The sequence below is a fragment of the Trichocoleus sp. DQ-A2 genome, assembly GCF_039961915.1.
GTDB lineage: Bacteria > Cyanobacteriota > Cyanobacteriia > Cyanobacteriales > FACHB-T130 > FACHB-T130.
In genome coordinates this window covers 57,672-115,342 of record NZ_JAMPKD010000021.1, presented here as the reverse complement: position 1 = coordinate 115,342, position 57,671 = coordinate 57,672, and the positions used below count along the sequence as shown (strand labels likewise).

General features: G+C 47.1%; 52 protein-coding genes, 1 tRNA gene and 1 pseudogene (2 of these 54 cut by a window edge). 21 read left to right on the top strand and 33 right to left on the bottom strand.

Going from position 1 to position 57,671, the window contains the following annotated elements; genetic code table 11:
• Window positions 1-386: the 3' portion of a hypothetical protein gene (locus tag NC997_RS20120; protein ID WP_190525222.1), read on the top strand. It extends 178 nt beyond the left edge of the window; the window shows 386 of its 564 coding nt (coding positions 179-564); the start codon falls outside the window, past its left edge; it ends in the stop codon at window positions 384-386.
• A gap of 35 nt (window positions 387-421) precedes the next feature.
• Here the strand turns inward: NC997_RS20120 and NC997_RS20115 are convergent, their stop codons facing one another.
• Together NC997_RS20115 and NC997_RS20110 are read right to left on the bottom strand one after the other, a co-directional pair.
• Entirely contained in the window at window positions 422-583 is a 162-nt protein-coding gene (locus tag NC997_RS20115; RefSeq protein ID WP_190525220.1) for a hypothetical protein, read from the bottom strand.
• 200 nt (window positions 584-783) lie between these two features.
• A pseudogene (locus tag NC997_RS20110) lies at window positions 784-1,348 on the bottom strand (Uma2 family endonuclease).
• A gap of 190 nt (window positions 1,349-1,538) precedes the next feature.
• Between NC997_RS20110 and glgA the strand changes: the two are divergent.
• Window positions 1,539-3,011 carry a glycogen synthase GlgA gene (gene glgA / locus NC997_RS20105; protein ID WP_190525218.1) on the top strand — a complete coding sequence of 491 codons (1,473 nt, stop codon included), beginning with the start codon at window positions 1,539-1,541 and terminating at the stop codon, window positions 3,009-3,011.
• A gap of 189 nt (window positions 3,012-3,200) precedes the next feature.
• Here the strand turns inward: glgA and NC997_RS20100 are convergent, their stop codons facing one another.
• Window positions 3,201-3,494 (bottom strand): hypothetical protein, encoded by a 294-nt coding sequence (locus tag NC997_RS20100; RefSeq protein ID WP_190410742.1) that lies wholly within the window; start codon window positions 3,492-3,494, stop codon window positions 3,201-3,203.
• Between the two features lie 292 nt (window positions 3,495-3,786).
• On the opposite strand from NC997_RS20100, the gene NC997_RS20095 reads away from it, so the two are divergent.
• The 4 genes from NC997_RS20095 to plsY all read left to right on the top strand — a co-directional run bounded on the left by NC997_RS20095 (window position 3,787) and on the right by plsY (window position 7,196).
• Complete coding sequence (locus NC997_RS20095) at window positions 3,787-4,584, top strand: MlaE family lipid ABC transporter permease subunit (protein WP_190410743.1); 798 nt, start codon at window positions 3,787-3,789, stop codon at window positions 4,582-4,584.
• 137 nt (window positions 4,585-4,721) lie between these two features.
• Window positions 4,722-5,120, top strand: a complete 399-nt coding sequence (locus NC997_RS20090) for a DUF3119 family protein (RefSeq protein ID WP_190410744.1) — start codon at window positions 4,722-4,724, stop codon at window positions 5,118-5,120.
• A gap of 66 nt (window positions 5,121-5,186) precedes the next feature.
• The gene (locus NC997_RS20085; RefSeq protein WP_190525216.1) at window positions 5,187-6,485 is read left to right on the top strand and encodes a DUF3086 domain-containing protein; all 1,299 of its coding nucleotides are present in this window, start codon (window positions 5,187-5,189) and stop codon (window positions 6,483-6,485) included.
• A gap of 36 nt (window positions 6,486-6,521) precedes the next feature.
• The gene (gene plsY / locus NC997_RS20080) at window positions 6,522-7,196 is read left to right on the top strand and encodes a glycerol-3-phosphate 1-O-acyltransferase PlsY (protein ID WP_190410746.1); all 675 of its coding nucleotides are present in this window, start codon (window positions 6,522-6,524) and stop codon (window positions 7,194-7,196) included.
• 69 nt (window positions 7,197-7,265) lie between these two features.
• On the opposite strand, the gene NC997_RS20075 is transcribed toward plsY, so the two are convergent.
• The 9 genes from NC997_RS20075 to der all read right to left on the bottom strand — a co-directional run bounded on the left by NC997_RS20075 (window position 7,266) and on the right by der (window position 16,096).
• Window positions 7,266-8,792 (bottom strand): VanZ family protein, encoded by a 1,527-nt coding sequence (locus tag NC997_RS20075; RefSeq protein WP_190525214.1) that lies wholly within the window; start codon window positions 8,790-8,792, stop codon window positions 7,266-7,268.
• 60 nt (window positions 8,793-8,852) lie between these two features.
• Window positions 8,853-9,665: a pyrroline-5-carboxylate reductase gene (gene proC / locus NC997_RS20070; RefSeq protein WP_190525212.1), complete on the bottom strand. Its 813-nt coding sequence runs from the start codon at window positions 9,663-9,665 to the stop codon at window positions 8,853-8,855.
• A 109-nt stretch (window positions 9,666-9,774) separates the two neighbouring features.
• On the bottom strand, window positions 9,775-10,365 hold the full coding sequence (locus NC997_RS20065) for a cell division protein SepF (protein WP_190525210.1): 591 nt from the start codon (window positions 10,363-10,365) through the stop codon (window positions 9,775-9,777).
• Between the two features lie 197 nt (window positions 10,366-10,562).
• The gene (locus NC997_RS20060) at window positions 10,563-11,234 is read right to left on the bottom strand and encodes a YggS family pyridoxal phosphate-dependent enzyme (RefSeq protein ID WP_190525208.1); all 672 of its coding nucleotides are present in this window, start codon (window positions 11,232-11,234) and stop codon (window positions 10,563-10,565) included.
• A gap of 85 nt (window positions 11,235-11,319) precedes the next feature.
• The gene (gene pipX, locus NC997_RS20055) at window positions 11,320-11,589 is read right to left on the bottom strand and encodes a transcriptional coactivator PipX (protein WP_190410751.1); all 270 of its coding nucleotides are present in this window, start codon (window positions 11,587-11,589) and stop codon (window positions 11,320-11,322) included.
• Window positions 11,590-11,779: 190 nt separating this feature from the next.
• Entirely contained in the window at window positions 11,780-12,172 is a 393-nt protein-coding gene (acpS, locus tag NC997_RS20050; RefSeq protein ID WP_190525206.1) for a holo-ACP synthase, read from the bottom strand.
• Between the two features lie 88 nt (window positions 12,173-12,260).
• Entirely contained in the window at window positions 12,261-13,685 is a 1,425-nt protein-coding gene (locus NC997_RS20045; protein WP_190525203.1) for an anthranilate synthase component I, read from the bottom strand.
• A gap of 15 nt (window positions 13,686-13,700) precedes the next feature.
• A complete protein-coding gene (locus NC997_RS20040; RefSeq protein ID WP_190525201.1) occupies window positions 13,701-14,660 on the bottom strand; it encodes a CbiQ family ECF transporter T component in 960 nt (319 codons plus the stop codon).
• Between the two features lie 71 nt (window positions 14,661-14,731).
• A complete protein-coding gene (gene der / locus NC997_RS20035) occupies window positions 14,732-16,096 on the bottom strand; it encodes a ribosome biogenesis GTPase Der (protein ID WP_190525200.1) in 1,365 nt (454 codons plus the stop codon).
• A 93-nt stretch (window positions 16,097-16,189) separates the two neighbouring features.
• On the opposite strand from der, the gene NC997_RS20030 reads away from it, so the two are divergent.
• Window positions 16,190-17,236 carry a WD40 repeat domain-containing protein gene (locus tag NC997_RS20030; RefSeq protein ID WP_190525198.1) on the top strand — a complete coding sequence of 349 codons (1,047 nt, stop codon included), beginning with the start codon at window positions 16,190-16,192 and terminating at the stop codon, window positions 17,234-17,236.
• Between the two features lie 203 nt (window positions 17,237-17,439).
• A complete protein-coding gene (locus NC997_RS20025) occupies window positions 17,440-18,147 on the top strand; it encodes a TrkA family potassium uptake protein (RefSeq protein ID WP_190432730.1) in 708 nt (235 codons plus the stop codon).
• Here the strand turns inward: NC997_RS20025 and NC997_RS20020 are convergent.
• Window positions 18,113-19,702, bottom strand: a complete 1,590-nt coding sequence (locus NC997_RS20020) for a Na+/H+ antiporter (RefSeq protein WP_347276051.1) — start codon at window positions 19,700-19,702, stop codon at window positions 18,113-18,115. The two genes, NC997_RS20025 and NC997_RS20020, sit on opposite strands and share 35 nt — an antisense overlap.
• 45 nt (window positions 19,703-19,747) lie before the next feature.
• On the opposite strand from NC997_RS20020, the gene NC997_RS20015 reads away from it, so the two are divergent.
• Together NC997_RS20015 and NC997_RS20010 are read left to right on the top strand one after the other, a co-directional pair.
• Window positions 19,748-19,927, top strand: a complete 180-nt coding sequence (locus NC997_RS20015; protein ID WP_190428592.1) for a hypothetical protein — start codon at window positions 19,748-19,750, stop codon at window positions 19,925-19,927.
• Window positions 19,928-19,973: 46 nt separating this feature from the next.
• The gene (locus tag NC997_RS20010; RefSeq protein ID WP_190525194.1) at window positions 19,974-20,849 is read left to right on the top strand and encodes an NAD(P)-dependent oxidoreductase; all 876 of its coding nucleotides are present in this window, start codon (window positions 19,974-19,976) and stop codon (window positions 20,847-20,849) included.
• 136 nt (window positions 20,850-20,985) lie between these two features.
• Here NC997_RS20010 and NC997_RS20005 read toward each other — a convergent pair whose 3' ends face one another.
• Entirely contained in the window at window positions 20,986-21,498 is a 513-nt protein-coding gene (locus tag NC997_RS20005) for a DUF1648 domain-containing protein (RefSeq protein WP_190525192.1), read from the bottom strand.
• Between the two features lie 164 nt (window positions 21,499-21,662).
• Between NC997_RS20005 and NC997_RS20000 the strand changes: the two genes are divergently transcribed.
• Window positions 21,663-22,064 carry a hypothetical protein gene (locus NC997_RS20000; protein ID WP_199306050.1) on the top strand — a complete coding sequence of 134 codons (402 nt, stop codon included), beginning with the start codon at window positions 21,663-21,665 and terminating at the stop codon, window positions 22,062-22,064.
• 63 nt (window positions 22,065-22,127) lie between these two features.
• Window positions 22,128-24,503, top strand: a complete 2,376-nt coding sequence (locus NC997_RS19995) for a tetratricopeptide repeat protein (RefSeq protein ID WP_190525190.1) — start codon at window positions 22,128-22,130, stop codon at window positions 24,501-24,503.
• Window positions 24,504-24,615: 112 nt separating this feature from the next.
• On the opposite strand, the gene NC997_RS19990 is transcribed toward NC997_RS19995, so the two are convergent.
• The 3 genes from NC997_RS19990 to gcvH all read right to left on the bottom strand — a co-directional run bounded on the left by NC997_RS19990 (window position 24,616) and on the right by gcvH (window position 28,962).
• Complete coding sequence (locus NC997_RS19990; RefSeq protein WP_190525187.1) at window positions 24,616-25,248, bottom strand: type I restriction enzyme HsdR N-terminal domain-containing protein; 633 nt, start codon at window positions 25,246-25,248, stop codon at window positions 24,616-24,618.
• 121 nt (window positions 25,249-25,369) lie between these two features.
• A complete protein-coding gene (gene gcvP, locus NC997_RS19985; RefSeq protein ID WP_190525185.1) occupies window positions 25,370-28,318 on the bottom strand; it encodes an aminomethyl-transferring glycine dehydrogenase in 2,949 nt (982 codons plus the stop codon).
• 254 nt (window positions 28,319-28,572) lie between these two features.
• Complete coding sequence (gcvH, locus tag NC997_RS19980) at window positions 28,573-28,962, bottom strand: glycine cleavage system protein GcvH (protein WP_190410762.1); 390 nt, start codon at window positions 28,960-28,962, stop codon at window positions 28,573-28,575.
• Between the two features lie 84 nt (window positions 28,963-29,046).
• Here gcvH and NC997_RS19975 point away from each other — a divergent pair, with 84 nt between their 5' ends.
• Complete coding sequence (locus tag NC997_RS19975; protein WP_190525183.1) at window positions 29,047-29,889, top strand: alpha/beta hydrolase; 843 nt, start codon at window positions 29,047-29,049, stop codon at window positions 29,887-29,889.
• A gap of 74 nt (window positions 29,890-29,963) precedes the next feature.
• Here the strand turns inward: NC997_RS19975 and NC997_RS19970 are convergent, their stop codons facing one another.
• The 7 genes from NC997_RS19970 to hisF all read right to left on the bottom strand — a co-directional run bounded on the left by NC997_RS19970 (window position 29,964) and on the right by hisF (window position 37,133).
• On the bottom strand, window positions 29,964-30,995 hold the full coding sequence (locus NC997_RS19970; protein ID WP_190525181.1) for a M28 family peptidase: 1,032 nt from the start codon (window positions 30,993-30,995) through the stop codon (window positions 29,964-29,966).
• A 4-nt stretch (window positions 30,996-30,999) separates the two neighbouring features.
• Complete coding sequence (gcvT, locus tag NC997_RS19965; protein ID WP_347276047.1) at window positions 31,000-32,145, bottom strand: glycine cleavage system aminomethyltransferase GcvT; 1,146 nt, start codon at window positions 32,143-32,145, stop codon at window positions 31,000-31,002.
• 36 nt (window positions 32,146-32,181) lie between these two features.
• Window positions 32,182-32,340, bottom strand: coding sequence for a hypothetical protein (locus NC997_RS19960; protein WP_190525180.1), 159 nt, complete (start codon window positions 32,338-32,340; stop codon window positions 32,182-32,184).
• Window positions 32,341-32,520: 180 nt separating this feature from the next.
• Window positions 32,521-35,442: a tetratricopeptide repeat protein gene (locus NC997_RS19955; RefSeq protein ID WP_190525178.1), complete on the bottom strand. Its 2,922-nt coding sequence runs from the start codon at window positions 35,440-35,442 to the stop codon at window positions 32,521-32,523.
• A 468-nt stretch (window positions 35,443-35,910) separates the two neighbouring features.
• Window positions 35,911-35,983, bottom strand: a tRNA-Ala gene (locus tag NC997_RS19950).
• 64 nt (window positions 35,984-36,047) lie between these two features.
• Window positions 36,048-36,260 (bottom strand): hypothetical protein, encoded by a 213-nt coding sequence (locus NC997_RS19945; protein ID WP_190525176.1) that lies wholly within the window; start codon window positions 36,258-36,260, stop codon window positions 36,048-36,050.
• Window positions 36,261-36,362: 102 nt separating this feature from the next.
• Complete coding sequence (gene hisF / locus NC997_RS19940; protein ID WP_190432715.1) at window positions 36,363-37,133, bottom strand: imidazole glycerol phosphate synthase subunit HisF; 771 nt, start codon at window positions 37,131-37,133, stop codon at window positions 36,363-36,365.
• A gap of 103 nt (window positions 37,134-37,236) precedes the next feature.
• Here hisF and ruvB point away from each other — a divergent pair, with 103 nt between their 5' ends.
• From ruvB to NC997_RS19925, 3 genes are all read left to right on the top strand, one after another.
• Window positions 37,237-38,340: a Holliday junction branch migration DNA helicase RuvB gene (gene ruvB, locus NC997_RS19935; protein ID WP_190525174.1), complete on the top strand. Its 1,104-nt coding sequence runs from the start codon at window positions 37,237-37,239 to the stop codon at window positions 38,338-38,340.
• Window positions 38,341-38,360: 20 nt separating this feature from the next.
• Window positions 38,361-38,516, top strand: coding sequence for a hypothetical protein (locus NC997_RS19930; protein ID WP_190410776.1), 156 nt, complete (start codon window positions 38,361-38,363; stop codon window positions 38,514-38,516).
• A gap of 87 nt (window positions 38,517-38,603) precedes the next feature.
• Window positions 38,604-39,425: a tetratricopeptide repeat protein gene (locus tag NC997_RS19925; protein WP_190525172.1), complete on the top strand. Its 822-nt coding sequence runs from the start codon at window positions 38,604-38,606 to the stop codon at window positions 39,423-39,425.
• A 360-nt stretch (window positions 39,426-39,785) separates the two neighbouring features.
• Here NC997_RS19925 and cax read toward each other — a convergent pair whose 3' ends face one another.
• Window positions 39,786-40,907 (bottom strand): calcium/proton exchanger, encoded by a 1,122-nt coding sequence (gene cax, locus NC997_RS19920; protein ID WP_190410779.1) that lies wholly within the window; start codon window positions 40,905-40,907, stop codon window positions 39,786-39,788.
• Window positions 40,908-41,399: 492 nt separating this feature from the next.
• Here cax and NC997_RS19915 point away from each other — a divergent pair, with 492 nt between their 5' ends.
• Entirely contained in the window at window positions 41,400-44,045 is a 2,646-nt protein-coding gene (locus tag NC997_RS19915; protein WP_190525170.1) for a DUF3536 domain-containing protein, read from the top strand.
• Window positions 44,046-44,208: 163 nt separating this feature from the next.
• On the opposite strand, the gene NC997_RS19910 is transcribed toward NC997_RS19915, so the two are convergent.
• A complete protein-coding gene (locus tag NC997_RS19910) occupies window positions 44,209-45,186 on the bottom strand; it encodes a DUF2382 domain-containing protein (protein ID WP_190410781.1) in 978 nt (325 codons plus the stop codon).
• A gap of 1,095 nt (window positions 45,187-46,281) precedes the next feature.
• Here NC997_RS19910 and NC997_RS19905 point away from each other — a divergent pair.
• Both NC997_RS19905 and NC997_RS19900 read left to right on the top strand, forming a co-directional pair.
• Window positions 46,282-46,461: a hypothetical protein gene (locus tag NC997_RS19905; RefSeq protein WP_190410782.1), complete on the top strand. Its 180-nt coding sequence runs from the start codon at window positions 46,282-46,284 to the stop codon at window positions 46,459-46,461.
• A 330-nt stretch (window positions 46,462-46,791) separates the two neighbouring features.
• A complete protein-coding gene (locus tag NC997_RS19900; RefSeq protein ID WP_190432707.1) occupies window positions 46,792-47,949 on the top strand; it encodes a helix-turn-helix domain-containing protein in 1,158 nt (385 codons plus the stop codon).
• Between the two features lie 44 nt (window positions 47,950-47,993).
• On the opposite strand, the gene proB is transcribed toward NC997_RS19900, so the two are convergent.
• The 5 genes from proB to NC997_RS19875 form a co-directional block, all read right to left on the bottom strand.
• Window positions 47,994-49,103, bottom strand: coding sequence for a glutamate 5-kinase (gene proB / locus NC997_RS19895; protein WP_190410784.1), 1,110 nt, complete (start codon window positions 49,101-49,103; stop codon window positions 47,994-47,996).
• A 305-nt stretch (window positions 49,104-49,408) separates the two neighbouring features.
• Window positions 49,409-49,957, bottom strand: a complete 549-nt coding sequence (locus tag NC997_RS19890; RefSeq protein ID WP_190525168.1) for a YqeG family HAD IIIA-type phosphatase — start codon at window positions 49,955-49,957, stop codon at window positions 49,409-49,411.
• A 167-nt stretch (window positions 49,958-50,124) separates the two neighbouring features.
• The gene (gene mltG, locus NC997_RS19885; RefSeq protein WP_190410786.1) at window positions 50,125-51,210 is read right to left on the bottom strand and encodes an endolytic transglycosylase MltG; all 1,086 of its coding nucleotides are present in this window, start codon (window positions 51,208-51,210) and stop codon (window positions 50,125-50,127) included.
• A gap of 110 nt (window positions 51,211-51,320) precedes the next feature.
• The gene (locus NC997_RS19880) at window positions 51,321-51,890 is read right to left on the bottom strand and encodes a DUF3727 domain-containing protein (protein WP_190410787.1); all 570 of its coding nucleotides are present in this window, start codon (window positions 51,888-51,890) and stop codon (window positions 51,321-51,323) included.
• A gap of 195 nt (window positions 51,891-52,085) precedes the next feature.
• Window positions 52,086-53,753 carry an alpha-amylase family glycosyl hydrolase gene (locus tag NC997_RS19875; RefSeq protein ID WP_190525166.1) on the bottom strand — a complete coding sequence of 556 codons (1,668 nt, stop codon included), beginning with the start codon at window positions 53,751-53,753 and terminating at the stop codon, window positions 52,086-52,088.
• 490 nt (window positions 53,754-54,243) lie between these two features.
• On the opposite strand from NC997_RS19875, the gene NC997_RS19870 reads away from it, so the two are divergent.
• Window positions 54,244-54,477 carry a hypothetical protein gene (locus tag NC997_RS19870; protein ID WP_190410789.1) on the top strand — a complete coding sequence of 78 codons (234 nt, stop codon included), beginning with the start codon at window positions 54,244-54,246 and terminating at the stop codon, window positions 54,475-54,477.
• Window positions 54,478-54,844: 367 nt separating this feature from the next.
• On the opposite strand, the gene NC997_RS19865 is transcribed toward NC997_RS19870, so the two are convergent.
• Together NC997_RS19865 and NC997_RS19860 are read right to left on the bottom strand one after the other, a co-directional pair.
• On the bottom strand, window positions 54,845-56,497 hold the full coding sequence (locus tag NC997_RS19865) for an alpha-amylase family glycosyl hydrolase (protein WP_190410790.1): 1,653 nt from the start codon (window positions 56,495-56,497) through the stop codon (window positions 54,845-54,847).
• A gap of 480 nt (window positions 56,498-56,977) precedes the next feature.
• The gene (locus NC997_RS19860) at window positions 56,978-57,172 is read right to left on the bottom strand and encodes a hypothetical protein (protein WP_190525164.1); all 195 of its coding nucleotides are present in this window, start codon (window positions 57,170-57,172) and stop codon (window positions 56,978-56,980) included.
• Between the two features lie 259 nt (window positions 57,173-57,431).
• On the opposite strand from NC997_RS19860, the gene NC997_RS19855 reads away from it, so the two are divergent.
• A protein-coding gene (locus NC997_RS19855; protein ID WP_190525162.1) for a chloride channel protein crosses the window boundary here: on the top strand, window positions 57,432-57,671 show its start. 1,719 nt of this gene lie beyond the right edge of the window; the window shows 240 of its 1,959 coding nt (coding positions 1-240); it begins with the start codon at window positions 57,432-57,434; its stop codon lies beyond the right edge, outside the window.

The following is a 57,671-nucleotide window of genomic DNA, read 5'->3' as shown; positions in this document are numbered from 1 at the left end:
CAGAATCTGAATTAAAATCTAGACTAGAGCCTAATGGTAGTCGTCCACTAAAAGAAGCTTTAGAGTGGTTATCTAATCGAGATATGTTAGCAAAAAAAGCTGCCAAGGCTGCTTTAGAAAAGTTCCCTGAATTAAAAGAAAATAAGGATACTGTTAAAAGATTTTACTGGGAAATTGAGAAATATTTAGAGCTAATTTATAACTCTATACTAACTCGAAGAACAAATCTCTTGCGGGAGCCACCAATCCATCAAACTTTATCTAACCTTAATATTTATGCAGAAGCTTTGAATGCTATAAAAAATAGGATACCGGAAGATTTAGATATCTTGGCAAGACAGGAGATTGAACACCGAATAGACTACTTGAAACAAAGGATTACTTAGCAAAAACGAATATATACTATTATTACAGAATAGCTTTAATAATCTATACTTTGACGCTGTAGGAGGAGTTCAGCAATCGACTCAACACTCCTTTCTTTTTCTGCTAAGTCAAATATTTTTTGCTTTACTGCGCCTAGGATTTCTGAATGTACTCCTAATTTCCAGAGTTCATCTTCAAGCTTTAATTTTTCGTTCACAAGGCTTTCATGTAGATTCCGCAGGTCAGAATCAGACAATGAGTTGTAATTCATATGGATAGCTTGCAAGTAGTAGGTTTCTATCTAGAACTTACCAGCTAGTTAATAATGATCCGGATCGAGAGGTAAAAATTTTAAAAAAAAAGGGAAGCGATCGCACAACTCGAACAAACCAAGACGCGATCGCTATTTAATTTAAGTTACTCCAACAACCAACCAAATAACTCCCCTACTGTAAGTCGCAGATCACTAGCAAAAGATGGTACAGGAAGTTGCTAGTTCTGGATCATCAAATACTTCTAAAAGTTGAGTTGGAAGATAAAAAAACACTGTTTGCTCTTTTGGATCGATCAACCAACCCATTAGAGTTGCATATTTTAGACAATGCAGAATTTTTTTGGTGATTTTCGTTTGGCTTTGGTCGGGAGATAAGATTTCAATTACCCAATCAGAAGCTATTTGAAAAACGTTAGCAATTTCGCCATTCTCATCGCGGGGAATTTTATCCCAGGTAAACACTGAGACATCAGGAACAATTGAACGTCCGTCAAAAGTACATCGCAGTTCTGAAAAAGCTCTTGCAACACGTTGAGGTTTAACAACTGCATTGATAGCAGTGGGTAGTTCTGTTTGAATTATGCTGTGTTTCCCCAGCGGCATAGGCTTTTGAATAATTTGACCATCTATGTATTCGCTAGCGGGTTTGGTTTCAGGTAGCTTCAGAAACTCTTCCAAGGTTAAGGGTTTAGATGGTGTCCTGACCATTTGCGATCGCCTCCAAAAAAACTCAGACGAGCTTTGCTCTCTATTTTACGGGTCGCATTCAGCGGACGCAGCCGGAATCAAACTACGATGTCCGGCTTGTTTATACCGAATGGCGGGGTCGCTATTGCTGAGGTGTATATATACTTTTGTGAAATTAAGAAAATAGATTTCTATCTCAGGAGGAGTAAGGATGTACATCGTACAAATTGCCTCTGAATGCGCTCCGGTCATCAAAGCTGGTGGTTTGGGAGATGTCGTTTACGGGCTGAGTCGGGAGTTAGAAAATCAGGGAAATTGCGTCGAGCTGATTTTGCCTAAGTACGATTGCATGCGGTACGACCACATCTGGGGACTCCACGATGCTTACCGCGACTTGTGGGTACCCTGGTATGGCGGTAAAGTCCACTGTTCTGTTTATTGCGGTTGGGTACACGGGCGGGTGTGTTTCTTTATCGAACCTCACTCTGAAGATAATTTCTTCAATCGAGGCTGTTATTACGGGTGCAACGATGACAATATGCGGTTTGCGTTCTTCAGCAAAGCCGCTTTAGAATTTCTACTGCAAAGCAACAAAAGACCCGATATCATTCATTGCCATGACTGGCAGACCGGCTTAATTCCAGTCATGCTCTTCGAGAATTACAAGTATGAGATGGGTCTTCAACGGGTTTGCTACACCATTCACAATTTCAAACACCAAGGGATGGGCGGTCAAGAGACCCTGTGGGCAACCGGGCTGAATAACGAATCTTACTACTTCACTTACGATCGCCTGCAAGATAACTTCAACCCTTTTGCCTTGAACTTTATGAAAGGGGGGATTGTTTATGCCAACGCTGTGACGACCGTTTCGCCTCACCATGCTTGGGAAGCTCGCTGCACGGAGATTGGCTCTGGTTTAGGTCATACCTTACATCTGCACCAGGACAAATTCACTGGCGTACTCAACGGCATCGATCATGATTTTTGGAATCCCGAAAGCGATCGCTATATACCCGCTCATTACAGCAAAGAGAATCTAGAAGGGAAAGCCGAGACTAAAAAAGCCCTCCGGGAGAGACTTCTACTTCGCGACGTTGATAAACCCATCGTTGCTTACATCGGTCGCTTAGACGCTCAAAAAGGCGTTCATCTTGTCCATCATGCGATCTACTACGCACTCAACAATGGGGCGCAATTTGTGTTGTTGGGTTCGGCAACGGAACCGGGAATCAATACCCATTTCCAGCACGAAAAAGCCTTTTTGAATGAGAATCCTGACGTTCATCTAGAACTTGGCTTTAATGAAGAGTTATCCCACCTGATCTATGCAGGGGCGGATATGATTATTGTCCCTAGCAACTACGAACCCTGCGGACTGACTCAGATGATTGGCTTAAAGTACGGCACGGTGCCAGTCGTGCGGGCAGTTGGTGGACTGGTGAATACGGTGTTTGACCGAGACTACGACCAAACAAAGCCCCCGGAAAAACGGAATGGTTTTGTGTTTGAGCACAGTGATGAGCCTGCGTTTGAATCAGCAATGGAGCGTGCTTTTAAGCTGTGGTACAACCATCCCGAAGAGTTTCGTCAGTTTGCGCTCCAGGGTATGGAGTATGACTACTCGTGGAAAGATCCAGGGGCGGAATATTTGAAGATTTACGACCAGATCCGACACAAATGAAGCGAAATTGCGATCGGTGGAATCTGTAAAGTAAGTCTTTTGTGGTTGTGCCTCGCTTTTGGGGGCACAATCTTACCTAACTTGGGTAGAGACGGCATTCTCTAACAAATTCAGTCAGAACTGCGATCGCGCGGCAGAACTCTTGTTGAGGGTTGGAGATTAGGCAACGACGAAAGCGATCGCCGAAGATTAATTTCCACGTAAATTTTGGTAACGATAAAAGGCGTAGGTGTCAAACATGGCTCCAGCAACGCTACAGGTAAAACCGATTACGAGGAGACCTTCAATGGAACATCCGCTGCCGAAGACGGTAAGAAACTCTAAAATTACCGCTCTGCCGCACTGACTGACTGCTTCAAGGAGGGGAATGTAACCTAGTATGGACAGACTTGCCAACACACTAGCGAACAGCAGAATCGGGGCGGTGAAGCTAAGAAAACTCGTCAAGAGTAGGGAACGGAAATAGTTAGGCAAAATGTTCATGAAACTGTAAGTGCGAATGAACTGCCGAGCGGGGAATTGGGAACGTTACTTTGAACCTCTATATACGATAGAAGCGATCGCTGTCACTATCCCGATCTGTCAGAAATCTTAAATAAACCTTAAAAATCTTGTTTAAAGTCCGTAAATATATCTCAGGAATCTCCCAGCGATTCCCCAGCCCCGCGCCCAGAGTGCTGAGCCAGAGCCGTGCGAACAGTACAAAAGAGATTCTTGTAGGTCGTCGCCACTCATCAGCTATGCTTTACAAAGTCGTTGAGTCAGCAGGACATCCTTGAGCGAGACTCCTTCCAGTTCCAGCTTAGAGTTATGGGGTCAGCGGTTGCTGGCGGCGATTTTGCTGGGTGGGCAGGTGGTCGTTCACCTTCTGACAAAAAAAATCCATCGGCGCAACACCCTCGACCAAATGGCGATGGTTGGCCCAGAATCGCTCTTGATTGCGTTGGTAACAGCCGGTTTTGTCGGCATGGTATTCACCATTCAGGTGGCGCGAGAATTTGTCAACTTGGGTGCGGGCAGTGCTGTGGGCGGAGTGTTAGCGCTTTCCTTATGCCGGGAACTTGGCCCTGTCCTGACTGCCGTGATTTTGGCAGGACGAGTCGGTTCGGCGTTTGCCGCTGAAATTGGCACGATGCGCGTCACCGAGCAAATCGACGCCCTCTATATGCTGAAAACCGACCCGATTGATTACCTAGTGATTCCCCGCGCGATCGCCTGCTGCTTAATGCTGCCAGTTTTAACCATTTTGTCTATCCTCACTGGCATGGCAGGGGGATTGCTCATTGCCAGAAATCTCTACGGAATTGCCCCAAATGTATTTTTAGAGTCTGCCCGGAATTTCCTGCAAGTCTGGGATTTGTGTAGTGCCTTAATTAAGGCATTTTTCTTTGGGGCGCTGATTGCCGTAATTGGTTGCAGTTGGGGCTTAACAACCACTGGGGGAGCAAAAGGTGTTGGACAATCGACCACCACAGCAGTCGTCACAGCTTTGCTAGCTATCTTTATTTCTAACTTTTTCTTATCGTGGTTGATGTTTCAGGGAACGGGCAGTGCCGTACTTAAAGGGGTCTGAGGCGGAAAACCTTTAAAATAAATAAAGTTGCAATCCTGAGCTTGAATCTCGAATCAGGATTTGAACTGCCGCCCCACTTCAGCTTGAACGCTAAGAAAGTGGGTAGGTCTAGTACGATAGTTTACAATATCGGGTTTATGCCTGTGACTACTACTACATCTTCTTTACCTTCACAAACTGTTGAACTGGCACCCAGCTACGCAATTCCTTTGGTGTTAGTAGCGGCTTCGATTGGGCTGTTATTCGTTCAACCTTGGGTGAGTTTAGCGATCGCTGCATTTGGTTTGTTCTTGCTGTTTCAGGCGGCAACGATTCGCCTGCAATTCACCGAAACAGCATTAGATGTTTATCGTTCCCAAACCTTAATTCGGCGTTTTCCCTACCAAGAATGGCAAAATTGGCAGATATTCTGGACTCCAGTGCCGATTCTGTTTTACTTCAAAGAAGTTAAAAGCATTCACTTTTTGCCGGTTCTCTTCGATCCCAAAATGCTAAAAACTTGCTTGGAACAACGCTGTCCAAAAGCAAGTGCGTAGGGATACACAGATGCGCGTCCTTACAGATGAGTAGTTAATTGTTAGTTGTTAAGTGTTAATTGTTAGATGAATTCAGACGAACCTCAAACCCAAGAACAAGAACAAGAGCAAGAACAAAAGCAACAGCCAGTTGTTGAAGCATCGGACAATTTAGAAGCGCCAGAAGAGGAAACTGTAACTGCCGATCCAGCCTCAGACAATCTTATAGCATTACAAATTGCCGCTGTTGTGGAGGCATTTGATGATTCAGAAGCGGAAATTGCCGCCGTTGTTGAGGAATCAGATAATTCTGAGGAGCCTGAGGAGCCAGATATAACTGTAGTCGCCGTTGTTGAGGAATCAGATAATGCTGAGGAGCCAAATATAACAGTAGCGATGGAAAATTCCGTCTCTGTTTTAGAGCAACGGGTGGCTGATTTACAACAGCAGGAAGAGGCATTAATTCAGGAAATTGCCGCCCTGCAAGCTTCTCATAATAAAGTTCTGCAAGACCAGCTGGCTCAAACCCAAGCGGCGTTAAACCGTCTGGTGCAGGAGTCTTTGAACGATCTGGAACAACGCAGACAAACACTACAAATTTCCGTTGAACAACTGGAACGACGACGGGAACGCATCCGAGAGGAAATGCGAAGAACCTTTGCTGGCACCTCCCAAGAATTAGCCATTCGGGTGCAAGGCTTTAAAGATTATCTGGTCGGTAGCTTACAAGATTTGGTAGTAGCGGCAGAAGAATTGCAACTCCAGAAGGAACCAGAACCCCCGAAGGCAGTTCCAGTCGTGGAAGAGTCGAAGGCTGCATCGCCTGTAAACCCCAAATTTACAGAACAGAGCTTTCAATCAACTGCAAAACAAATTCGCAGTATTTTAGACCAGTACCGGACGCGACCTGACTATTATGGCCCGCCCTGGCAATTGCGTCGTACCTTTGAGCCGGTTCATGCGGAGCGAGTTGCGAACTGGTTTTTCACGCAAGGAGGAAGAGGCGCTTTGCGGACAATGGGCAGTCGCCTGCAAAATATCCTGATTGCTTCTTCCGTCATCTCGGTATTAAGCACGCTGTATGGCGATCGCGTTCGTGCCCTGATCCTCGCTAACTCCCCAGAACGATTGGGAGAATGGCGGCGGGGTTTGCAAGACTGTCTGGGCATTTCCCGCTCTGATTTTGGTCCAGAACAGGGAATCGTTTTGTTTGAATCCTCAGAAGCAGTTGTGCAAAAGGCAGAGCGTCTCGTCAAGGAACGGCAGATGCCGCTGATTATCATTGATGAGACAGAAGATCAAATTAATCTGTCGCTACTGCAATTTCCCCTGTGGTTAGCTTTTGCACCCGATCCTCAGCAGATGTCCGCCGATATGAGATATTAGCGACAGACTAATTGAGCTACAAGCAAGAGGCGTTAGATGGGTCTACAGCTGGCTTTAAGTGGGGCATTGTTAATCGCAGCCTATCTCTTAGGCTCGATTCCTACGGGTTATTTGGCAGGACGCTGGCTCAAAGGGATTGATATTCGAGAGCAGGGATCTGGTTCTACAGGTGCCACCAATGTTCTCAGAAACTTGGGAAAAGGGCCAGCCATCGCGGTGTTACTGATCGATCTATTTAAAGGAGTCGGCGCGATCGCTTTGGTTTACGCCTTCTATGCCTTCGCGCCAACTTTTGCGCCAACGTCTGTCCTGCCTGTCACCTGGGAATCTTGGTTAGTCGCTGGCACCGGATTCGCTGCCAGCATCGGTCATAGTAAATCTGTCTGGCTGAACTTCACGGGCGGGAAATCAGTTGCCACGAGCCTGGGCGTTTTATTTGCCATGTCCTTACCTGTGGCGTTGGGAACAGCAGCGGTGTTTGGCACAGTTATTGCCTTTTCCCGAATTGTTTCCCTCGGTTCCATTGCGGGTGCGATCGCGGTTTCGGTTTGGATGTTAATTTTCAAGCAGCCGTTACCTTATCTAATCTTTGCGATCGCTGGCGGTATCTACGTCATCTGGCGACACCAGAGCAACATTGAGCGTTTACTTGCCGGTACCGAACCCCAAATCGGTCAAAAATTATCAACAGAACCCGAACAAAGTTCCTAACTTATTTCCTAACTTATAAAGATGCGTAGGCGTTTTGATACTAAACGTCATTTTGCTCCTTACTCGTTTTTATGCTATTATCTCCCGGCGTAACCAAGAGTTAGCCCACCTTTTCACTACCAGCATGGTGCTAACAGCTAGTGCCATGCTAAATAGTAGATTATCCAGCCTAATTGCTCTCTGGGTTCCAATCGCTAATACGGCTTCTAATATTAGAGATGGAAATAAAATTCCTCCAAAAAGCAATACGGCATAAAAAATAAGTTTTCCTCTGGCTCTTGCACTAATGAGTGCTAGAAAGAAGCCAATAGGGATAAAAATCAATCCATAATAGAAAATCTTGTAGATTTCTAGATTAATACTATTAGCATCAAAAGGTAATAGCTGAAAAATCATCACCTCTGGAATCAGTTTCAGCGAGTAAGGTTGTTTCAATCCATCTATATAAATTTTAAGAATTGACCCTTCATAGGTAAGAAGTATCTGATGATTCTTGGTGTCACCAAAAACATTTGGAACAGCTAGTTGATAGCTTGTTGCATTTTTTCCGGTGACTGGAGTTCGCACTCGAAACACCAAATCCGCTCCCTTTTGCCCAAGGGTAAAATTGCGGCTTTCATCATCTGCTGAAAGGGAAATAATTCGAGCAGGGCCAGCCTGCATTGTGTCAGCAGTAGCAACAACAGCACCTATTGTAAATTGAGAAGTTGCGGCAATCTTTTGTGTCATCAAGGCTACAGAGCTTTTTGTCTCTAGCCAATGATTTGAATTGAGCGAAACACCCCTTTTATCCTGAGTAGTTGGGGAATTTTCTCGCCAAGATAAATCTGGAAGGTGCCCAGTTAAATCGGGGTAACTACCTGTACCTGTCAATTGATATACAGCTACTAGGTCTTTTTTGATTGCAGAAAATGGGATTTCTGAGGAAAAGGCGGATTCTGCTTCTTGATCTGAAACTGCTTTATTCGCGACGTATAGCTCTGAAATATATCCTTTCCAAGGTCTATTTCCGGTTGGCTCGTTGCCAAGACTCAGCGGGAAAGTGTGATTCCAATTACTGAGACTTCCAGAATTTTGCCAAAGGAGCGTCGTTATAAAAATCAATATAATATATCCAATAAAAGCAGCCGTTAACTTTTTGATTGAAAGAAAACTCTTACTACTTCTAACAAGATTTAAGGCTGCTCCTAGGATTTTATCTTCCCCTAAACGAAAGCTTAAAGAACCGATAAAAGCCCCTAGGATACTAGCACCAATATCGACTAAAGAGGAACTTCGAGAAGGAATAAATAGCTGTAAAATCTCAATCGTAAAACTTAAACAAAAAGAAGTTAATAAGATGAAACCAAGTGTCTTGATACCTGGGAATCTTTTTCGCTGCATCAAGCAGGAAAAGACGAAACCAAAGGGGGAGAATAATAAAACGTTAGTGATTAAGTCGTAAAAATTTCTTAATTTAAAAAATTCTGAAGTGAGAAAGCGATAATTTATTTTACTAGCATTCTCTTTAAAGGCAAAATCATAAGGAAAAAGTGTAACGACCAGTATCAGCAAAAGGCTAAAAATAAAGACTTTATTTGCCCATTTTTGCCGCATAAAGGATTTTTAACAAATCATTTTACTTTTGGCAGCCGGAAAAGAGTATTCAGCGATGCATTAACGACCAAGCTCCTGAGAGCGCCGAGAAGCCGCCACCACTGCCTCAATCAAAGCCGAGCGGAAACCAGCCCTTTCTAACTGGGCAATCCCAGCGATGGTGGTACCTCCAGGGCTAGTCACACGGTCTTTGAGTTGAGCGGGATGCATTCCCGATTCGTGCAACAGATGGGCAGTCCCCAAGACGGTTTGCAGGGCTAACGAAGACGCGATCGCTCTTGGCAATCCAGCCGCTACCCCACCATCTGCGAGTGCTTCCACCATCAGCGCCACATAAGCGGGACCCGAACCCGAAAGTCCTGTCACCGCATCCATTAAGGATTCTGGCACTTCAACGACCTCTCCCACCGCTTGAAAGATCGCCTTTGCCTGTTCTAAGTGGCGTTCGGTGGCGTGCTGACCCAGCGCGATCGCACTCATTCCTGCCCCTACCGTCGCCGGAGTATTCGGCATCGCCCGAATTACTGGAGCCTGGGGAAAAGCTGCTTCCAGTTGACTCAAAGAAACACCCGCCATAATCGAAATCACCACTGGCGGCAACGCTTGGGCAGAAATTTCTTTCTCCAAGTCTGCCGCCACCGCTGCAAACACTTGAGGTTTAATCGCCAGTAACAGCACATCCTTTGCCGCCGCTACCGCCCGATTCTCTGCCGTCACCTGGATGCCGTACTGCTGCGCCAAAAAGTCTCGCCGCTCTTTTTGCGGCTCACTCACCAAGACTTCTTCTGTGGCATAAAGCTGTTTTTGCATCAGGCGGGATAACAGAGCTTCTCCCATTACCCCGCCACCAATCATGCCGAATTTAGTAGCCAACCTCGTCCCCCAATCCCTATCAGCATGAAAAGTCAGTTGTTGGCGGTCAGTTGTTTTTAGCCGTTACGACTGACTATTGACCGCTAACAAGCGTCTCGACTCAGAAATTTTACTGCGCCATCCGGGTCGGTTCGTTTGACCAAGCTGGGGAGGGGGCAGAGGGACGGGGAATCCGGACTTGTGGTTGAGGCACTTCGTGAACCACTCCAGTCTGGGTACTGACTTGAACACAGCTCGGTGTAAACAGAAAGATACTTTCGCCGATTCGCTCTTGGTGCCCATCGATTGCATAAGTGCCACCGGCAACAAAGTCTACAGCCCGTTGCGCCTGATCTGGGTCCATAATTGTCAGGTTTAGCACGACTGACTTCCGCTCGCGCAAAGCTTGAATCGCTTGGGGCATTTCTTCAAAAGAACGTGGCTCCATTACGACCACTTCCGAAATTCCATTCACCGAACCGGGCATCCCAATAACATTATTCATTGTTGTCCCCATTTCTATTTCTCTTGCAACAGGTGTGTTTGTCCGCGCCCGACGGCTCTGGCGACGTTCTTCTTCTGCTGTCGTCGGTTGAGGATGCTGTTCTTGATAGAGATTTTGGTACTCTTCTCCCTCGGCTTCTTCGTACTCGTCATACTCGTATTGAGCTGGCTCATTGAGACCCACGAAATCTCGTAGCTTAGAAAAAATATTATTCACAGTTCACGCTCCATCACGATTTAAGGTTAGACTTTGGGGCTGGGATCGCAGGGCACCCTTGAGGCAGCAGTCCTAGTTTAAGGAAACGACAATAACAATCATATAGTCGTGCTGGCAATATAATATCCGATGCCTCTTAATTACCCTACTCATCTGTTTGGAATAGATGTTGACATTTGTAAGCATAGTGGGGCTTTTCAGGATGCCCGTTCTCCAAAAAGAATTCGCCCCAAACGTATCATTGTTGCCCCAGATTGCACAGCTAGCGGGTAATCACCTGACATTCCCATGGATAGCTGCTGCATTTGAATATTTGACCAGTTTTGCTGTCTGATTTCATCGGCTAGTTTGCGGGTTCTATCGAAAACTGACAGGATTTCAGAAGCCTTGAGATCGAAAGGCGGGATTGTCATCAAACCTTGAATTTGCAGATTGTAGCACTCATTCAAGGCTGGTAAATCGGCAAGCAGTTGAGGAACTGTCCACCCATACTTGTTGGGATCTGGCAGTAGTTTCACTTGCAGGCAGATGAAGGGCGATCGCGACAGCTCAAGCGCCAGTTCGTTTAATCGTTGGGCTAATTTTAAACTATCTATCGAGTGAATCCACTGAAATTGTTCTAGGGCTTTTCGAGCTTTATTACTTTGGAGGTGTCCAATCAGGTGCCAGGTGATGTCTGGTAAATCTTGCAGTTGCGCTTGTTTAAGTTCAGCTTCAGAGATGCGACTTTCGCCGAAATCCCTTACTCCCGCTGCATAAGCTTCGCGCATGGCTTCAGGGGAAACCTGTTTCGTAACGGCGATGAGGCGGACAGATTCCGGCAGTTGCTGGCGAATTTCAGAAAGGCGTTGGGCGATCGCTCCAGTCATTTGACTTCACTTGAAAATAGACAGGGAAGCAAAAATTAAAAATGCTTGCATTAAAAAGAATTTTTTAATTTTGAATTGCTTGCCCCTATTGAAATGTTCGCTTATGAATAGCCTGAAGTTGGGTGTACTCCTCCATTTGACCGTTGCGACGGAGCATTCGCAAACGGTTTTCCACCATGAGGCGACCATCGCTGCGGGTAATCGGTTCAAACGTGATGCCAGTAGGACTGGTATTCACCAAAAAGAAGAGACGCTGGGCATATAGGGTCGTAAATAGTTCCTGGCTGTCCTCAAGCAGACACACTCTGTACAGTAAGCCAAATGTAGGGTGATTTAAATAGGTTTCGCTGCTCATTAACATCCACGCGAAGAATGCCCATCCCTAAGGGAGAGATTGGGAAAAGTCGAAGAGTTTAAGCGGCAGTGCGACTCACGCCAGCCGCTCTCTGTTGAAACCCAAGATGTTTCACTCTAGTTCAAACTATGCAGATGATAGCTTGTATTCGGGCACCTCAGAGAGAATGTTTGGGAATTGGCGACACTTTTCAGGGTGAGCAAACGAGGATAGCGGTGGCTACCGAATAATCGCCATCATGGCTGATGCTTAGTTGCCACTGACAATCTTCCCAGCCTGCTATCTGGGCGGCGGCTGAATGGTGAAGCAATACTTGCGGCGCACCCGTGGGTAAACGTCGAATCTCAATATCGGTGTAGCTGACTCCCCGCCATCCAGTTCCCAGTGCTTTCGCAACGGCTTCTTTTGCCGCCCAGCGCCCTGCTAGCTGGTTGATAGAAAGGCGACTGCTATCGCCCTGAATGTAGCCGCAATCTTTTTGTTCATCAAAAGTATAGACGCGCTGCAAGAAGCGATCGCCAAAGCGTTCAACAGCGGCTTTAATTCTAGGCATATAAACAATATCCGTTCCCAGCCGAATCATTCTGTTGCTAATTGCTAATAGAAGAGTGGCTCTTCAAAACCCTGTCTGGCAGCCATTCGCCAAAGGCACTGGACTGACTAATCCAGAACTAATCACTAATAACATTAAAACTTCCCAAGGCTGCCAGCAGAGCTTGCGCTTTGTGTAGAGACTCATGCCATTCCCGTTCTGGATCGCTATCGGCAACGATTCCCGCCCCAACTTGTCCGTAAACCATCGCTGCATTGGCACGATTGGGATAGAGGAGGGTGCGGATCAAGATATTTAAATCTAGGTGTCCGCGCCAATCGAGAAAGCCACAGGAACCATAAAACAAATTGCGCCGCACGGGTTCGAGTTCTTCAATGATTTCCATACAGCGGACTTTCGGACAGCCAGTGATAGTACCACCAGGGAAGAAGGCGCGAATCAGGTCAACCGCGTCGTAGTTTGGGCGAATTGTGCCGATGACGTTGCTCACGAGGTGCATGACATGGCTGTAGCGTTCAATTGTGAAAAGTTCGTTGACTTCTACTGAACCCCACTCGCACACACGCCCCAAGTCGTTCCGCTCTAAATCCACCAACATAATGTGTTCGGCTCTTTCTTTGGCATTGGCAATCAAGTCTTGCGCCAGATGCTCGTCGAGGGCGGGGGTAGTGCCGCGCGATCGCGTTCCCGCAATCGGTCGCGTTTGCGCTTGTCGATCTTGCATCTGAACCAACCGTTCTGGAGAACAGCTGATGAGTGCCCCCCACGGGGTCTGCCAATAGCTAGCAAAAGGAGAAGGATTGATTTGGTGTAACGCTTGATAAATTGCCCAAGGACTGGCGGTTACGCGGCTTTCAAAGCGTAGGGAAAGATTTGCCTGAAAGATATCTCCGGCTCGGATATACTTTTTCGCTTGCCGCACCGCATCTTCGTAATCAGTTTGGGGCGTCCAAAAATGGAAATGGGGGGATTTTGGATTTTGGATGGAAGATGCTGGCTCCTCTGCTATCCCGTACTGCGTTTGGCTTTCCAGCAACCTTTGCAGGGAATCGAGTTCGGCTTCATCGCTAGCGGCTAGCCATAGGGTTTGTTCCCAGTGGTCGAGGACAGCAAAGGATGCTGGTTCATACCAATAAGCAACCGGGAATGGTAGGGGGTCAGAATTTAAATTGGGTAGCTGCTCGATCTCCCAAGCGAGGTCATAACCAAGCCATCCCAGCCAGCCGCCAGTGAAAGGCAGGTCTGACGAGCTTAGGGACTCATCCCTGAAGGCAGAACGTTGCCGCAAGCGGCGTAGGAAGGGGAGGATCTCGCCAACGGGTGGAGTCCACACTGCTTGCACGCCATCTATAAAGCGCGGCGCACCAGCACAAATCGAATATCTGGCGATCGCGTTCTTGGCTTCAGGTGAGTGTTGAAGGAGCGGATTATAGGGACTTTCGAGTAGGGTAGCAATTTTACCAGCGTCCAGAAACAGGGCGGCGAATACTTCTGAGCCAGTTCGATGTTGTAGAGGAAGCGATCGCCAAAACCAAGGTTTCATATGAATTTTTAATTCTTAACTCTCCCATCCCCACATCAGCCGTGCCCCCCAAAGTACGACCAAACTCACCAGTCCCGCCCAGTCGCTCTTTTTGAGACGCAACTGGTGCCATTGGACGCGATGGCTATTGGGAGTGGTAAAGCCGCGAACCTTCATGGCGCTAGCAATTTGCTCGGCTCGTAAGAGGAGATTTTCTAACAATCGTTCGGCGACCATCAACCAAAGTTGCAGACTTTTGCGGATACCCAGTTTTTTCCAGTTAATTGCCCGTGTCCGCACGGAACGAACTAAATTTTGCACTTCTTCTAAAACCAGGGGAATAAAGCGCAGCGATAAAGTCAAAGTTAGAGCAATTTCTGTCACGGGAAATTTGAATGCTCGCAGCGGTCGCATCAAACTCTCGATCCCCGCAGTAATCTCCTCTGGAGCTGTGGTCAGCAAAAACAGGTTGGTGCTGTAAATTAAGGTAAATAGTAAGGTACTCACGTTAATCGCTAGCGCCAAGGACTTGCGAGTAATTTTGACTGGCCCTTGGTGGAACAGCACGTAACGGTAGTTTGAAGGGTTTTGAGAGGAGACTGGTTTTGTCGCCTTTGGTTTTTGAGTTGCAGCGGATTTGACAACTCCTGGTTTGGGAGTAGCAGTCTGAATAAAAGATATTTCATCGGCTGGGAGGCGTCGCTGAGAGTCCGCTCCTAGCCCATCGGGAGCAATCATGCTCAGGATGAACACAAAAAAGCACAGCATTAACAGCCAACCCATTTGTTGCTTCCATACGCGCAATGGAATCGCCGCCGTCACAGTAATGGCAACTAGCAGCACCGCCAGAGCGATGCGCCAGATGGGATTTGCCAGGACTGGAGCGATGAGAAAGCTCATCAACCAAGCTATTTTCACCCTGGGGTCGAGGTGATGCAGCCAAGTGATTGGTTGTTCGAGGTACAGCCCCAGAGGCAGCGATCGCAGTAAATCCATAGAAAATTAAAAATTAAACATTAAAAATTAAAAATGCAAAAATTCATTTTACATTTTTAATTTTTAATCGATTAAACGCGAGTAGCTCGGTTACTACGACTGCCCGCTTCCATCTCGCGGACTTTTTTCCCTCTCCAGAATAAGCGCACTGGGGTTCCAGTAAAACCCAACTGTTTTCGGAATTGACCTTCGATGTAGCGGCGATAGTTGTCATTGAAGCGTTTGGGATCGTTGACAAATAGCGCGATCGCTGGGGGTTGGCTGCTCACTTGGGTGCCGTAATAAATCTTGCCCTGACGCCCTTGACGGGTCGTGGGCGGGGAAACCCAAGAAATCGCTTCTTGTAGCACTTCATTAATTACAGCAGTCGTGACGCGGCGTTTGTGTTGTTCGGCGGCTGTATTCACTAAATCTAGAATTTTTTCCACCCGCTGACCTGTTTGAGCGCTGACAAAAATCGTTTCTGCCCAATCGATAAAGTTCAACCGTCCTTTAAAGTTGCGTTCAAACTCGTAGATGGTGTAGGAATCCTTTTCAACAGCATCCCACTTATTGATGACGATGACGCAAGCGCGACCTTCTTCATCAATCCGCCCAGCCAGTTTTTGGTCTTGTTCGGTGATGCCATCCACCGCGTCAATGACTAACAAAACCACGTCGGCGCGACGAATCGCTTTAAAGGCGCGATTAATCCCAAAAAATTCCGGACCGTATTCAACGTTTTTCTTTTTGCGAATCCCGGCGGTATCGATCAGTCGGTAGGTTTTACCGTTGCGTTCTACTACCATATCGATGGCATCGCGGGTCGTGCCAGAGATCGGGCTAACGATAGAACGATTTTCGCCGACAAAGGCGTTCAGCAAGCTAGATTTCCCGACATTGGGACGTCCGACAATGGCGACTTTAATTTCTTCAGTTTCTGGGATTTCTCCTGCTGGCACGATATAGGTAATCAGGGCATCGAGTAATTCGCCGGTACCACTCCCATGAATGCCAGAGACGGGGAAGGGTTCGCCCAATCCCAGTTCCCAAAACTCCATTGCTTGGGTGAGACCTTGTTCGGAGGATTCGCATTTATTCACCGCTAGCAGGACGGGCACGGGTTGTTGACGCAACCAGTCAGCGATCGTTTCATCCGCTGCTGTTAACCCACTCTGACCATCGACGACAAAGATTGCGGCACTCGCTTCTGAGAGTGCCAACATTGCCTGTTCCCGAATCAGGGGTAAAAACTCGGTGTCATCATTAAACACCAAGCCGCCGGTATCGACGATGACAAACTCCCGGTCTTCCCAGAAGGCGGAACGATAGGTGCGATCGCGCGTGACTCCAGGTTCATCATGCACAATGGCGTCTTGTACACCTGCCAATCGATTGACAAGAGTAGATTTGCCCACATTCGGGCGACCGATAATAGCGACAACAGGCAGGGACATAACCAGATATGCTCATCCGAGTGGATGATGACAGCTCCAAATTTATATTGTATCCATCCTGGATAGACGTGATGTTTTCTGCGGTGACTATCCATGACACATCAGCCAACGTTCGGAAAAGTTTTCGTGGCGATCGCTTTGGGTGCAGTGACGACTTTGACTGGATGCAGTTCGCTCGAATCCTCTGCCAACCCTGTAAAAGGGGAGGATTTAACCTTAGCCTCTACATCAACTACGGCATCCCAGCCAGCCCAGCCACTCAACACGCTTACAGGGCATTCTAAGTATGTGCAGGCGATCGCCATCAGTACCGATGGGCAGATTCTTGCCAGTGGCGGTGAAGATGGCACTATCAAGTTGTGGAATTTACCCAAAGGTATCCGCATCCGTACCCTAGCAGGACATATCAAACCCATTCATGCCGTTGCCATTAGTCCGGATAAAAAACTTGTCGCCAGTGGCAGTTATGACGGCACCATCAAGATATGGCAACTCAGTAACGGGGCACTCATCCACACCCTTAACGGGGATTCCACCTCAGTTTTATCCATTGCCATCAGTCCCGATGGAAAAACTTTAGCCAGCAGTGGTTTAGACAAGACGATCAAGCTTTGGCAGCTGAGCAACGGGGAACTCATCCGCACCCTGACGGGGAATTTAGATGCGGTGAATTGCGTTACCTTTAGCCCTGATGGGGGCACATTAGCCAGTGGTAGTGCCGATCGCTCGATCAACTTATGGAATCCGCGCACGGGCATCCGCATTCGCACCCTAGAAGGGCATTCTGACTGGGTAAATTCCGTCGCCTTCAGTCCCGATGGAAAACTCCTGGCGAGTGGCAGTAATGACGGCACCATCAAGCTGTGGAATCCTCGTAACGGGGAAGCGATCGCTACTTTGAAGGGAAATGCCACGTTAATTAATTCTGTTGCTTTCAGCCCCAAGGGACAGACAATCGCCAGCGGCAGTTTGGACAATGCAATCAAACTGTGGAATCCTCGCACTGGCGAACTCAAAAGCACTCTGGCAGGAGATGACAGTAAAGTAAATTCCTTCGCTTTCAGTCCCGATGGGCAAACTTTAGCGACTGGCAGTCATGATGGCAGCATTAAGATTTGGCAGGTGCCTGCTCAAGAGTGAATAGGAAAGTTTTTCTGATTAACAATTTTCAAGTGGATATGATGCCAGCTTTTCAACTTTCCTCTGCCATTGTCCGTTGCGGTGCAAATTTAAAAACGCGATCGCCCTGAGTAACAATTGGGATAATTTACTCCTTTCGCCACCCAGCAACTACACTGTAGATTTTGAGGGTCAGACGTAAATACCTGCAACAGAGGTTAGCCATGTACGTATTGATTGGTGGAGCAGGACTGGTCGGGCTGGACTTAGCCCAACAATTAGTAGAATTAGGACACACGGTTGCCATCATCGATACCGATCCCACCGCCTGCCGGTATGCTCGCGAACAAGTCGGAGCGATGGCTTTTGAAGGCAGTGCCGTCAGTACGCAAGTGCTAATAGAGGCTGGAATTCGCAAGGCAGATGCGGTTGTTGCTGCCCTCCGCGATGATGCTTTAAATCTGGCAATGGTGACACTTGCCAAGCACTATGGGGTTTCCCATATTGTGACTCGGATGCGCCAAGGTGATTTTGCCGAACCTTATCGGATTGCCGGAGCGCATCATGTCATCAGTACGGTTGACCTAGCCGTGACCACAATGGTGAATGCGATCGAATATCCCCAAGTGGAATCGATGATGCACTTTGAGCAGGGTCAGGTAGAAGTCTTCAAACTCAAAGTTCCACCGGAGTCTGACATTGCGGGACATACCGTGTCACAAGTCGCTCAGGATTCTCGATTTCCCAGTGGTTCTTTAATTATTGGCTATCAATCCCATTCCCACACCGATCTCGTCATTCCAAATGGAAAGACCGTGTTAGAGGCGGGAGCAACCGTGCTAGTTGTTACGAAATCGGAAAAGTTACATCAAGTGATTGATTTCTTAGGATTGTGTTCTAGTCATCTTCCAAACTTAGAAGTTGCTCGTTAATGGTTTTGATGCGTTCTTGCACCACTTCTTCTGAGAGAATTCGTCTGCGGAGGGCGTCATTGAGTACCTGCTTTTCTGCCAATAGTAATTGCCGACGAATCGTGTCTAATTTTAGGCGATCGCTACTTTCATCAGCAGAGTCTTCTGGACGCTGATTATATATCTCCCGCAACGTTCTTTCAGAAGCTGCCACTCGCACCTGATAAGCGGCTCGCATCTCTTCGTAGATTGATTTTGGTAAAACTCCCGATTTCAGGAGACTCTCTAATTCATCCTGCGCTGCTTTGGCAGTCATCAATTGAGCTTGCAATTCTTCGATCTGCTGCCGTGATTTTGAATGCTGATCGAGCTTTAAACGTCTTACAAACCCCGGTAAACTTACTCCCTGCCCCACCAACGACAGCAGCACAATCCCTAAGACAATGACAACCAGCTTATCTCGCCCTGGCAAATTAGCCGGTAAGCTTAAAGCCAAGGCGGTTGAAAGCGAGCCTTTAATATTGCCCAAAAAGAGAACGTGCCGCCATTTCACAGGAATGGGTTTGTCAAAAAAACGCACCAAGTCCAAGAGTGGATAAACGGTGAGTGCCCTCCCGACTTGGTAGGCAATCAGTGCGAGAAGAACGGCGGGTAGCGTCTGCCAAAGGGTGATGAGATTAATCTCTAAGCCGATGAGTAAGAAAATAAAGGTATTAACACCAAACCCGGCAAATTCCCAGAAGCTGAACAAGGTCACTTGAGTGGAAGCAGAGGTACTGCGAGAAACCCCCAGGTTGCCGACAATCAGTCCTGCCACCACAACCGCAACCACGCCGGATACGTGGAAAAATTCGCCTAGTTGAAAGGCTCCCAGCGCTACGGCAACCGTGAGTAGAATCACGCTGAGAGGATCGTCTGCTTGGCTAAATAAACCAATACTGAGATAGCCCAAGGCTAAGCCAACTAAGATTCCGCCGACAATCACGAACAAAAATGCTTGTACGACATCAAGGGGCGTTAATGACCCAGTTGAATTTGCAGTCAAGATTAGGCTAAATAAGACTAGCGCCACATCATCGTTGACTAAGCTTTCACCTTCTACGAGCGTGACCAGTCGGTGGGGAACAGATACTTCCTTGAAAACCGCAATCACTAAGGCGGTATCTGTAATTGACAAAATGACCCCAACTAGCAAGGCGGGAACCCAATCTAAGCCCAGTTCTAGTTTCAGCAAGACTGAGGTGATGGCAGCGCAGAGGGGAAAGCCCACTCCGGCTAACAAAGCAATGGGTTTAAATGTGCTGCGTAGACGACTGACGTCGGTATTAATTGCCGATTCAAACAGTAGAATCGGCAAAAAAAGATTAAAAATCAGGGAGGAATCGAGACGGATGCGACCTGGCAAAAGCTCTGTAATCGCTAACCCTGCCAATACTAACCCTGTAATGTAGGGAATCCGAAATCGTCGAGATAGTAAGGCAACCCCCGTGGCAACCAACAACAAGACGATCAGAAAAATGACTAATTCAGCAACATTTCCCTGATTCTCGCTGCCTGTGACCGTCGGGACTGCCATGAGCGATCGCTCGCTTAGCCACTGCATAGCGCGTACTCACAAGTGATGAACGATACACCGAGGGTCAGGTTCTACAAAACTGCCCTTAGTATCTTAAAGGATGAGCTACGATGCTTTTGTTCTGAGTTAGCAGTCGTCACCTTCAAGGGTACGCTTTCGCGGACTTTGGCTGCGGTTAACGCTTCCAGAGATTTTCGCCTGCGATCGCAGGCTTGGTTGGTTTAGCCCCTGGCGGAAGCTTGTGGGCTTATATGACAGGTTTGGGAATCCGATGAAAAAACTCTTAGTTACAGGTGCCAGTGGTTTTTTAGGATGGCATCTTTGCCAACTAGCACAACCAGAATGGGAGGTTTATGGAACTTATTTTTCTCATTCTCTAGCGATTCCTGGCGTAAATTTGCTGAAAGTTGAGTTAAAAGATTATCAGGAACTCAAGCATCTGTTCCAAGAAATTCAGCCAGATGGAGTGATTCATACCGCCGCGCGATCGCAACCTAATTTTTGCCAACAATATCCTGATGAATCCTACCCGATTAATGTCACTGTATCTAGTAATATTGCCGGACTTTGTGCGGATGCTTCGATTCCTTGCGTTTTCACTTCAACTGACTTAGTTTTCGATGGTTTAAACCCTCCCTACCGGGAAGCAGATCCCGTGTCTCCTGTCAATGTTTACGGGGAGCAAAAAGTGATGGCGGAGGAAGGGATGTTAGAACGTTATCCGATGACTGCTGTTTGCCGAATGCCTTTAATGTATGGGATGGCAACGCCTACCGCCACAAGTTTTATGCAGCCATTTATCGAAATGCTGAGAGAGGGGAAAGAATTAAGTTTATTTATCGATGAATTCCGAACGCCAGTTAGCGGAACAATGGCAGCAAAAGGGCTTTTATTGACATTGGAGAAAGTAAACGGACGCCTTCATTTGGGCGGAAAAGAGCGGATATCGCGCTATGAGTTCGGACGTTTATTAGTGGAAGTGTTGCAACTTCCTGAAGGGGGGCTTAAATCTTGCCGACAAGAAGATGTGAGAATGGCTGCACCAAGACCAACGGATGTTTCTTTAGATAGTTCAAAGGCTTTTGAATTAGGATACTCGCCTTTATCTGTACGGGAAGAATTAGCGGCATTGCGGGAGAAGGTTTGAGATTAATTGTTTAAACAGTTGTCATTTGGAACCTCACCCCCAGCCCCTCTCCGCAGGCGGAGAGGGGTGCCGGAGGCAGGCAGGAATAAGTTCAAGTGGCTTATGAAATGTACATATTGAGTAGTAAAAATATTCACTAACGAGATTGATAGGCTTGCCAAAAATACAGCCCATTTGTGACCAAAAGCAGCGTCATTACTACAAGGAAAAAATCGATGATTAATTCAGCAGAATGTCCCAAACTTATCTGGATAATTTGCCATTCTATAAATGCAAGTACCCACATAATTTCTGCCTTATTCCAGTCTAATAAATTAAGAGCTAGCTGATATTGTTTAGCGACATTCTGCTCTGTAATCCCCCAAATATAATTAAAGGTATGAGGAAACTGACGCAGCACTGTAAACGCTACATAAAGTAAAATCGCTAAGCTGGGGAAAAGCCAGATTAATTTTTTGCTACCCGTAGCATCTGGTTTGCCTCCCATCTCAAAATGGATGGGAATACTGTTGGGTAGATTTGCCCAAGATTGCAGGGTGATTACAATGATGCAGAAAATCCCTACAACAGCGGCTATTTCTAATACCCAACTAATAGGCGATCGCGCTATTGTCAAAATCGGTCGTTGATTCGATGGATTCCTAGTCATAGGCTTAATTGCTAGGTGAGAACGGCATATATTTAAAACACAGTTTATCTCTAAAGTCAATTGCCTTAATTAGAGAAAAGTTAGTAAAGCCATCAATCTTAACATTGGCAGATAGAGGGTTGATGGGCTACAACCAAATGGCAAGCATAGCCAACCTGTGACAGATGGTACTGGAATTTACAGCAGCAAAGATTGCAGAAATTGCCTTTGGCGGAATGATAGAAGGTGGCGCTGGTAAGTTGACGGAAATCGCCATTGAAAAGTTAAATCTGCTACGGCAGAAGATTTGGAATCAATTATGGGGTAATCCGGAGGCAGAAAGAGCCATTAAAGCCGTTGAGCAAGGCTCGAAGTCCGAATTAGTGCAGGTTACTGAATATTTGCAGGCTTGCATGGATAAAGAGCCAACCTTTGCCCAAGAGATTCAAGCACTTGCCAGAGAAATTAATGGCAGCAACCTGGAAGACAACAGCAGCATGAATCAGAGTAACTACGACAGCAGTAAAGGCTATCAAGTCAAAGCTGATACAGTTGGGCATATTGGTGACGTTATCAATAACCCCTGACTGCTGGTAGTCAACCAGGGAACAAACCCTCAACCCGTTCAAAAAACACCGAACCTCGATGAAATGCGCCCTAGCTTGGATTATTGGCAAGGGCGCACGGAGGAACGGCAGAAAATCGGGGGATGGATGGCGGATGGAAATATCCGGCTGATTGGCATTACGGGTTTGGGTGGCTTTGGCAAATCTACTCTGGCTGCCAAAATCTACGAAGAAGATAGGGCTGAGTTTGATAAAAAATTCTGGGTAGATGTCAGCCGCCGCGTGACTTTTAGCGAGTTGGCGCGACGAGTTTTGCTGCGGTTGGGGCTTTCCTCGTCAACTGTGGAGGCAATTCCAGAATTGTCGCTGGTGGATGCGTTGGTGAACCATCTGCGGGAGGGGCGGTATTTACTTGTCATAGACAACCTGGAAAGTTTGCTGCAACAAAATGGGCAATGGTTGGATGCTATTTACGAGCAGTTTTTTCACGGCTGGTTGGGATGTGGCGGTAAGAGTGTCATTCTGGTAACGACGCGGGAACGCCCGGATTTGCCAGAAATTAAGTTGCAATGGCTTCCTTTGCCGGGATTGTTACCAGCAGAGGGGGCTAATTTGTTAGGGGCTTTGGGGATTCTGGGGACTGAGACAGAATTGCTAGATTTTGCGAAAAAGGCAGAGGGACATCCCTTGCTGCTGACGCTGGTTGCAGGTTTTTTGCGGGCAGAGGAGGAATCAGATCCGCAGATTAGTCACTTGCAGAGGTATGGTTTGGCTGACGTAGCCCAGCTAGTGACTGACGAGAAGCTGAAAGGGTTGCACCGGGGCAACATTGATATCTGGATGCGCCTGGTGTTAGATGCCAGCTTTAACCGCCTTAGTGACAAGTTGCAAAGACTGCTACTAAATTTGAGTGTCTATCGGATTCCTTTCAATACAGCCGCAGCAGATGCCCAGTTGCCAGGAGAGAATGTATCGGAGCAAGATTTAAGGCAGTTGGCTAGATGTTCTCTGTTGCAGGAGGAAAGGGACAAGAACGGAGGGCGATGGTTTCAGTTTCACCCGTTCATTTTGGTGTATGTCAAGCAAAAGGCGGGCGATCTAACCGAGGCGCACCAAAAAGCGATCGCATACTACAAAGAAAATGCAAAATCAGAACCCTGGCAGACAAAAAGTGATGTAGCAGAATACCTAGAAGTTTTCTATCACTGCTATCAGTTGGGAGAGTATGATGACGCCTTCAAGACTATTCGCCTGTGTGACTATTTTCTAACTTTACGAGGTTACAACACTGACCTAGTTGAACTGTACGGAAAGTTAGTTGAAACATGGCAGCAAAATAACTCCGACAGGCGGAAATTCGCAGCTTCTCTAACTAGCTTGGGCAATGCTTACCGTTCTCTGGGACAATACCAAAAAGCAATTGATTACCATCAGCAGTCTCTGGCAATAACACAGGAAATTGGCAATCCCGATGGAGAAGCGACTTCTCTCAATAATTTGGGCATTGCTTACGATGCTCTGGGACAATACCAAAAAGCAATTGATTACCATCAGCAGTCCCTGGCAATAACACGGGAAATTGGCGATCGCAATGGAGAAGTGAATTCTCTCGGTAATTTGGGCAATGCTTACCGTTCCCTAGGAGAATACCAAAAAGCAATTGATTACTATCAACAGTCTTTGGCAATAAAACGGGCGATTGGCGATCGCAATGGGGAAGCGACTTCTCTCATAGGTTTGGGCATTGCTTACGATTCTCTGGGACAATACCAAAAAGTAATTGATTACTATGAGCAGTCCCTGGCAATATTCCGAGAGATTGGCGATCGCAATGGGGAAGCGGCTTCTCTCGGCAATTTGGGCATTGCTTCCAATTCTCTGGGACAGTACCCACTCGCCATTGATTACCATAAGCAGTCCCTGGCAATAAAACGGGAGATAGGCGCTCGCAATGGGGAAGCGAATTCTCTCATAAGTTTGGGCATGGCTTACGATTCTCTGGGACAATACCCACAAGCAATTGATTACTATCAGCAGTCTCTGGCAATAAATCGGGAGATTGGCGATCGCAAGGGAGAGGCGACTTCTCTCATAAATTTGGGCATGGCTTACGATTCTCTAGGACAATACCCACCAGCAATTGATTACTATGAGCAGTCCCTGGCAATATTCCAAGAGATAGGCGCTCGCAATGGGGAAGCGGCTTCTTTATTTAATTTAGGAATTACCTTAGCAAAGCTTGGTCGAAAATCAGAAGCCATTGCTGCTTACCAAAATGCCCACGATCTGTATCAAACAATGGGATTGGATGCAAATGTCCAAAATGCTGAGAATGCAATTCAAAGCCTTTCCAGGAAGACTAATATTTGGATGAGTTTGCCAAAAGCTATAGTCGGCTTTTTATTGCGATGGGTTTATCGCCTATGGCGACTGCTACACACCTTTCTCAGGCAACGATGAGTCAAGGACGATACCCCTTTTACGTCCTCTGCGCCTATGCGGTTTAAAAAAAGATGCGATCGCCTTCGCTGCACTAGCGCGTCTTTGCAGTTCAAATTATTAAATGCGATCGCTACCTTACCACCAATTCACCCAATCGCTTTAAGATACTCAGAACACTATATAACTCATTCCCTCGCCGATAAAGCGTAAATTCATCCGATAAGGCGTACTGGGGCGTGTCTTGCTTGGTGAGTTTTATAAATCTGAAATGACTGCCATTGCTGATAAAGCCAAATGTTGGTTTATTAGAATGAGGATTAGCTAACATATAAGCAAGTATTTGAGGTATCGCTATATCTAAAGAAAATAGCGGTCTTTTAGACTCGATAACTACCACCCATAGGTCACTTTGTAAAACTAAAATATCAATTTTCCCCTGCACTATAACTCCGTCTTCATCTTCATCTGAAATCGTTACAGATTTTTCTGTTTCAATTTCATAAGGTGGACGATAAAAACCAGCTAGTTTCAGCAATGGAGAAAGGACTACCATTTTTACTAAATCTTCTAGCATCGGGCGACGTTCGATTAAATGTAGATATTCCTCTTTGACTCCGTCTAAAAAATGCTGCTCCTCAGAGGTAATTTGAGGTAAATTATCTACCCATTCAGTAAAAAAATTATTATTTTTAGAAGGTAACAAACCAAATTCGCTTTCTAAACCTCGAAGGGTAATATCCTTAGCTTGAATAGTTTGAACCATACGGCTATTAGTTATCAGCGTTATTTTATGAATTAATTGTAGCGATTAATAACTAATAACGAAAATAGGGGTTTCTCGCTACTAACCAGAGAAACCCCTACTTGATGTCAGCCTAAATGGACTAGCCTTGTGAATAAGCTTCCATCGGGAGACAAGCGCAAACAAAATTGCGATCGCCAAAAGCATTATCAATGCGTCCGACAGTAGGCCAGAACTTGTGTTCTCTCGTCCACGGCGCAGGATAAGCAGCTTGTTCGCGGGAATAGGGATGATTCCACTCGGAAGTCATTAAAGCTTCTGCGGTGTGAGGGGCATTCTTCAAGACATTATCTTGAGCGTCCATCTTACCCGATTCAATTTCGGCAATTTCTTGACGAATTGAGATCATGGCATCGCAGAAACGATCCAGTTCTTCCTTTGATTCGCTTTCTGTGGGTTCTACCATCACCGTACCCGCTACAGGCCAAGAAACGGTAGGGGCGTGGAAACCATAGTCCATTAAGCGCTTGGCAATGTCATCCACTTCGATACCCGCAGACTTTTTAAGCGATCGCAAATCTAAAATACACTCGTGCGCCACCAAACCATTCTGCCCTTTGTACAAAACGGGATAGAAAGTTTCTAAGCGACGGGCAATATAGTTGGCATTGAGAATCGCTACTTTTGTCGCTTCTGTTAAGCCTGCCGACCCCATCATGGCGATGTACATCCAAGAAATGGGGAGGATGCTTGCACTCCCCCAAGGTGCGGCTGCAACGGCACCGATGCCTTGTTCGCCGCCAGTTGGGACAACCGAGTGCCCCGGTAAAAATGGCACGAGATGCGGCATTACCCCAATTGGCCCCATTCCTGGCCCACCGCCGCCGTGGGGGATACAGAAGGTTTTGTGCAGGTTTAAGTGACAAACATCTGCCCCAAAGTCTCCCGGACGGCACAAACCGACTTGGGCGTTCATATTCGCCCCGTCCATGTAAACTTGTCCGCCGTTGGCGTGGATGATATTGCAGATTTCTTTAATCGGTTCCTCAAAAACGCCGTGAGTCGAAGGATATGTCACCATCAAAGCGGCGAGTTCATTGCGATGCTTCTCAGCTTTCGCTTTGAGATCGTCCACATCAATATTGCCTCGATCGTCGCAAGCGATCGCGACCACTTTCATCCCACACATTACCGCACTGGCAGGATTTGTCCCGTGGGCTGATTGGGGAATCAGACAGACATTCCGATGTTCTTCCCCGCGACTTTCGTGATACTGACGAATCACTAACAGTCCCGCATATTCGCCTTGAGATCCGGCATTTGGTTGCAGAGAAATGCCCGCAAAGCCGGTGATTTCAGCTAACCACGCTTCAAGCTGCTGGAACAGAATTTGATAACCCCGCGTTTGCGAATGGGGGGCAAAAGGATGAATTTTGCCAAATTCTGCCCACGTTACCGGGATCATTTCCGCAGTCGCATTCAGCTTCATCGTGCATGAACCCAAGGGAATCATGGAAGTTGTCAGCGACAAGTCTTTTGCCTGTAGACGGTACAAGTAGCGCAATAACTCGGTTTCCGAGTGATAGCGGTTAAAGACTGGATGAGTTAAATAGCTGCTTTTACGGGCAAAGGGACCCTCTTTTAGGGACGGGGTTATGCCCTTACCCAACTCTTCCACCGTAAAGGGCAACTCATGCGTCCCGGCGAAAATTTCAAATAGGTCTTGCAAGTCCTGTACGGTCGTGGTTTCGTCCAAGCTGATTCCGACAGTATTTCCATCCAGAATCCGCAGATTAATCTGACGAGCTTGGGCATCTGCGAGAATGTCTTCGAGAGTGCGATCGCGTAATTCAACCCGCAACGTATCAAAAAATTGCTCTGCACCGATGCCGTACCCCAGCCGCTTCAATCCTGACGCCAGAATTCCCGTTAGCTGATGAATATTCTGGGCAATTTTTTTCAGTCCCGCTGACCCGTGGTAAACGGCATACATACTCGCCATCACCGCCAGGAGAACTTGCGCGGTACAAATATTACTGGTCGCTTTATCACGCCGGATATGCTGTTCGCGGGTTTGCAAAGCTAAACGCAGCGCTGGCTTGCCGTTAGCATCCTTGGAGACTCCGACGATCCGCCCCGGCACCTGCCGCTTATACTCTTCCTTGGTGGCAAAGTAGGCTGCATGAGGTCCCCCGTATCCGAGGGGGATTCCAAACCGCTGAGTGCTTCCTACCGCAATATCTGCGCCAAATTCTCCCGGTGGTGTCAGCAAAGTTAGGCTTAAGGGATCTGCTGCCACGGTGACTAAAGCACCCGCTGCATGAGCTTTTTCTACAAAACTCCGATAATCGTATATCGTGCCATCCGTGGCAGGATATTGCAGGATTGCCCCAAAAATTGCTTGCTCAAAATCAAAGTTCTGATGAGTGCCGACAATAACCTTAATGCCCAGCGGTCTCGCCCGTGTTTGCAATACTTCGATCGTTTGGGGATGGCAGGCGCTGGAGACAAAAAAGGCGTTTGCCTTGGTTTTACAGAGGCTATAACTCATCGTCATCGCTTCTGCGGCTGCGGTTGCTTCATCGAGTAAGGAAGCATTGGCAATTTCCAGACCTGTCAAGTCAATAATCATTGTCTGGAAATTCAGCAGTGCCTCTAGCCGCCCTTGGGCAATTTCTGGCTGATAGGGGGTGTAGGCGGTGTACCAGCCGGGGTTTTCTAAAATATTCCGTTGAATGACTGGCGGGGTAATGCAGCCGGAATAACCCATGCCAATCAATGAGCGAAACACCTGATTTTTGGAAGCGATCGCTTTCAATCGACTCAGCGCTGCGTACTCACTCTGGGCTGGGGGAAGCTGGAGCGAATCTGTTTTCGGAGTTGCTCCATTCAGAGAACGCGATCGCCGGATTGCCTGCGGTATCGTTTGGTCGATTAAGGCATCTAGGGTCGAGATCCCCAATACCTCAAGCATTTGCTGGACTTCATCCGGGCTAGGGCCGATATGTCTCTGTACAAAAGAAATCGGCTCTCCCATTTCTTCTAGCAGATGCTGACGGCTAGACTCGGTATGAGGGATAGAAATTACCACAGGTTGCTCTCCAGACGCGACTATTTCATATTTTGCAATAATTTTTCGGGGTCAGGCGCTGTAGAAACACCGATTTGCCGCGTCTCGAAGTTACCGCGATTTTAGATTTTAGATTTTGGAAGGAATTACCAATAGGACTTACGCAGAGATCCCCCGAAATCCCCCAATGCGTTGGGGGACTTTTCCGATTCCCCCGAATTTATCGGGGTAGTAGGGGGATCTAGGTTTCAAGCTTGCAGTGGGTAAGTCCCGAGCTACTCTCCTTCCACCTGCGAACGATACTCATCCGCCGATAAAGCTTCATCCAGCTCATCAGGGTCGTTAATCCGAACTTTTAAAAACCATCCTTCGCCGTAAGGATCTTCCGCCACGTGTTCCGGAGCTTCCACGATGGCAGTATTGCGTTCTATAACGGTTCCGCTGACTGGGGCATACATATCTTCAACGGCTTTCACCGATTCAATTGTCCCAAAACTCTCTCCCTTTGAGAGGGCGTCGCCGATTTCTGGCAAATCCAGAAATACAATATCGCCCAGCTGATCGATTGCAAAGGCGCTGATGCCAATTGTGGCAATTTCACCCTCCAGTCGCACATACTCGTGAGAATCCAGATATTTTAGGTCTTCAGGATATTCCAGAGCCATTGCACTTCCTTCCTCAAATACGCGCTCAAATAGCTTTAACCAGCCATTAAGTTTACAGCTTCAAACCGTAATATCAGAAACATTATGGATAAGAAAAAGCTTAAGCGCCTGCTTTTCGGTGAATTTTCTGTAAAAAGACTTATGCGCTCTGCCATCTTCATCTACGCTTTTCTTTGCTTCTACGCCTATTTCTTTTCCGATAGGATGATTTTTGTGCCCCAGCCGTCCAGCTATCGGGACAGTAACGAGATTCTCAAGCTAACCACAGCGGATGGCGTGCAAATCTCGGCAGCCTATCTGCCTAATCCCAATGCCACTTACACAATTTTATATAGTCACGGTAACGCCGAAGACTTATTTGATGTGCTATCGGTGCGTCAAGGTTTGCGGGACATGGGCTTTGCGGTCTTCGCCTACGATTATCGCGGCTACGGAACCAGTCAGGGAACGCCTACCGAGCGCAATTCTTATTGGGATATCGACGCTGCTTATACTTATCTGACTCAGCAGCTGGGTGTGCCACCGAATCGAATTATTGCCTATGGGCGTTCGGTGGGAAGTGGGCCAGCGGTGGATTTGGCTTCTCGTCAACCGCTTGCGGGTTTAATTGTGGAAAGTGCGTTTATTACAGCGTTTCGAGTGCTGACGCGCATCCCGATTGTGCCGTTTGATCGGTTCCGCAATCTCGACAAGATAAAAAAGGTGCGTTGCCCAGTCTTGGTCATGCACGGGAGACGGGATGAAGTGATTCCCTTTTGGCACGGGGAGCAACTTTTTGCGGCTGCTAACGAACCGAAGCGCTTTTTATGGGTGGATGAGGCAGGTCACAATGACTTTGGCTGGGTTGCGGCACAGCAGTCTGAGAAAGCTGTGCGGGAGTTTGCCCAGTTGGTAGAGCAGTTTCAGCGCAATCTGCCCAGAGGCTGAAGCCTGGGGATAGGGACACTTCCAGCAGGCTTGACTGAAAGAGCGATCGCTTGAAGCCGTGCAAATAACCTTGATTACTGACTCCCCGCCAAGTCTGCAACAACGCCCTCTAATCCCGCTACCACCCGCGCCAAACGGTCGTAATCAATTTTATCGGGGGTATCTTGTGAAGTGTGATAGTAGGGGTAACGGGAGGGTGCGGTGTCTGTGACGATGATGCCGGGATAACCTTGCTGCCAGAAAGACCATTGATCCGACCAGCCGACGCCGGGAATCCTTTCGGGGAGGGCGGCACCTTCGGAGGGGAACTTCGCATGACGACGGAAAGATGCGATCGCTTTCCTCAACAAATCAGCAGAGGTTGGGTTGCTCACAAAGGCAATAAAGTTACCCTGTGAGGGATAAAACAGGCTCAAAGGAAATGGGTATTTCTGGGTTCCTGGCTTGTCGGAGTAGTAGCCGATTGTTTCCAAACTGAGCATGGCAACAATATTGTCACCCGCGTTGCGGCAGCGTTTGGCATAAACAACGCTTCCCATCTCCGCAGTCTGGAAAAATGGCGGTTCCTCATTCACAAACTCAACGAAGCGCAGAGTTCGGGAAGTCTTTTTTCCAACAAAGGCACGCGCTAACTCTAGGACGGCTGCGGCACCCGTGCCGTTATCATTGGCACCGGGACTCCCAAATACAGAGTCATAGTGACCCCCTATCACCACAATCTCGTCGGCTCGATTTGTCCCAGCAATCTCGGCTTCTAGGTTGTAATAAGTGTTCTCAGCAATTTTGTATCCTTGGCGTTGAACTTTGTAGCCAGCATTGCTCAAAGATACTTCCAAGAAATCAGCCGCCGCCGCTAGATTCTTATAGTTCGAGAAGTTATGTTCTCCCAGTTCACCGGCAATCTTTTCCACATCTTGCCGGAGGGCATCTCGCAGCGTTTCCTCCTGGGGAGTCAGCAGCGGCAATGCAGCTTGGTAACTGACTCCGGGCATCCAAATCGATGTAAACCACGCCCAAGCGGCTACGCCCAGAAGAATGCCAATGATGGCAAGCCTAATTAATGCCGCCCGATTCACCAACCACCTTATCCATCCACCTCGCGCCATAAATTTACTTGCTGGGGAGACGGCTGGGGGAGCGATAAAAAGGTTTTTTAACGACAACGGCTGGATAAGCTTTGCCCCGGATTTCTACCTCCAATTCCTGACCAATCTGAGCCAGATTCGGAGGAACATAGGCGAGGGCGATGGGTTGCCCTACCGTTGGTGCTAAGGTGCCGCTGGTGACGACGCCGATGGCTTCACCTTTGGATAGCACCGGGTAGCCATGACGCGCAATAAAACGCCCTTGCATTTGCAGTCCGACTAAGCGTCGTTCTACGCCATTTGCCTTCTGTTTTTCTAAGACTGGACGTCCGATAAAATCGCCTTTCGTATCCAGATGAACCAGCCAACCCAATCCAGCTTCTAAAGGGGTGGTGCTTTCGTCCATATCTTGCCCGTAGAGGCCCATTGCCGCTTCCAGGCGCAAGGTGTCTCTGGAACCGAGTCCGCAGGGTACGACGCCAGCCGTAAAGAGACTGCGCCACAAGTCTACCCCCACTTCTGGGTCTACCATGACTTCAAATCCATCCTCTCCGGTGTACCCAGTCCGGGCGATGAAAGCTGGCTCATTCAAGACGGTTGCTTCCAAATGTCCAAATGCCTTAATCGGCGTCAGGTCTTCCTTGACAAATTCTTGAAGATATGCAATTGCTTGTGATCCCTGAACGGCAATCAAAACTTTTGCTAGGGAAAGATCCTCGAAATCAATTTGAGAAGATTCCAGTTGGGCAAACAGCCATGCTTTGTCTCTAGATCGAGTGGCGGCGTTGACAATCATTGCTCCCCGCTGCTCGCCGTCTGCATCTTCGCCCTGATAATAGAAGATAATGTCGTCCAAAATGCCGCCGTGAGAATTCAGCAGGACGGTGTACTGAGATTCACCAGCTTTCAGGCGGCTCAAATCTGAGGGAACGAGAGGCTGTAAGTACGAAATTAGCTGTTTCCCTTTGAAGGTAAATTTCCCCATGTGGGAGATATCGAACATTCCCGCTGTGGTGCGGACTGCCAAGTGTTCTTGTCCGATTCCGGTGTATTGTACGGGCATTTCCCAGCCGGAAAAGGCAGTCAATCGGGCTTTTTGTTCTAGGGCAAGTTCATATAGGGGAGTACGGGCAAGCGCCGTCTCTGGATGCAATTCTTCTGACTTAGCCACAGATAGTCATTCCGTCGCAGGTGGATATCTTTTATCCTACGGGATGCTTCTTGCTTGAGCAGTATAAAACGGCAGGTAGCGATCGCACTCTCTTGATGTGGTGATGCGATCGCGAAGCGCTGACTTGTCAGTTCGCACTCTCTTGATGTGGTGGATGCGATCGCGAAGCGCTGATTTGTCAGTTCGCGCTTTCACCCAGTGCTTCTAATTTTTGTAGCTTGGCGATTGGAAATCGCAGCTACACAGACGAAACCCGCCTTCGCGGGTTAAATAAAATTTATTAGTCCGCGTAGGCGGACTTTGTTGTTTGTATAGCCGCGAATTACATTCGCCAGGGTATATTGGGTTCCCAGGATGTCCCAGATGCGATCGCTCTCATCCTGGCGAATTATCCTCAGATTCTTCCATCATTGCTATCAATTGTGCCAATATTTGCTCACCCAAAGGATGCTCCCGCAACGCCTCTATATTAAACCGATTCTCCACATTTCTTGCCTCTAAAAAAATTGCAAAATTTCCTTTAAATTTCACCGTATTCGGATGATTATCTCCTAAGCTACGGTGACAAATTTCAATCGCTTGCAGCAACAATGGTTCCGCTTCGCCGTAGCATCCTTGACTATAGTAGAGACCAGCTAAGTTGTGGAGGTCGGTAGCAATTTGGGGATGGTCGGGGAGAAGACTTTTTTTATCGATGTCAAGTGCTTGCAGAAACAATGGTTCCGCTTCGCCGTAGCGTCCTTGAGATTTGTAGAGACTGGCTAAGTTGTTGAGATGGATGGCAATTTGAGGATGGTCGGGGGGAAGACTTTTTTTATCGATGTCAAGTGCTTGCAGAAACAATGGTTCCGCTTTGCTGTAGCGTCCTTGACTATAGTAGAGTCCCGCTAAGTTGTTGAGGTCGGTAGCAACTTGGGGATGGTTGGTGGGAAGACTTTTTTGAGCGATGTCAAGTGCTTGCAGAAGCAATGGTTCCGCTTCGCTGTAGCGTCCTTGACTATAGTAGAGACCAGATAAGTTGTTGAGATCGGTGGCAATTTGGGGATGGTCGGGGGGAAGACTTTTTTTATCGATGTCAAGTGATTGCAGAAGCAATGGTTCCGCTTCGCTGTAGCGTCCTTGATCAGAGTAGAGTAAAGCTAAGCTGTTGAGATGGATGACAATACTGGGATAATCGGGGTGAAGACTTTTTTGAGCGATGTCAAGTGCTTGCAGAAACAATGGTTCCGCTTCGCTGTAGCGTCCTTGACTTCGGTAGAGACCAGCTAAGCTGTTGAGATGGGTGGCAATTTGGGGATGGTTGAGGGGAAGACTTTTTTGAGCAATGTCAAGTGCTTGCAGAAACAATGGTTCCGCTTCGCTGTAGCGTCCTTGACTATAGTAGAGACCAGCTAAGTTGTTGAGACCGATGGCAATTTGGGGATGGTCGGCAGTCAAACTTTTTTGAGCGATGTCAAGTGCTTGCAGAAACAATGGTTCCGCTTCGCTGTAGCGTCCTTGACTATAGTAGAGACCAGCTAAGCTGTTGAGACTGGCGGCGACATCGGGATATTCTGCACCGAGGCGACTTTTAACTACTTCTACACACTGTTTTAACCAAGGTTCTGCCTGCTGATAAAATCCTTGACCATTATAGAACCTACCTAAGCCTGTGAAAGACCAAATTAAATCCTCATCGTTAATATATTCAATCAGATAGTTAGCCGCTTCTTCTATATGGGGAATTACCGGACTGAAATTGATAATATCTTCGCAAGTAGGCTGCTGAGGAATTTCCCTTGCCACTGCTACCATCAGCGCCGCAAATTGGCGTTTCAATTCCTCCGCTTCGGCTGACTTATTTAACTTCTGTTGGAAAAATTGTCGAATCAACGGATGCAAACGATAAGTTTCTTCCCCCAAGTGTTGTAACAAGTGCAAACTGATTAAATCGCTTAGCGCTTTTTCCCAGGTTTCTTGTTCTTCATCATCCTCTATCTCTAAAGATAGAGGAATCGGAGCCAAAGCATACAAACTCAGCCAAGCACCGATAGTTTGTGCATTATCATCCAACTGTTCCCAACTCAAATCAAAAGCTGCTGCCACCCCCAATTCATAACGCATTAACGGGTCAGCTTTCTGGATCGCTTCGTGTTCCAGTCGCTTTCTTTCCAATCGCGCCAGTAGTTTCTCCAGCAGCAAATTCGGCTGTTGATCCAGATATCTACCAACTAACTCTAACCCCAAAGGCAAATATCCCAACCATTCACAAAGTTTTCTCGCTACCCAAGCTTCGCGTTTTAGCCGTTCCCTGCCAATTATTGATTCTAATAACTTCATCGCCGCCAAAGGTTTCAGCACATCTAGCCGTAATTGCGGCAAAGATGACCCAAACTGAAATCTCGTCGTCAGCAATACTTTAAATCGAGATAATTCCGGCGGCGGCAAATAAGGCTTGACTTGTTGTTTGTAGTCGGTGACATCATCTAACACAATTAAAACATTGCCGGGATGCCATTTCTCCCAACAAAACTCCAATTGCTCCGTTAATTCCCAATCTTGCGGTGGGTCAATTTCAAATTTCAACTGGAAAAACCTAATAATGCCAGTTCCCGTATTTCCCTGTGCAGATAGCCAGCAAACGCCACCCGCGTAACTTGATAAATACTGTCTTGCATACTGAGTAGCGAGTTCCGTTTTACCCACGCCACCCATCCCAGCCACAGCAGCGATACCGACTTGCTTATTTTCCTGCAACAACTGGTGAACTTTTAACAATTCTTCAGTGCGTCCGACAAATTCTTTGGCACCGCTGGGAGGAATATTGTTAGCAACAGATTTTGATTCCCCTTCCACGGTTTTAAGGTCAGTAGATGTAGCGGTTAGGTCATGGATTTGCAGCTTAATCTTCTTAGCAATAACTTGAGATTTTGGCGGTCTTTTATTTTCCCACTCAATATCAAATTGCCTCAGATTCGCCTCTTTATGTTTGTGCCACAGCTTCAAAGTAAAGTGCCAATCTTCCGAACCTCTGATTGAGGTACGGTTATCTTCTAAAACTTTTAAATAATCTTCCAGACGTTTTAGCGCTTCCCGAACTTGCGCTTGGGTTAACTGACCTTCGTATTTGTCTTTTGCAGTTAGTTCTTCCAGATAGCGCCGCTTTGTCCTAATTACCAACTGCGTCTCGCTTTGCCAGTTGAAATCAATTCCGAGTTTATCGCCATCCTCAAATTCATCATCAACATAATCTAGCAACGCCTCAAACAGACGCTTCACCCGCGCCTTGACATCATCACCTAGAGAACGTCGCGCCATAGATTAAGTCCAAAAACTTTGCCACAAAGTTTGGGGATAACCCTAAACTTCCCACCTACCCCAAACTGCTTATCGCTTATTATAACGAGCTTTCAGCAGTTGCCCAGTCTGCTTTGCTTTCAGCTACAGCCCCAAAAATATCTTGCATTCAACCCCAATAAATACAGGTTGAATCAAGATGAAACTTTCCCCAAAGCAACGCCGAGACATTGTTCTATTTCTGATAGCAACAGTAATCGGACTATTCAACAACCCATTAGGTATAGTCCTTGATGTCTGCTTCCTAATCTGGCAACTGATGAAAAACGACGACGAATAAAAATGAGTTTTGTGGAGGACGCGATCGCCTTCTTCCCTCTCTTCCTTCGCGTCCTTTGCGTCTTTGCGGTTCATTAAAAAAACGCGATCGCCAAACCATTTCGCCCCTCTCAGTGAACGGAGAGGGGTTGGGGGTGAGGTTTATTCTTATGGAGCTAAGCGGATTCGAACCGCTGACCCCCTCAATGCCATTGAGGTGCTCTACCAACTGAGCTATAACCCCTTACGGTGCTTTATGATTATGCCTTAAAAATTGGTAAGTCGTCAAGTAGGACAGCAACTATAAATTAATAAAACGAGCAAGGGTTTTGAGCCAGATGGCTGATATAACCCATGTAGCTGTTCATCAGGAAATATACGACTAGCATAGCGGCTGCGGATAGCGCCACCAGGGTGCCAGCAAGCATTAAGGAGAACTCCTGTTGGTCGAAGGCTTCCTGCATCAGGTGCAGCGACCACGCCACCAGAGCCACATCAAAAATTAAAATACTAACTAACATAATTTACGTTTTGTAACACTTCCTTTATTCTAATATATACAACCGAACAGATTGATGCTACAAAGCCAAAGCCGCTTCTTCCAGAAGGAAGAAGTTTCGCCTTTACAAAAGCCGCACTGGCACCTGATGCTCTGCGAGATAGTTTTTAATTTCTGATACAGTGAGTTCTCCGTAATGCAGGAGGGAAGCCAGCAGGGCAGCTTCTGCTTTCCCTTCCGTTAAGGCGTCATAAATGTGACTCGTGTTACCAGCACCACCGGAGGCAATTACTGGAATTTGTACTTGTTCCGCTATGGTACGTGTAAGCTCTAAGTCATAGCCTGCTTTAGTTCCATCGGCGTCCATACTGGTGACGAGCAGTTCGCCCGCGCCGCGTTGCTCGACTTCTTGCGCCCAATTGATTGCATCAATGCCTGTGTTTTCCCGCCCACCCCGCACGTAAACATCCCAACCGGGATTGGTGGGGTCTTGCCGTTTCCGTGCATCAATTGCTACCACGATGCACTGGTTGCCGAAGCGATCGCTCGCCCGATCGATCAACTCTGGATCGCGTACCGCTGCCGAGTTAATGCTGACTTTGTCTGCGCCAGCCCTTAACAATTGTTTAATATTTTCTAAGGATTGAATTCCCCCACCCACAGTTAGAGGGATAAATACCTGCTCAGCGGTGCGGTATACCACATCCAGAATGATGCCCCGGTCTTCGTGAGTGGCAGTAATATCCAGAAACACCAACTCATCTGCACCCGCCTGATTATAAGCTTGTGCCAGTTCCACCGGATCGCCAGCATCCTGGAGATTGACAAAGTTAACCCCTTTGACAACTCGCCCTGCTTTCACATCTAAGCAAGGCAGTATTCTTTTTGCAAGCATGACAATCCTCTAGTTCCCCGATGTAATGATAATGAAAGCCTATACACTCTAGACCTTCTGTGTCTTCATGTCTTGGTATTGTTTTTAAAATAAATTTTTAATCATGGCGATAATTTCTTCTAAACAGCAGCCTCAAGAACCCAACGGGCAACCCCAGGAACGCCGAAAGCCAGCGGGACGCCGCAAATCTCAGCCAGAAGAGACGGTTGAAGAGTTATTACAGCCAACTGTCGCAATGGACGAAACCGAGAAGCAAGAAGAAGGTCTGCGACCCCAACGACTAGCTGAGTATATTGGGCAAAAAGACCTCAAGGGCGTTCTAGAAATTGCGATTCAAGCGGCAAAAGGCAGAGGCGAGTCGATGGATCACTTGCTGCTGTATGGTCCGCCGGGTTTAGGAAAAACCACAATGTCGTTGATTTTGGCGACGGAGATGGGAACCACTTGTAAAATCACCTCTGCACCCGCTTTAGAGCGTCCCCGCGATATTGTGGGGATACTAATGAGCCTAAAGCCGGGAGATATTATATTTATTGACGAAATCCACCGCTTGAGTCGGATGACGGAGGAATTGCTTTATCCGGCAATGGAGGATTTTCGATTAGATATTACGATTGGCAAGGGTCAAAGTGCGAAAACTCGCAGCTTGCCGCTACCGCCGTTTACGCTAGTGGGAGCAACGACGCGGGTAGGTTCGCTGTCGTCACCATTACGCGATCGCTTTGGTTTAATTCAACGGTTACGCTTTTATGAGTTGGATGAACTGATTTTGATTGTGCAGCGGACGGCTGAAGTGATCCAAGCCCCGGTTACGCCGGATGGTGCTGAAGAAATTGCGCGTCGTTCCCGTGGAACTCCCCGAATTGCCAATCGCCTTTTAAAACGGGTGCGAGATTTTGCTCAGGTAAAAAAAGTTGGGGAAATTACACAACCTATTGCAGTGGAAGCTTTGGAAGTCTTCGGTGTAGATCCGATGGGTTTAGATTGGGCAGATCGGTTGATGCTGACCGTCATGATAGAACAATTTAATGGGGGGCCTGTAGGCTTGGAAGCGATCGCCGCCGCGACTGGGGAAGATGCCCAAACAATTGAAGATGTCTATGAGCCGTATTTATTGCAGATTGGCTATTTGCACCGCACGCCTCGCGGTCGCATTGCCACTCCCGCAGCCCGAAAGCACTTAGGATATGATTCGTCATTATTCTAAGGATAATAAGCTAAAGACAAATGACGAATACAGCAGTAGTAGGATGGGCATTGCCTACGGATTATCGCAATTCTCGTTTGGATGCAGTACCGTTTAACCCCACCCCTGCCCCTCCCCGCAAGCGAGGAGGGGTTGAATACTGTCCTCCGCTTTTCGGTGAGTTGGGGATGAGGTGACGAAGTGTATATTGCAACAAAGGGAGAACCGCGATAACTTTCTGCTGGGCAGCGCCTATGCTACCAAAATCTAAAAGCCAAGATAATATGATTCGTTGGATTCTGACTTTACTGAGCATTCTGTTTATTACTGTTTCAACTGGGTTCATGAATGCGCCGCCAGCGATCGCCCAAGAACAACCTTCCACTTACACGGAAACTGAGTTGCAGGAAGGAGACGAACTAGCGGCTAAAGCATTTACTGCGACAAATGCCGGTGATTTTGTTACGGCTGAAGGGCTTTGGACACAACTGATTGAGCGATTTCCCGCTAATCCGGCTATTTGGAGCAATCGGGGAAATTCCAAGGTAAGCCAGAATAAATTGTCAGAGGCGATCGCTGACTTTAATAAATCTATTGAACTCGCCCCGAACGCCACCGATCCCTATCTGAATCGCGGTACGGCATTAGAAGGACAGGGAAAATATTTGGAAGCGATCGCTGATTACAATCGGGTACTGGAAATCGATCCCAAGGATGCAATGGCTTACAACAATCGGGGGAATGCCAAAGCAGGATTGGGTGAGTGGGAGGACGCGATCGCTGACTACAAAAAAGCCGCCGATCTCGCTCCTAATTTTGCGTTTGCCAGAGCCAATTATGCGATCGCTCTCTATCAAATGGGCGAACAAAAAGAAGCGATTCGCACTATGAAGAATATTGTTCGTAAATATCCCCAGTTTCCTGATATGCGAGCTGCCCTTACCGCTGCTCTCTGGGAACAGGGAAATCGGGGTGAAGCCGAAAGTAACTGGGTTGCCGTTGTCGGAATCGATCGCCGCTATAAAGATATTAACTGGGTAAAAAATGTCCGCCGTTGGCCTCCAGTCATGGTTGCCGCTTTAGAGAAATTTCTGAGTCTACAATAAAGGCGATTGCAACTACCCCTAAGGTTTGTGCCACAAATATCAGAAAACCGCCTTCTTTAAGAAAGCGGTTTTTTGATTGAGGAATTTTCCGTATAGAGTTTCTGTATAGAGATAGCGATCGCGTTTAGTGAGAAAGGGCGATCGCGGTTTTGATTCACTTCTAGGGATGACCTGGAAGCAAATCAAAACTTTTCTACAGTTCCAAGGTAATCTGCTTTGCCACGCTTCCCCCTCACCCTGCCAGGTAAAAAAGAATCACCCATTCAGGTTAGCGATCGCCTTTTCTAACAATCGATAGACGCCAGAGGAGCCATTAGAAAACTCAAAAGCTCGCAGAAAGAACTTTTACCTTTTGTGTGTCTACCCGATCCCCCCCATGACTGGGTGGAAGTAAAAAGCCAACGCCAAAATTGCATAAGCAGCCAATAGCAGCGTGCCTTCTAACCAGTTCGACTTGCCATCAGAACTAATCGAATTGGCAATGAGTACCGACACCGCCACTGCTACCAATTCAAACGGGTTGAAGTCCAAATCCATCGGTTTGTGCAACGCCCAACCCGTCAGAACGAGAACCGGAGCCACAAATAAGGCAATCTGCAAGCTAGAACCCACCGCCACTGAGATAGAAAGATCCATCTTATTTTTCATCGCTACGGTGACAGCGGTAGCGTGTTCGGCAGCATTGCCAATAATCGGAACCAGGATCACCCCTGTAAACAGCGCCGTCAGACCCAGTTGGGAGGTGGCTTCTTCCAAGGAGGAAACCAATAGTTCCGACTCCGCCGCAACCAGTAGTGTTGCGCCTAATAGCACTCCAATCCATAGGGGCAGGTTAACTTTATGTTCCGGATCTTCTGGAGCGAGATTTGACTCAGCTAACTCAGTGAGTATCTCCTGTTCTGCCACACCCGCATCGTAGAGATAGCTGTGGGTCTTCATCGAAAATAGCAGCGTCAACCCATAGACTCCGATTAATACTACGGCAACGGCGACCGAAAGTTGCTGGACGATGGCTTCATCAATCCCGGTGGAGGTATAGTCCATCGCGGTTGGTAACAGCATTGCAATCACTGCTAGGTTCATTGCCGAGGCATTTACCCCTGCCACCATTGGCTGAAATTCCTGCTCTTTGAAGCGCAAGCCCCCCAATAGCATGGAAAAGCCCATGACCAGGAGTAAGTTGCTGATAATAGAGCCGGTGATACTCGCTTTGACGACATCCACCAGCCCCGCGTTGAGGGCAACGAGGGAGATAATGAGTTCGGTGGCGTTACCAAAAGTAGCATTCAGCAGTCCTCCCAAGGAGGGGCCAAGAACAACCGCGATTTCCTCTGTGGCGGTGCCCATCCAAGCGGCAAGGGGAATGATCCCCAGACAAGCGGTGATGAAGACGACTGACGATCCCCATTCCAGAAAGTGGGCCGTAATGGAAATAGGGATAAACAACAAAAGAATGGAAAAAAGCGTGTTTAGAGACAGCATCCAAATTATTCGTATTTAGCTCGTGTCTAGGATAGCCGCTTGTTGAGTGTTCTGGCTTCTTTCAGTCTTTGAGTATGTAACAGAATATTTCTTTAGATGCAGGATTCCTTAAGCAAAGTTAATTTACTATTCATTTGCATGAAGTTAGTGTTCCAAGCATGGCAGCATTACGCTTGAATCATGTAAGTAACAAGTAACTATCCTGGCTTTTCAATTTTGTTCATTGACCGTTACCGGCATGGGGCACAGGCAGTTGCTCATCGGTACGGGCAAAATAATTGGATGTTAAACCGATTGCTTTGATCCCCCCATTTAAGGAGAGAAGGCTTCGCCCCCAAGAGTCTTTGCCATGTTTGGGTGGTGAGTCTTCGCCTTCTCCAGATGGACTGATTTAACTTGCTGTTTCCCTGGCGTTCAAGTAAACGCGGGGATGCTCAGTCTATCTAGATAAGTTATTGACCCTAATTTTTTACTAATTTTGGATGCGATCCTATGACTTCTGCTGCTGAAAGACCAGCTTCACAGTATTCTGCTGAGGGAACAGCAAACACCAGTGTAGCGACCGATCCCCTGCAAACGGCTACCGGCGTTTATGTTACGGTTCACGGTCATTTTTACCAACCGCCCCGCGAAAACCCTTATCTAGATGCGATTGAACGGCAGCCGAGTGCGTCTCCGTTCCATGACTGGAATGAGCGGATTCACCATGAATGCTATCGCCCGAATGCCTTTGCCAGAGTGCTAAATGACCGGGGCGAAGTCGTGGGGATCGTGAATAACTATGAGTATTTCAGCTTTAATATTGGTCCCACATTGATGTCGTGGCTGGAACGTTACGACGTAGAGGTATATCAGCGAATTCTGGAAGCGGATCGCAAAAGTAGCGATCGCCTGAACGGACACGGCAATGCGATCGCGCAAGTCTACAATCACATCATCATGCCGCTTGCCAACGAGCGGGATAAGTACACCCAAATTCGCTGGGGTAAAGAAGACTTCCGCTCCCGGTTCGGGCGCGATCCCGAAGGAATGTGGCTGGCTGAAACTGCCGTAGACTATGCAACCTTAGAAGCATTAGTTGCAGAAGGAATTAAATTCATTGTTTTAGCACCTTCTCAAGCTGAACGTTGCCGACCGATCCCCACAGACGAGCAGCCAGTGACTCAGTGGTTAGAAGTGGGCGGTTCTCAAATCGATCCTACCCGTCCCTATCGCTGTTATCTGAAACCTACACTCAGCACGCAAGATTCACCCCTTAGCACTGAGTATTCATTCCCCACCAACCAAGCCTCGGAGAGTCCTTACATCGATATCTTTTTCTACGATGGCCCGATTTCGCGGGACATGGGATTTAACGATGTCCTGGGCTGGGCGGGTACGCTAGCTGGGCGGATCGGTTCAGCCGTGCGCGGGGATCGCCGGACTTCGCAGCTCATCTCTGTTGGCACAGATGGCGAAACCTTTGGACACCACAAAAGCGGTACAGAGAAAACCTTAGCCTTCGCCTTTGTAGACGAGTTTCCTCGGCGCGGCTGGACTGTCACCAACTATGCCCATTACCTGAGTCTGAATCCTCCCACCTGGGAAGTGGAACTGAAGCCAGTCACGGCTTGGAGTTGCGCTCACGGAGTGAATCGATGGCAGGATGATTGCGGTTGCGGTGGCGAAGGTGGCGTTTGGCATCAGAAATGGCGGCGTCCCCTGCGGAATGCCCTAGATTGGTTGCGGGATCAGTTAAGCAAAGTTTATGAAGAAACGGGTCGCCAGTTCTTCCGCGATCCCTGGGCTACACGGGATGAATATATCCACGTAATTCGCGATCGCTCTCCTGCTAATGTAGAGCGCTTCCTCGCCCGCCATCGCACCCGCAAACTAACACCATCAGAACAAGTAGACGCCCTGCGCCTATTAGAGATGCAGCGCCATAGTCTGCTGATGTACACCAGTTGCGGCTGGTTCTTTGAAGAACTCTCAAGACCTGAAGGAACGCAGATTCTCCGCTACGCCGCTAGAGCATTGGAACTTGCCGGTGATGTCTCTGGTGTGCAGTTGGAAAAAGGATTTATCAAACGCCTCTCCCAAGCTCCCAGTAATGTTGATTTATTCAAGCACGGAGCTGAGGTGTATCGGCAGCTGGTAGTCAGTGCCCAGATTGGTATAGAGCAAGTGGCAGCGCACTATGCCATCAGTTCCCTATTCACTACCTATCCCCAACAACAGCGGGTCTACTGTTACGATGCCCATCAGTTGGATTACCAGATGCAACGCATGGGATCGCTGACTCTAGCGGTGGGGCAACTGCGACTAACTTCAGAAATTACCTGGGAAAGTACTCATTTAGTCTTTGCCGTTCTTCATTTGGGCGGCTGGGATTTCCATTGCTGCATTCAACCATTTGGCGGTCGCCGCACTTATAGCCAGATGAAGGAAAAGCTGTTTGCGGCGCTGCAACAGGCTAGTGCTGCTCACGCGATCCTGGCGATGTCCCAACTATTTGGGGGTAATTCATTCAATTTGCAGAAATTATTTGCTGAAGAACGGCACCGGATTATGCGGCTGCTCAGTCAGAAAACTTTAACGCGCCTAGACCAGCTTTATACGCAGGTTTACCGGGATAACTACGGCATCTTGATGGCGTTCCAGCGCGATGAGCTGCCCGTTCCGCAAGAGTTGCAAGTAGCCGCAGAAGTGGCAATTTCTAACCGCGCCCGGATGTCTCTACGGGCACTGGAGCAAGAAAACGGTGAACCCCAGCAAGGTTTGAATCAGCTGGCAGAACTGGAAGCGATCGCGAAAGAAGCGAATCAATTGCGCTGTCAGCTAAATATTCCCGATGCCAAGCAAACGTTAGAGCAGTTGATCTTGCGATCGCTCTGGAAGCTTCTGCACGACTCTAACCCAGCCACTCTAGAAGCAGATATCCAACGCTTAGAGCGCATGATTTCTGTAGGCAATCAGCTACACCTCGGCTTATCTTTGCATCGCCCTCAAGAACTCTACTTTAGCTGTCTCCACAGCCAAATTGTGCCTCTGCTGGAGTCAGAAACTAACGGCAATTCGTCTCAGCTACGTCAGTTGCTATTACTCGGTCAAAAGCTAGCTGTAGATGTCAGTCCCTGGTTGAACCAACTGTCATAAATGTCACGGGTAATGGGGAATTGTCCGACGAATCACCCATTACCTGAATCGATTAGCTGCTCTCAAATATTAAGGGGTAGGTTAAAAAACCTACCCCTTAATATTTACACTTGAAGCGTTTCACCCATTATTTCAGATTCAAAAGGGTGTAGCCTCTACGCGATTAGATGCGATCGCGATCGGTGCGGATGTTTTGATCCCGAATGGGCAGATCGTTACTATTCACATCCAGTTCTTCTCGACGAAGCTGTTCTTCAGCATTAACCGTTTCACGATCTACTTCTTTTCTGATTCTGACTTCCTCACGTACAAAAGCTTCCTTTTGAATGTTAGGAGTTTCTTCGTAGATTTCCACCCGTGCAGCTTCCCCTTCCTGGAAGGCAGCTTCGCCCGGAGTAACAGCTCTTCCCGCATCTGCTGGAGTCACGCGCTCAACGATCACTCGCTCCCTTTCAATGGGGACTGAAACTCGCGCTGTCTCAGTTTCAACGTGTTTACCAACCGCTACCTCACCTGTTTTCTGGCGGGTTTTATTAGCAATCAACCGTTCTTCGTACAACTTGAGGGTTTGATGATCCCGATCGTTCATATCGTACAAAGATGGCTCTTGCTGATAATTGTAGCGATCGCGATCGTAAGCTTCATAATTATCCTCAACAGGTACAGCACCTGCCATCGGAGCGGCGTAACTAGGTTCCACAACAGGTGCCCCCAAAGGTGCAGATGCATCTAAAGGTGTTGCTGTGTTTATCGGTGCCGATGTTTCCACAGATGGCTCTACCGCCGAGTTGCGATAAACTCCTCTCACCTGCTCCTCGTAATCGTAATCAACCTTGAGCTCGTCGCCAAATTCCGGTAAATTTTCTACTTGCTCTTTGGTAAGCCCAACAGCGTAGACGTGCCGATTATCATAGTCGATCCGAGAACGACCCACTGGTAGCAATACTTGCTTACCGAAAACCCAGAAGCCTGTATCAACAACTAAATAGCGGAAACGCCCCGATTCATCAACTAAGATATTTTTGACGCTACCAACCTTGTCATCGCTGATATCTGAATAGACGTCAAATCCCTTAACGTCTTCACCGCCAAAAGTGTCTTGATAGTCTGTGTCGAAATCTTCAAGCTTGTATAAAACCATGCTTTTCTTTTCCTCCAAATTTCTTGTGTATTTCTTATGTATCTATGCTAAAAGTCTCTGCGCTGGCTCCATCTGGCTAGCGACTGACTTCAATAAATTCAATACATAAGCCCTAAAGAGGATGCACAATTATGGAGCATTTGCTCATTTTTTTGTCAGTTAATTATTAAGTAGAGATAAAAATAAGTTTTTTTTACAAATAATTACCAATTATCTTTCTATATTTGCTAATGAAAGCAACAAGTTTTGATTTTTTATCTCCCTTCAGACAGGTATGTATATATTTCAATGGATAGATATAGAATTTAATTAATAAACTCTTCAAAAGATTAAATTATTCTTAACCTAAGAGAAGCATCTAACATTTTTTGAATGAGATGAATTGCTCCTGCAATCTTAGATTCAATATTTTGTAAAACTAATAGACTGCTTGTGGGCTTTCCTTGGCCTTTTTTGCCTCTAAAGCGGAGATCATGTACGGCAGCATCGCTTACGCAGTTTTTTTATTTCACAAGTCGAATGGGATTGTTACAGCAGTTCTAAATGATTCCCGAAGGCAAGATACCCAACTTCTTAAAGAAGTTGGGTATCTCAAGCCCTGAACTATCACAACTTGAGTAGGATTGCTGTATCTTGTGAACTTAATTGAGGTTGTAGTCGATCTTTGCAGATTAAAACTTACGCAATTTACTAGCCTTGGTGCCCCTGATATTTTAAGATTTGTAAATTTATTTAAGCCTGCTCGCCTATAAATTTTTTCTATCTTTGGTAGTAGTAGAAAATCTCGCTACATCTATTAAGTATAAGTACCTAAGATTCAATTGTTGAGCTGCTCCTTGAAATATCTTGACACGGTCTCTAGAAGAGCGCTTACATAGCGCTTACGCTCTAGTAGCAGAGTACCCTAACTGGGCAGTTCAACAGCGCATCCGTGGAAGTACAGAGTTTGCAAAAACACTTTCTGGAGATTCCGTAATCTAACCCAAGCAAATTTGTAGTAATCTTTGGCAAGGTAATATTAACCAAGCAGATGTCACCATAGATAGATGCACGGTGCCCCTGTTTTGTACTACTGCTATCTGGAATTTTCAAACTATGGCTCCCCAAAACGGCAAGATTCGGTTCCCTCTGTGGCAGTTTCTCAATCAGCCCCTGTTTAGTTCCAAAACTAAATTAGTGCTCAATCCCCGCCGCTTCTCGTATTGTTACAGAATTCACCTTTTGGAACGCTGCTGGGTTAAAGATTACCAGCCAGGAAACCGCCGTCAGCACTAAACCGCCAAATTGCATTCAGTTGTCAGGAGCCAAGTTGAGACTGACCACCACAAGGTCTCTACAGAATCCAGGAGCCAGAATCTATCCTCAGTCTGACCCCTGGATTCTAAATAAGGCGAAAATTGTTATTTTAATTTATTAAGTTTAAACGCACTTCAGGTTCTAAGTGACGCCGCTGAACAGAGAAAATTGACTTTTGCTCGATCCGGAATCTAGTTCCCGCTTGCCGAATACTTTACTCAGATAGCTCAAACAGCCTGCAAATTCACCGTCAGTTATGGGTGAAAAGCCCCTGTAACCGTCGTGGGGAGCCGTTTTAGGCTCTCAGGAATGCACGCTCGCGAGCGATCGCATAAGTTTGGTTTTCCTCAAGCACGCTCGACAAGAAAAGTCATGGCATTACAATCGGCATATGGTAGCGGTATTACCGAAAGCCCAACCATTGAAATTTCTCAGGAAGTATTACGGTCTATCCTTAGCCGGATAGAATCTGAACTCCATAGCAGCGAAGTCTACAATCGTGCCTTGGCTGGGTTACAGACAATCTTGGGAGAAGCTGCTGGGAGTGCCCAGATTATGGTTAAGGCAGTAGGGAGAGAAGCCATCCGGCTAGCGTTCCAGCAGTTTGCGAAAACTTATAAGGTTGTCCCAGTCACATCTCCAGAAATTGGTAACAATCAACAAGAGCCGCAAGCCAGCACTCAGCCTCAAGAGTCATCAGTCCATAGCGAACAGTCATCCGTTAATCACCCAGAATCAACGACGAATGACTTAACTTTAACGAATGACCAAGGACGCAGTATGAATGCCTCACCTGCCGATTTAGTAGACATTACGCCACTGCCTCTCCCAACCAGCCCAGATCCGGTTTTTCCCAAACCACTCAAAAAGCTCTCTAAGGCGGAACTGGCAGCGCAAATCGCAGATGAGCAACGGCAAGAGTGCCTGCGTCAAATTGGTCAGCAATTAGGGCAAGCACGTCATGCACAGTCAATGACTCTGCGGCAACTTCACAATCAAACACTCGTGCCGCTTCATCACATTCAGGCTTTGGAAGTCGGTTGCTTCGAGCATTTGCCTGAGGATATCTATGTCCGAGGTTTTATTCGCCGGATGGGGGTCGCCTTGGGGTTAGATGGTGCTGCAATGGCTGCTTCCTTACCCGCGCCCGATCCTGCAAAATCTGTACTGCCTTCTTGGTACCGACCGAAATCAGTGCCTGGGTTTGGATTTCAGCTCAATACAGTTCATTTATACGTGGGTTATGCTGCGCTAGTGGCAGGGGCAGTGGGGGGACTCGCGTTGATGTCAAACCATTCACAATCATCAGCGTCTGCTGATTCTCCACCGGATGTTCCTAACAACTCATCTGCTTCTGAGTCGCATCGTCCTGTGAAACCTGCTGCGAAACCCGGTTTAAAGGCGGGTCAGAAAGGAGTGGCGGTTGGGCCTGATATTGCTCCGCCTGAAGCAATTAGTCGTAATTAGTCATTTGTTATTAGTTATTGGCAGAAAAAACAACTGACTGCTGACTAACTAATGACAAGATTATCTCGATGGACGACGGTTTCTGCACCGGCGTAGCCTAAAATGGCAGGAATTTCTTCGGAACGGCGTCCACTAATTTGCTGTAGCTCGTCGCTGCTGTAGTTCACCAGCCCTCTAGCTATTTCCCGTCCTTGAGGGTCGCATAACTGTACAGCGTCTGACGCCTGGAAGTCTCCCTCGACTAGGGTAATCCCAGCAGCTAAGAGGGATTTTCCTGCCTGACTAATTGCCGCGATCGCTCCCTTATCCAGATATAGCTTCCCAGCGGGAATCAACCCGTGGGCAATCCAGCGCTTACGGGCATTGCCCATCGTGTCGCGGGGTTCAAACTGAGTGCCGAGGGGTTCTCCTTGCAAGATTTTTTGGATGTTGCGGGGAAATCGCCCTTCGGTGATGACTGTCCGAACTCCGGCGCTGGTAGCGATGCGGGCGGCAGTAATTTTTGTAACCATGCCACCTGTGCCCCATTGAGAGCCGCGATCGCCTGTTTGCACTTGTAATTCTTCCAGCTCATCAATGTGGTTCACTAGAGCGATCGGCTGAGCATCCGGAACTTGACGCGGATCGGCGGAGTACAGTCGGTCTACATCGGTCATTAAAAATAGCCAATCTGCCTCTATCAAGCTGGCAACTAGGGCTGAAAGCGTATCATTATCCCCAAATTTCAGTTCCTCTACGGCTACGGTGTCATTTTCATTCACCACGGGGATGACGCCCAACCGCAACAGTTCGCGGAAGGTGTTGGAGGCGTTGATATAAGCTGAGCGTTCTTTGAAGCTACTGCGAGTCAGGAGAACCTGGGCAATGGGTTGTTCTAAGGTTGTAAAAAAGTCATCGTATACACGCATCAGGCGTCCCTGACCGACTGCTGCCACTGCTTGTTTGAGTGCTAGGGTGCGCGGACGTTGCACGAGTCCCAAGCGGGCGCAACCCACTCCGACAGCACCCGAAGAAACTAGCACCACTTTATAACCTTGCCGCCGTAAATCTGTGAGGGTTTCTACTAAGGCAGCGATGGTGGAAAGAGCCAGATGACCTGTTTCAGGCGATGTCAGGCTGGAAGTACCAATTTTGATGACAAGGGTTTGACTCACAAAAGAGAGGGGGCGCAGGGGAGTAGAGGGGAGGGGGAGCAGATTGTCCAGACGCGATAAATCAGATGCGATTTATCGCGTCTGGAGACTGGGAATTGGCAATGAGTGATTAGCTTCAGCCGATTTCCCATTCCAAATTGTAAAACGCCAGCTCCTCCATCGGGGAACTGACGCTTTACACAGGTATTCACGGGGATTAATGTTTAGGGTCTTTATATTGGCTGACCCCATTTGAACCATATGTATAATGCCAGGGATTTTTGACAATCGAGAATCTCATAATTATTTCTTTATATTTTGGTTTTTCAGGATTTGTCTGGATTTTTTAAGTTTTGTTGCTTTGCGGTGAGCGAGACGCCCAAGGCTTGGGACACCCAGACCTCAAAGGTACGGACTGGATAAGAGCGCACGGCAGGCGCTGGGTCAAGCATCGGCTCGACGAGAATGGTAAACATACCGAGTCGGTTGCCTGCTAAAACGTCTGTAAATAAGCGATCGCCCACCATTCCTACTTGTTCGACAGGAAGGTTCATCGCGGTGACAGCCTGCCGCAGCTTGCGCCGCGATGGCTTAGCAGCGCTGGTAATGTAAGGCAAATTTAATGAGCGAGCGATGCCACTAATTCGGTTTTCGCTCAAGTTATTACTCACCAGCCATAGCGTCGCCACCTGTCTAATTTCCTTCACCCATTCCACGAGTTCTTCAGACGCCTCGGCTGCTTTTAGGGGTACCAGCGTGTCATCGACATCCAAGACTAAACCTTTGAGATGATATTGCTGGAGAAGATCGGGGGTCAGACTCACAATAGGTCTGCCCAGAATTAAGTCAGGCTGTAACCGTGTTACCCAGGACATAAGCAGTTTTTAATTGTAAGTGTGAGTTGTTAGGAGAACTCCCAGGTAAGAGCTTTTTCAACCCGGCAAAGTTATCAATGGGATTGCTAGTAGTTGCAAGTCCAACTTCCCCGATCTTAATTAGACTTATTGGCAGCTTGGCGACTAGACCAATCTAGGTACTGTTGTTAGCGGCTTTGTTGCCGTTGTTGGCGAATCGCGTTTGTAGCGGCTTGGTGTTCTTGTAGCGTCCGACTAAACACATGGGTGCCATCGTAGCGAGCCACAAAAAAGAGGTAGTCTGTTTTTTCAGGATTGAGAGTGGCTTTGAGACTTCCTAAGCCAGGGCTGGCGATGGGAGTTGGGGGCAATCCTGCGTTGAGATAAGTATTGTAGGGGGAGGCTGTCCTCACCTGAGCCAAAGTTAAGGGCTGATCCGCTGTTTGCCGAATACCGAGTCCATACTCAACTGTTGGATCGGATTCCAGTCTCATCCCTTTCTGAAGGCGTTGTGTAAACACACCAGCAATCTGAGGGCGTTCGACCGGAATCACTGCCTCTTTTTCGACAATACTAGCCAATGTCACCCATTGAAGAAGAGGTATCTGGGTTTTGTTTGGCGCTTGTTGATAGATGGGGAGTGCCACCTGTTCAAAGCGATCTAGCATTTGTTTGATGATGGCTTGGGGGGTGATGCGATCGCTATTTAGCTTGTAGGTATCCGGGTACAAAAAACCTTCTAAATAAGGCAAATCCGCAGGTAGCCAAGGATACTGGTCTTTGGGAATCTGAGTTGCGGCAGTGAGAAATTCTTCGCTTTTGAAAAATCCCTGAGATTCAAAGTAAGCCGCCATTTGCTGAAGCGACCATCCTTCAGGGATTGTGAAGGAAAGCTGCACGACATCGCCCGTCCAAATTTTATCAGCGATCGCTGGCAGCGGCTGGGTGGGTGACAACTGGTAAGTCCCAGCTTTAAACCCACCCGGTCGCTTTTGCAAGTCCAACCAAAACGTCCATAGCTTCCAAGCATCAGCGGAGCGAATCAACCCTGCTGCTTCTAGATCGCGCCCTATCTGCTGCGCCGAGGTTCCTTGAGGAATCCGGATTAGCACTGATGTATCTTTTCCAGCATTCGCTGACGGTTGAGTTTCGGCAACGGGGGGCGCACTCGCCCAGCTCCACCACGCCCAACCCTGCCATGCACAGAGTCCGAGCGTTGCTGGGATTAAGGCGAGATAAAACGTCCATTTGGAGATGCGTTGGATTGCTTTCATTTTGATTGCGGGTAACAACCGCTGTCATGGAATTAAGAAGGCAAAATTAAAAATTAAAAAAAGAAAATTCTTCATATTTAATTTTCAATTTCTAATTTTTAATTCTTTACCTATTCCATTTCATCAAATAGCTGATCTTCCAGCAGCGGTTGCACTTTTTTAAATTCCTCAGGGGAAAGTAGCACTGGTTCACCCGCACTATTAATCCGCGCAAACAATAGCAGCGGATCGAGAGGCGTGTATATTGTGTATTCTTGTTCTTTGTGATAAAAGCTGGCTAGAAACTGAAATTCCTCTGGTTCGAGCTGAGTATCGTCATCTTCGATTTCCAGGGTGAGGATTTCTTCCTCTTCAACCGCAGGCAGTTCACCGGCAACAGTCAGAGCAAATGCGGTTCGCTTTAAGGCGAGATTCCGCTCTGCCAGGACTGCTTGAGCCGTGGGAAAAACTTCGTCAATTTCGGCGTCGTCTTCGACTAAGGTGGCTTCTTCCTCCTCCTTCTCCTCGTCCCACGCCACAATTTCTACAGGTGAATCTACCGGCAGGAGGATGACGTATTCTTCACCATCTACTTCTATGGAATGCTCAATGTAACAACTAAGCGATCGCCCGGATTCATCCGTCAACGAGACGGTTTGGACGGAAGACCCATTCTCTTCAGGGGGTTGGGATGAGAACATTGCAGATATGCTGCTATCAACGTGAGATTGTGGACTAAAAAACTCCAACCCCAAAGTTTGCACACCGTGGGGAAGTAGCTTGCAAAAATCAGGATATCACGGCATAAGAGTTGTAGAGACGCCATACGTCAAGGAGGGACAATTTATCAATTGTCCCTCCTTGAGTTGAAAGATTCTTCCAAGCAATAGATTCGGTTACTGACAGACAAACACCTTCGCTTCGTACTCTGGCAAGTCAACTAGAGAGCCATCCTCTCCAGCTTCGATGCGGGAGTTATTCATCCAATCCTGCCACGTCCCAGAGGATGGGAAGTTAGGAATGCGATACCCTGACAGAGACTTATCTGAGAAATTCGCCACAACAACCACACGGGAACCGGGTTTGTTCCAACGGTAGTACGCCAAAACTTTTGCCTCTGGATTTTCGTGAAAAAACTCAATGTTATCGCTAGAAAGAGCTGGATTTTCTTTCCGGAGAGCGGTTAACTTTTTGTAATACTCAAACAAATCTTGATTTAAGTCTTGTGACAACAAAGGCCAAGCAATTTTCTTTGGCTGAGTCACGTTTTCACTTTTGCGCTGGTATTCTCCAAACTCTTCTCCCATCCAGAGCATTGGCACACCTACCGCCGTCATTAACAAAACAGCTCCTAACTTCGCTCTGCCAAATGCGGCTTTGTCAAAAATCCCGCGATCGCCTAATTCTCTCATCAAACGTTGGCGGTCGTGAGTTGCCAAATAATTCACTACATTCGTAGCAGCCGTATAACCCTGCCTTCTGGGATCTAAAACTTCCTTCAGTTTTTCTAATTCAAACATTTCGCCACAAATATGTGGAAGCACAAAGTAGCGAAAACTTTCATGCCAACAACCATCCAGGGGACCTTCTGGATAAACTACGGTTTTGGTATCAGGAATATGTTCGGCAATGTTGTAGAACGGCTTAAGAGCAGTATTTTTCTTGGCTTGCTTCGCAAGCCAATCCAAAAATTCATAATTTGCCAATTGGCGCACGGCATCAAAGCGAATCCCATCAACGTGATATTCCTGAACCCAGAAACGCACCACATCTCCGACGTATTTCCAAGCAGGCTTAACATCCAACTTTTCGTCGTAGTTGTCGTAGTTAAATTCTGGTCCCCAGTAATTACCCGGGTCTTCTGGATAATGCATATGCTCGTAGTACCAGTAATTCCGGTCAATCAGCATTAACGGGCATTCTTCATCTGTGTGGTTATAAATCCCATCCATGAAAACGCGAATGCCTCGACCATGACACTCGTCAATAAACCGCTTCAAATCTTCTGTGGAGCCGTAACTGGATTCTGTAGTGAAGTAGTGGCGGACTGTATAGCCCCAATTGTAATCACCGGGATACTCATTTACTGGCATCAATTCGATGGCATTAATTCCGAGTTCGCTCAAATGATCTAACTTAGCGATCGCGTCTTGGTATTTGCCTCGCTGGTGTGGGTCATCTTCACCACCGGAAAAATCTGCAACGTGCATTTCATAGATGACTAATTCGTGATTGTCTGGCAAGAGCGTATCGTCATGCTGCCAAACGTAAGTATCAACAATTCGCTTCCCATCTTTGACCCGTGCGACACTGTGGCCTCTTGCTTCATCAACGTCTGTAGCGTATGGGTCGATTACATCCACCCATTGATCGGGTTCAAATTTTGGGCTTTTCGATTGAACTCGAAATTTATATTGATAAATGCCATCCTCCAAGTCTACCTGGGTTCGGAAATATCCATCCTCACCTTTTTCCATTGGAATGTTTTTCCAGTTAGAAAAAGAGCCGATTAACGCCGCTCCTTGGTTGCGAGGAGCAAATAAATTGAATTCGACTGCTGCCATAAAAGCTTTTAATGAAGTAGATTCGCTTACTTAGTTGACCAATGGTTCTTTGCAAACATTTTTAAAGCCTGCATTTATAATTTTAAAGTTTAGTAATGAATTATACTGAATTATCTATCTTGAGAAATAGCAGAACATTAATCAAGTTTGTATCTTCAAAAACAAAATTAACTAACTTCCGGATTTTTATATCTGGAGAAGTAGACAAAAACTATTTTCTAAACTTTAAGAGATAGGTTTAAAAAGACTGCAAATAAGGCTAGCGAGAGATGTCAATTCAGGGATGAATAGGGAAGATCGGGTCATAAATAACAGCTCAAAGGAGCTGAAGATGAGTACATTACAATGGATTCCCCTACTTTCTACTCTTAGTCTCGGTCTTGCATTTATCATGCTTGCTTACTGCTTTGCAGCAGTTACTATCTAGTTTTTCCTAGAAAGAGATTGTCTGATTAATCAATTATTTCTAAGTTGAATTAAGGAGTTTCAAATGTTGAAACAAATGTGTTGGTTGCCAGCGATGGGAGTCAGTGGAGAAAAGTTGTTGCATTTACGAACTGCACCCAATCAACCGTGGCGACCTTATACGGCTTTTCCCGAATATGCTGTACCAGACTATCCAGTTCCAGGCGGTTCTAAGGGTTGGGCAACCTACCAAAAATTAAGATGCGAAGGTTGGGCTTTAGCACCCAGTACGCAGAGCCAGCAACTGAAAAGTGCTTAAAATTATCCACTGATTTTTAGGCAATGTATCTAATAGAGTTGTTGCTTCATTAGCCTTATGGGTTTCGGCTCTTACCTCTAGTAAGGGTTGAAACTTCGCTTCTTAAAAAGCAAGGCTCTAATCAATACTTCTTTTAGGAAATAATTGTTTTCCTAAACCTATCCATTTAATACCGTTCGAGTTGTGAGGCAGTATATTAACGAATAATTCAATTCCCCAATCCACGCTGCGCCATAGCAGAGCATTAGCGCAGCGGCTAACGGGGAGTAAAACGAGACTGGCAGGTTCACTGTATAGACACAGTAGTTTTTTGCTTTTTTAAGGGCGGCAAAGAGAAGCTACTGTTCAAGGCTTTAGCAAGTTTCGATTACTGCCAAACTAATACTTTGGCTTCGTAACTTCCTAAGTCGAGCTGGATGCCATCCTCCCCTGCTTCGACATCATAATCGCCAGTCCATTCGTGCCAGGTTCCTGCTTCGGGGAAGTTAGGAACGTGATAGCCTCCTAGGAAATTGTCAGAGAAGTTTGCAACAACGACAACACGAGAACCCTCGCCATTCCAGCGGCTGTAGGCTAATACCTTTGCTTCTGGATCTTCATGGATAAAGTCAATATTTTCGGTGTAGAGGGCATGATTATTTTTACGGAGATGAATCAAGCCTTTGATAAACTCAAACATCCCGCGATTGAGGTCATGACCTAAGAGCGTCCAATCAATTTTTGCTTGTTCAGTTGTTTTGTATTTATACTCTCCGAACTCTTCACCCATCCACAGCAGAGGTACGCCGACAGCGGTCATATTGATGACAGAACCTAACTTTCTCCGCTTAAATGCTTCTTCATCCAAAATGCCGCGATCGCCTAACTCAGCTAAAACATGATTGTGGTCGTGATTCGTCAGGTAATTCACAACATTCGTAGCACCCATGAAGCCTTGCCGCTTGCAGTCAATGGCATCCTTGAGACGCTCTAAGTCAAAGGTATCGCCGCAGATATGTTCTAGAATGCAGTGATAGAAACTGTCATGCCAGCAGCCATCCATTGGTCCATCTACATTCGTAATGCTGGGGGTTTCAGGAATGTGTTCGGCAATATTGTAAAACGGCTTTGGCCCAGCTGCATTTTTTGCTTCCTGAACAATCCAGTGCATGAAATCGTAGTTGGCAATTTGTCTGGCTGCATCGTAGCGAATGCCATCAATGTGAAATTCCTGAATCCAAAAGCGCACGGTATCGCCAACAAACTTCCATGCAGGCTTAAGATCTAGATTTTCATCATAGTGTTCATAGTTAAACTCTGGCCCCCAGTTATTATCAGGGTCGCGCGGAGAATGATGGTACCAATAATCGTGGTCTATTTGCGTCAGTGGACTTTCTGCTTCTGAGTGGTTAAAAATTCCGTCCATAATGACGCGAATTCCACGACCATGACACTCATCAATTAGGTTTTTTAACCCTTCAGTTGTGCCATAACTGGATTCTGTAGCAAAGAAGTGACGAGGATTATAGCCCCAGCTATGGTCCCCTGGATACTCCTTCACTGGCATTAACTCAATGGCATTAACTCCTAACTCGCATAGGTAATCTAATTTTTCTACAACGTGTTCGTATTTGCCTCGGGCGTAGGGATCATCTTCACCACCGGAGAAGTCGCCAACGTGCAATTCGTAAATGACTAATTCGCGATCGCTTGGCAGTGGCTTATCGTCATGTTGCCAAACGTATGTATCCACAATCCGCTCACCATCTTTAATTCTCACAACACCGTTTTGGGTGGGATTATCAATATCGGTGGCGTAGGGGTCAACTACCTCTATCCATTGATCCGGTTCAAAGAACCAAGATTTGGATTGAACACGGAATTTGTATTGATAAACTCCATCTTCCAGTTCAACTGTGGTACGGAAATAACCATCATTACCTTTTTTCATTGGGATGCTTTCCCAGTTAGAAAAATCCCCAATTAAAGCAGCTCCATTGTTATAGGGAGCAAATAAATTAAATTCAATCGGAGTTGCCATAGAAGTGTTTGGAGTTTGATGAAAAAATGCTTAGAGCAGTATTTTCTCCTTTTCATCCCGCTGAGGTATCGTTCTTGAGAAATAAAGTTGCCTCTGGTGCCCTAATTCCCAGGAGAGAAGTGGTAATGAATGCTAAAGGTAATTTAAGCTGAATTTCAGCGATTAATAGCGATTAATGCCGAATTTAGCGTTATTGTTGCGATCGGTTGTAGAAAAAATTTACCTATTTCAGTTGGCTGAAATAGGGGGGAACCCCACCCCTGCGTCCTTTTGCAAGCGACTACTGTGTATACACATCTAGGCAAGAAGCTAAAGACCAACCGAGACACAGAGAATCAAACTGTCGCAGATCCTGAAAAAGAGTGGCAATTTCGGTAGTCCGTTGGCTCTACTAGCCGAGTCAACCGTCTAGTAGAGCAATTAAGTTGCCTAAGCCAACCTTAGGGGAGGACAAGGGTTCGTTGTTTTGGGATGCGGCTATTAAGTGACCATTAAGTGTGGGTGCAAGCTCTGTGAGGCAATGCTGCTGGGAATCACAGAAGATGACTGTTGCTGATTGAGTAACATCTTCAAGCCTTTGGGCAATTGAAGCAGACGCACAGCAGCAGACAACCCCAACACACACAGACGTTGAATGGCTGCTCCAGATTCGAGTTGGGTTGCTTCCTGATTCAACCGGCTTTGTTTGAGAGTGGCAAACAGTATATCTATAGCGATCGCTATGGATAGAAATTAAGCTTTCACATAGGTAATTTGTACATCATGCAAACCATAAAACGAGCAAAATGCCGGATGCTCTGTTTATGCAGGCTAAAAACCCAAAATTTTCCCTAATTGTTCGCCTTTTAAAGCTGATAGCCAATCGCTCGCAGTTACAATGAAAATCATGAATAAAAATTAAGCTTTTTCTCATTTTTCCTGTTAACCTCCATCAATGAGCGCCACTCCATTGTCAGATGTGCTGTTGGCGGAATCATCCGCACCAACTTCTCCGGCTTCTCGTCTTACTAAAATTCTCAATCGACTCGAACCCTCACCCGAAAGCGTCGTCCTGCTGTTGGCTGTACTAATTGGCACCGGCACCGGGATGGGCGTTGTCACGTTTCACTATTTAATCGCTGTCATCCACAGCTTGATGCTGGAAGGGGTGATGGGGATAATTGGAGGCTGGGGT

Excerpts from the sequence above, each read along its gene's own strand:
- glgA (WP_190525218.1), top strand. The coding sequence starts at position 1,539 with ATGTACATCGTACAAATTGCCTCTGAATGCGCTCCGGTCATCAAAGCT.
- NC997_RS20100 (WP_190410742.1), bottom strand. The coding sequence starts at position 3,494 with ATGAACATTTTGCCTAACTATTTCCGTTCCCTACTCTTGACGAGTTTT.
- NC997_RS20090 (WP_190410744.1), top strand. The coding sequence starts at position 4,722 with ATGCCTGTGACTACTACTACATCTTCTTTACCTTCACAAACTGTTGAA.
- NC997_RS20085 (WP_190525216.1), top strand. The coding sequence starts at position 5,187 with ATGAATTCAGACGAACCTCAAACCCAAGAACAAGAACAAGAGCAAGAA.
- plsY (WP_190410746.1), top strand. The coding sequence starts at position 6,522 with ATGGGTCTACAGCTGGCTTTAAGTGGGGCATTGTTAATCGCAGCCTAT.
- NC997_RS20075 (WP_190525214.1), bottom strand. The coding sequence starts at position 8,792 with ATGCGGCAAAAATGGGCAAATAAAGTCTTTATTTTTAGCCTTTTGCTG.
- NC997_RS20060 (WP_190525208.1), bottom strand. The coding sequence starts at position 11,234 with ATGACTGGAGCGATCGCCCAACGCCTTTCTGAAATTCGCCAGCAACTG.
- pipX (WP_190410751.1), bottom strand. The coding sequence starts at position 11,589 with ATGAGCAGCGAAACCTATTTAAATCACCCTACATTTGGCTTACTGTAC.
- acpS (WP_190525206.1), bottom strand. The coding sequence starts at position 12,172 with ATGATTCGGCTGGGAACGGATATTGTTTATATGCCTAGAATTAAAGCC.
- NC997_RS20045 (WP_190525203.1), bottom strand. The coding sequence starts at position 13,685 with ATGAAACCTTGGTTTTGGCGATCGCTTCCTCTACAACATCGAACTGGC.
- NC997_RS20040 (WP_190525201.1), bottom strand. The coding sequence starts at position 14,660 with ATGGATTTACTGCGATCGCTGCCTCTGGGGCTGTACCTCGAACAACCA.
- der (WP_190525200.1), bottom strand. The coding sequence starts at position 16,096 with ATGTCCCTGCCTGTTGTCGCTATTATCGGTCGCCCGAATGTGGGCAAA.
- NC997_RS20030 (WP_190525198.1), top strand. The coding sequence starts at position 16,190 with ATGACACATCAGCCAACGTTCGGAAAAGTTTTCGTGGCGATCGCTTTG.
- NC997_RS20025 (WP_190432730.1), top strand. The coding sequence starts at position 17,440 with ATGTACGTATTGATTGGTGGAGCAGGACTGGTCGGGCTGGACTTAGCC.
- NC997_RS20020 (WP_347276051.1), bottom strand. The coding sequence starts at position 19,702 with ATGGCAGTCCCGACGGTCACAGGCAGCGAGAATCAGGGAAATGTTGCT.
- NC997_RS20015 (WP_190428592.1), top strand. The coding sequence starts at position 19,748 with ATGAACGATACACCGAGGGTCAGGTTCTACAAAACTGCCCTTAGTATC.
- NC997_RS20010 (WP_190525194.1), top strand. The coding sequence starts at position 19,974 with ATGAAAAAACTCTTAGTTACAGGTGCCAGTGGTTTTTTAGGATGGCAT.
- NC997_RS20005 (WP_190525192.1), bottom strand. The coding sequence starts at position 21,498 with ATGACTAGGAATCCATCGAATCAACGACCGATTTTGACAATAGCGCGA.
- NC997_RS20000 (WP_199306050.1), top strand. The coding sequence starts at position 21,663 with ATGGTACTGGAATTTACAGCAGCAAAGATTGCAGAAATTGCCTTTGGC.
- NC997_RS19995 (WP_190525190.1), top strand. The coding sequence starts at position 22,128 with ATGCGCCCTAGCTTGGATTATTGGCAAGGGCGCACGGAGGAACGGCAG.
- NC997_RS19990 (WP_190525187.1), bottom strand. The coding sequence starts at position 25,248 with ATGGTTCAAACTATTCAAGCTAAGGATATTACCCTTCGAGGTTTAGAA.
- gcvH (WP_190410762.1), bottom strand. The coding sequence starts at position 28,962 with ATGGCTCTGGAATATCCTGAAGACCTAAAATATCTGGATTCTCACGAG.
- NC997_RS19975 (WP_190525183.1), top strand. The coding sequence starts at position 29,047 with ATGGATAAGAAAAAGCTTAAGCGCCTGCTTTTCGGTGAATTTTCTGTA.
- NC997_RS19970 (WP_190525181.1), bottom strand. The coding sequence starts at position 30,995 with ATGGCGCGAGGTGGATGGATAAGGTGGTTGGTGAATCGGGCGGCATTA.
- NC997_RS19955 (WP_190525178.1), bottom strand. The coding sequence starts at position 35,442 with ATGGCGCGACGTTCTCTAGGTGATGATGTCAAGGCGCGGGTGAAGCGT.
- NC997_RS19945 (WP_190525176.1), bottom strand. The coding sequence starts at position 36,260 with ATGTTAGTTAGTATTTTAATTTTTGATGTGGCTCTGGTGGCGTGGTCG.
- hisF (WP_190432715.1), bottom strand. The coding sequence starts at position 37,133 with ATGCTTGCAAAAAGAATACTGCCTTGCTTAGATGTGAAAGCAGGGCGA.
- ruvB (WP_190525174.1), top strand. The coding sequence starts at position 37,237 with ATGGCGATAATTTCTTCTAAACAGCAGCCTCAAGAACCCAACGGGCAA.
- NC997_RS19930 (WP_190410776.1), top strand. The coding sequence starts at position 38,361 with ATGACGAATACAGCAGTAGTAGGATGGGCATTGCCTACGGATTATCGC.
- NC997_RS19925 (WP_190525172.1), top strand. The coding sequence starts at position 38,604 with ATGATTCGTTGGATTCTGACTTTACTGAGCATTCTGTTTATTACTGTT.
- cax (WP_190410779.1), bottom strand. The coding sequence starts at position 40,907 with ATGCTGTCTCTAAACACGCTTTTTTCCATTCTTTTGTTGTTTATCCCT.
- NC997_RS19915 (WP_190525170.1), top strand. The coding sequence starts at position 41,400 with ATGACTTCTGCTGCTGAAAGACCAGCTTCACAGTATTCTGCTGAGGGA.
- NC997_RS19910 (WP_190410781.1), bottom strand. The coding sequence starts at position 45,186 with ATGGTTTTATACAAGCTTGAAGATTTCGACACAGACTATCAAGACACT.
- NC997_RS19905 (WP_190410782.1), top strand. The coding sequence starts at position 46,282 with ATGGCTCCCCAAAACGGCAAGATTCGGTTCCCTCTGTGGCAGTTTCTC.
- NC997_RS19900 (WP_190432707.1), top strand. The coding sequence starts at position 46,792 with ATGCACGCTCGCGAGCGATCGCATAAGTTTGGTTTTCCTCAAGCACGC.
- NC997_RS19890 (WP_190525168.1), bottom strand. The coding sequence starts at position 49,957 with ATGTCCTGGGTAACACGGTTACAGCCTGACTTAATTCTGGGCAGACCT.
- mltG (WP_190410786.1), bottom strand. The coding sequence starts at position 51,210 with ATGAAAGCAATCCAACGCATCTCCAAATGGACGTTTTATCTCGCCTTA.
- NC997_RS19880 (WP_190410787.1), bottom strand. The coding sequence starts at position 51,890 with ATGTTCTCATCCCAACCCCCTGAAGAGAATGGGTCTTCCGTCCAAACC.
- NC997_RS19875 (WP_190525166.1), bottom strand. The coding sequence starts at position 53,753 with ATGGCAGCAGTCGAATTCAATTTATTTGCTCCTCGCAACCAAGGAGCG.
- NC997_RS19870 (WP_190410789.1), top strand. The coding sequence starts at position 54,244 with ATGTTGAAACAAATGTGTTGGTTGCCAGCGATGGGAGTCAGTGGAGAA.
- NC997_RS19865 (WP_190410790.1), bottom strand. The coding sequence starts at position 56,497 with ATGGCAACTCCGATTGAATTTAATTTATTTGCTCCCTATAACAATGGA.